This window comes from Mediterraneibacter sp. ICN-202921 (assembly GCF_037890075.1).
GTDB classification, from domain to species: Bacteria; Bacillota; Clostridia; order Lachnospirales; family Lachnospiraceae; genus Mediterraneibacter; species Mediterraneibacter massiliensis.
In genome coordinates this window covers 57,672-115,342 of sequence record NZ_JBBKBE010000002.1, presented here as the reverse complement: position 1 = coordinate 115,342, position 57,671 = coordinate 57,672, and the positions used below count along the sequence as shown (strand labels likewise).

General features: G+C 44.0%; 45 protein-coding genes, 1 tRNA gene, 2 other RNA genes and 1 pseudogene (2 of these 49 cut by a window edge). 11 read left to right on the top strand and 38 right to left on the bottom strand.

Features of this window, described 5'->3' with window-relative positions:
• The 9 genes from WKT01_RS02540 to ssrA form a co-directional block, all read right to left on the bottom strand.
• On the bottom strand, positions 1–1,326 hold the 5' portion of the coding sequence (locus WKT01_RS02540; RefSeq protein ID WP_059067689.1) for a sensor histidine kinase. The gene continues 189 nt to the left of window position 1, outside the view; the window shows 1,326 of its 1,515 coding nt (coding positions 1–1,326); its start codon is at positions 1,324–1,326; the stop codon falls past the left edge of the window.
• Positions 1,323–2,003 (bottom strand): response regulator transcription factor, encoded by a 681-nt coding sequence (locus WKT01_RS02535; RefSeq protein ID WP_059070320.1) that lies wholly within the window; start codon positions 2,001–2,003, stop codon positions 1,323–1,325. Before WKT01_RS02535 ends, WKT01_RS02540 begins: the two co-directional genes overlap by 4 nt.
• Before the next feature lie 20 nt (positions 2,004–2,023).
• Positions 2,024–5,398, bottom strand: a complete 3,375-nt coding sequence (locus WKT01_RS02530; protein WP_340311394.1) for an FtsX-like permease family protein — start codon at positions 5,396–5,398, stop codon at positions 2,024–2,026.
• Positions 5,399–5,407: 9 nt separating this feature from the next.
• Entirely contained in the window at positions 5,408–6,112 is a 705-nt protein-coding gene (locus tag WKT01_RS02525) for an ABC transporter ATP-binding protein (protein ID WP_059067685.1), read from the bottom strand.
• Positions 6,113–6,488: 376 nt separating this feature from the next.
• Positions 6,489–7,316: a hypothetical protein gene (locus WKT01_RS02520; protein ID WP_117973876.1), complete on the bottom strand. Its 828-nt coding sequence runs from the start codon at positions 7,314–7,316 to the stop codon at positions 6,489–6,491.
• Positions 7,317–7,427: 111 nt separating this feature from the next.
• A complete protein-coding gene (locus tag WKT01_RS02515) occupies positions 7,428–8,099 on the bottom strand; it encodes a YjjG family noncanonical pyrimidine nucleotidase (protein WP_270395578.1) in 672 nt (223 codons plus the stop codon).
• A gap of 188 nt (positions 8,100–8,287) precedes the next feature.
• Positions 8,288–8,737, bottom strand: coding sequence for a GNAT family N-acetyltransferase (locus WKT01_RS02510; protein WP_117973872.1), 450 nt, complete (start codon positions 8,735–8,737; stop codon positions 8,288–8,290).
• Between the two features lie 111 nt (positions 8,738–8,848).
• A tRNA-Ala gene (locus tag WKT01_RS02505) sits at positions 8,849–8,921 on the bottom strand.
• Between the two features lie 2 nt (positions 8,922–8,923).
• Positions 8,924–9,268, bottom strand: a transfer-messenger RNA (tmRNA) gene (gene ssrA / locus WKT01_RS02500).
• A 198-nt stretch (positions 9,269–9,466) separates the two neighbouring features.
• Here ssrA and WKT01_RS02495 point away from each other — a divergent pair.
• The 3 genes from WKT01_RS02495 to WKT01_RS02485 are packed head-to-tail and all read left to right on the top strand — an operon-like array spanning position 9,467 to position 12,534.
• Positions 9,467–10,288 (top strand): zinc dependent phospholipase C family protein, encoded by an 822-nt coding sequence (locus WKT01_RS02495; RefSeq protein ID WP_117973870.1) that lies wholly within the window; start codon positions 9,467–9,469, stop codon positions 10,286–10,288.
• A 35-nt stretch (positions 10,289–10,323) separates the two neighbouring features.
• Positions 10,324–11,562: an MFS transporter gene (locus WKT01_RS02490; RefSeq protein ID WP_117973868.1), complete on the top strand. Its 1,239-nt coding sequence runs from the start codon at positions 10,324–10,326 to the stop codon at positions 11,560–11,562.
• A 45-nt stretch (positions 11,563–11,607) separates the two neighbouring features.
• Entirely contained in the window at positions 11,608–12,534 is a 927-nt protein-coding gene (locus WKT01_RS02485; RefSeq protein ID WP_117973867.1) for a cation transporter, read from the top strand.
• Here WKT01_RS02485 and WKT01_RS02480 read toward each other — a convergent pair.
• Positions 12,524–13,546 carry a Gfo/Idh/MocA family protein gene (locus tag WKT01_RS02480; protein WP_340311393.1) on the bottom strand — a complete coding sequence of 341 codons (1,023 nt, stop codon included), beginning with the start codon at positions 13,544–13,546 and terminating at the stop codon, positions 12,524–12,526. The two genes, WKT01_RS02485 and WKT01_RS02480, sit on opposite strands and share 11 nt — an antisense overlap.
• 172 nt (positions 13,547–13,718) lie before the next feature.
• On the opposite strand from WKT01_RS02480, the pseudogene WKT01_RS02475 reads away from it, so the two are divergent.
• Together WKT01_RS02475 and WKT01_RS02470 are read left to right on the top strand one after the other, a co-directional pair.
• Positions 13,719–14,868 (top strand): annotated as a pseudogene (locus WKT01_RS02475) (transposase).
• Positions 14,869–15,507: 639 nt separating this feature from the next.
• Positions 15,508–16,350 carry a helix-turn-helix domain-containing protein gene (locus WKT01_RS02470; RefSeq protein ID WP_340311392.1) on the top strand — a complete coding sequence of 281 codons (843 nt, stop codon included), beginning with the start codon at positions 15,508–15,510 and terminating at the stop codon, positions 16,348–16,350.
• A 148-nt stretch (positions 16,351–16,498) separates the two neighbouring features.
• On the opposite strand, the gene WKT01_RS02465 is transcribed toward WKT01_RS02470, so the two are convergent.
• The 8 genes from WKT01_RS02465 to WKT01_RS02430 form a co-directional block, all read right to left on the bottom strand.
• On the bottom strand, positions 16,499–18,490 hold the full coding sequence (locus tag WKT01_RS02465) for an FAD-dependent oxidoreductase (RefSeq protein ID WP_117973859.1): 1,992 nt from the start codon (positions 18,488–18,490) through the stop codon (positions 16,499–16,501).
• Positions 18,491–18,502: 12 nt separating this feature from the next.
• The gene (locus tag WKT01_RS02460; RefSeq protein WP_340311391.1) at positions 18,503–20,491 is read right to left on the bottom strand and encodes a sigma-54 interaction domain-containing protein; all 1,989 of its coding nucleotides are present in this window, start codon (positions 20,489–20,491) and stop codon (positions 18,503–18,505) included.
• A gap of 142 nt (positions 20,492–20,633) precedes the next feature.
• Positions 20,634–21,788, bottom strand: coding sequence for an MFS transporter (locus WKT01_RS02455; protein ID WP_117973855.1), 1,155 nt, complete (start codon positions 21,786–21,788; stop codon positions 20,634–20,636).
• A 44-nt stretch (positions 21,789–21,832) separates the two neighbouring features.
• Entirely contained in the window at positions 21,833–23,371 is a 1,539-nt protein-coding gene (locus tag WKT01_RS02450; RefSeq protein WP_340311390.1) for an ABC transporter substrate-binding protein, read from the bottom strand.
• 25 nt (positions 23,372–23,396) lie between these two features.
• Positions 23,397–24,350, bottom strand: a complete 954-nt coding sequence (locus WKT01_RS02445; RefSeq protein WP_117973851.1) for an ABC transporter ATP-binding protein — start codon at positions 24,348–24,350, stop codon at positions 23,397–23,399.
• Between the two features lie 2 nt (positions 24,351–24,352).
• On the bottom strand, positions 24,353–25,327 hold the full coding sequence (locus WKT01_RS02440; protein ID WP_117973849.1) for an ABC transporter ATP-binding protein: 975 nt from the start codon (positions 25,325–25,327) through the stop codon (positions 24,353–24,355).
• 11 nt (positions 25,328–25,338) lie between these two features.
• Positions 25,339–26,214: an ABC transporter permease gene (locus tag WKT01_RS02435; RefSeq protein WP_117973847.1), complete on the bottom strand. Its 876-nt coding sequence runs from the start codon at positions 26,212–26,214 to the stop codon at positions 25,339–25,341.
• Between the two features lie 5 nt (positions 26,215–26,219).
• Entirely contained in the window at positions 26,220–27,185 is a 966-nt protein-coding gene (locus WKT01_RS02430) for an ABC transporter permease (RefSeq protein WP_117973845.1), read from the bottom strand.
• A gap of 367 nt (positions 27,186–27,552) precedes the next feature.
• On the opposite strand from WKT01_RS02430, the gene WKT01_RS02425 reads away from it, so the two are divergent.
• Positions 27,553–30,828 carry a CocE/NonD family hydrolase gene (locus WKT01_RS02425; protein WP_117973843.1) on the top strand — a complete coding sequence of 1,092 codons (3,276 nt, stop codon included), beginning with the start codon at positions 27,553–27,555 and terminating at the stop codon, positions 30,826–30,828.
• 226 nt (positions 30,829–31,054) lie between these two features.
• Positions 31,055–32,473, top strand: a complete 1,419-nt coding sequence (gene gtfA / locus WKT01_RS02420) for a sucrose phosphorylase (RefSeq protein ID WP_270395452.1) — start codon at positions 31,055–31,057, stop codon at positions 32,471–32,473.
• A 138-nt stretch (positions 32,474–32,611) separates the two neighbouring features.
• Here gtfA and WKT01_RS02415 read toward each other — a convergent pair whose 3' ends face one another.
• Positions 32,612–35,023: a pyruvate formate lyase family protein gene (locus tag WKT01_RS02415; RefSeq protein ID WP_270395437.1), complete on the bottom strand. Its 2,412-nt coding sequence runs from the start codon at positions 35,021–35,023 to the stop codon at positions 32,612–32,614.
• Between the two features lie 256 nt (positions 35,024–35,279).
• Here WKT01_RS02415 and WKT01_RS02410 point away from each other — a divergent pair, with 256 nt between their 5' ends.
• On the top strand, positions 35,280–36,212 hold the full coding sequence (locus tag WKT01_RS02410) for a glycyl-radical enzyme activating protein (protein ID WP_117973836.1): 933 nt from the start codon (positions 35,280–35,282) through the stop codon (positions 36,210–36,212).
• A gap of 185 nt (positions 36,213–36,397) precedes the next feature.
• On the opposite strand, the gene WKT01_RS02405 is transcribed toward WKT01_RS02410, so the two are convergent.
• From WKT01_RS02405 to WKT01_RS02330, 16 genes are all read right to left on the bottom strand, one after another.
• Positions 36,398–37,057 (bottom strand): V-type ATP synthase subunit D, encoded by a 660-nt coding sequence (locus WKT01_RS02405; RefSeq protein WP_059067671.1) that lies wholly within the window; start codon positions 37,055–37,057, stop codon positions 36,398–36,400.
• 244 nt (positions 37,058–37,301) lie between these two features.
• Positions 37,302–38,672 carry a V-type ATP synthase subunit B gene (locus WKT01_RS02400; RefSeq protein ID WP_270395434.1) on the bottom strand — a complete coding sequence of 457 codons (1,371 nt, stop codon included), beginning with the start codon at positions 38,670–38,672 and terminating at the stop codon, positions 37,302–37,304.
• Positions 38,673–40,439 (bottom strand): V-type ATP synthase subunit A, encoded by a 1,767-nt coding sequence (locus WKT01_RS02395; RefSeq protein ID WP_270395431.1) that lies wholly within the window; start codon positions 40,437–40,439, stop codon positions 38,673–38,675.
• A gap of 33 nt (positions 40,440–40,472) precedes the next feature.
• Positions 40,473–40,793, bottom strand: coding sequence for a V-type ATP synthase subunit F (locus WKT01_RS02390; RefSeq protein WP_059067664.1), 321 nt, complete (start codon positions 40,791–40,793; stop codon positions 40,473–40,475).
• Complete coding sequence (locus WKT01_RS02385; RefSeq protein ID WP_117973830.1) at positions 40,786–41,757, bottom strand: V0D/AC39 family V-type ATPase subunit; 972 nt, start codon at positions 41,755–41,757, stop codon at positions 40,786–40,788. The genes WKT01_RS02390 and WKT01_RS02385 overlap by 8 nt, the downstream gene beginning before the upstream one ends.
• Positions 41,758–41,817: 60 nt before the next feature.
• Complete coding sequence (locus WKT01_RS02380; protein ID WP_059067660.1) at positions 41,818–42,411, bottom strand: V-type ATP synthase subunit E; 594 nt, start codon at positions 42,409–42,411, stop codon at positions 41,818–41,820.
• Positions 42,412–42,455: 44 nt separating this feature from the next.
• Complete coding sequence (locus WKT01_RS02375; protein WP_059067658.1) at positions 42,456–42,944, bottom strand: V-type ATP synthase subunit K; 489 nt, start codon at positions 42,942–42,944, stop codon at positions 42,456–42,458.
• Complete coding sequence (locus WKT01_RS02370; RefSeq protein ID WP_117973828.1) at positions 42,941–44,962, bottom strand: V-type ATP synthase subunit I; 2,022 nt, start codon at positions 44,960–44,962, stop codon at positions 42,941–42,943. Before WKT01_RS02370 ends, WKT01_RS02375 begins: the two co-directional genes overlap by 4 nt.
• A gap of 27 nt (positions 44,963–44,989) precedes the next feature.
• Positions 44,990–45,298 (bottom strand): hypothetical protein, encoded by a 309-nt coding sequence (locus tag WKT01_RS02365; protein ID WP_059067654.1) that lies wholly within the window; start codon positions 45,296–45,298, stop codon positions 44,990–44,992.
• Between the two features lie 409 nt (positions 45,299–45,707).
• Positions 45,708–46,202 carry a tRNA (cytidine(34)-2'-O)-methyltransferase gene (locus tag WKT01_RS02360; RefSeq protein WP_340311389.1) on the bottom strand — a complete coding sequence of 165 codons (495 nt, stop codon included), beginning with the start codon at positions 46,200–46,202 and terminating at the stop codon, positions 45,708–45,710.
• A gap of 15 nt (positions 46,203–46,217) precedes the next feature.
• Positions 46,218–47,387: an aminotransferase class I/II-fold pyridoxal phosphate-dependent enzyme gene (locus tag WKT01_RS02355; protein WP_059067639.1), complete on the bottom strand. Its 1,170-nt coding sequence runs from the start codon at positions 47,385–47,387 to the stop codon at positions 46,218–46,220.
• On the bottom strand, positions 47,387–47,884 hold the full coding sequence (locus WKT01_RS02350; protein WP_059067637.1) for an Lrp/AsnC family transcriptional regulator: 498 nt from the start codon (positions 47,882–47,884) through the stop codon (positions 47,387–47,389). Before WKT01_RS02350 ends, WKT01_RS02355 begins: the two co-directional genes overlap by 1 nt.
• A gap of 18 nt (positions 47,885–47,902) precedes the next feature.
• On the bottom strand, positions 47,903–48,913 hold the full coding sequence (locus WKT01_RS02345) for an AIR synthase-related protein (protein ID WP_117973824.1): 1,011 nt from the start codon (positions 48,911–48,913) through the stop codon (positions 47,903–47,905).
• A gap of 38 nt (positions 48,914–48,951) precedes the next feature.
• Positions 48,952–50,469 (bottom strand): VanW family protein, encoded by a 1,518-nt coding sequence (locus tag WKT01_RS02340; RefSeq protein WP_117973822.1) that lies wholly within the window; start codon positions 50,467–50,469, stop codon positions 48,952–48,954.
• Between the two features lie 164 nt (positions 50,470–50,633).
• Complete coding sequence (nth, locus tag WKT01_RS02335; RefSeq protein ID WP_340311388.1) at positions 50,634–51,260, bottom strand: endonuclease III; 627 nt, start codon at positions 51,258–51,260, stop codon at positions 50,634–50,636.
• Positions 51,261–51,275: 15 nt separating this feature from the next.
• Positions 51,276–52,991: a B12-binding domain-containing radical SAM protein gene (locus tag WKT01_RS02330; RefSeq protein ID WP_340311387.1), complete on the bottom strand. Its 1,716-nt coding sequence runs from the start codon at positions 52,989–52,991 to the stop codon at positions 51,276–51,278.
• A 46-nt stretch (positions 52,992–53,037) separates the two neighbouring features.
• Between WKT01_RS02330 and ffs the strand changes: the two genes are divergently transcribed.
• An RNA gene (ffs, locus tag WKT01_RS02325) (signal recognition particle sRNA large type) lies at positions 53,038–53,299 on the top strand.
• Positions 53,300–53,323: 24 nt separating this feature from the next.
• Here ffs and tadA read toward each other — a convergent pair.
• Positions 53,324–53,821, bottom strand: coding sequence for a tRNA adenosine(34) deaminase TadA (gene tadA, locus WKT01_RS02320; RefSeq protein ID WP_340311386.1), 498 nt, complete (start codon positions 53,819–53,821; stop codon positions 53,324–53,326).
• 100 nt (positions 53,822–53,921) lie between these two features.
• On the opposite strand from tadA, the gene WKT01_RS02315 reads away from it, so the two are divergent.
• Entirely contained in the window at positions 53,922–54,977 is a 1,056-nt protein-coding gene (locus WKT01_RS02315) for a DUF6128 domain-containing protein (RefSeq protein WP_340311385.1), read from the top strand.
• Here the strand turns inward: WKT01_RS02315 and WKT01_RS02310 are convergent.
• Both WKT01_RS02310 and WKT01_RS02305 read right to left on the bottom strand, forming a co-directional pair.
• Entirely contained in the window at positions 54,970–56,382 is a 1,413-nt protein-coding gene (locus tag WKT01_RS02310; RefSeq protein WP_117973814.1) for a deoxyguanosinetriphosphate triphosphohydrolase, read from the bottom strand. The genes WKT01_RS02315 and WKT01_RS02310 overlap by 8 nt on opposite strands.
• 23 nt (positions 56,383–56,405) lie before the next feature.
• Positions 56,406–57,260 (bottom strand): hypothetical protein, encoded by an 855-nt coding sequence (locus WKT01_RS02305; protein WP_117973812.1) that lies wholly within the window; start codon positions 57,258–57,260, stop codon positions 56,406–56,408.
• 173 nt (positions 57,261–57,433) lie between these two features.
• On the opposite strand from WKT01_RS02305, the gene WKT01_RS02300 reads away from it, so the two are divergent.
• Positions 57,434–57,671, top strand: the beginning of a protein-coding gene (locus WKT01_RS02300; protein WP_330671084.1) for a MoxR family ATPase. 698 nt of this gene lie beyond the right edge of the window; only the first 238 of its 936 coding nucleotides appear in the window; the start codon lies at positions 57,434–57,436; the stop codon falls past the right edge of the window.

Genomic DNA, 57,671 nt, shown 5'->3' with positions numbered 1-57,671 from the left:
CTTATAAAACTTATCCCACAGCTTTGACAGGTCTTCTTCGGGAATCGGTTTTCCACTGTTGAACACCGTGATCCTGACCGTATCTTTTCCCGGGATCACACGGATCTCTATACGTTTTTCGTTCTCTGCATGGTGGATTGCATTGGTCAGATAGTTTCGCACTACCTGCTCTGTCTTAAACTCGTCCGCCCAGACACAGACCGGCGACTCTGCCACAAAGGACACTTGGGCTTGTGCCTGCTGTATCAAAATCTCACAGCTCGCGACAACACCCCGTATCAATCCTACAATATCAAAACGCTCAAATTCCAGATCGTCATCGCCAAACTCTAACTGGTTCAACGTCAGCAGATTTTTCACCATCTGGTTCATCTTTCCTGCCTCATCCATGATGACATCACAGTAAAATTCACGGCTTTCCGGGTCATCATTTACGCCTTCTTTCAATCCTTCCGCGTAGCCTTGTATTAAAGCGATCGGTGTTTTTAACTCATGTGAGACATTTCCCAAAAATTCTTTTCTCATATCTTCGATTTTTTCTTTTTGTTCAATATCTTTTAAGAGCTTATTATTTGCTCTTTTTAACTCTGATACCGTTTTTTCCAGCCGCTTGGACATGCTGTTAAAGCTCTCGCCCAGGATCCTGATCTCATTACTGCCTCCGCTCGTATATTTTGCATCGAAATCTAATTTTGCCATCCTCCTCGACAATTCTGCAAGCTCCAGGATCGGTTTTGTAATCTTCTTTGAGAAAAACCAGACTAAAATGCCTCCAAGCAAGATTCCCATCATACCGATATAAATCAGAAATGTATTAGCCAGATCAGCACTCTCCCGTATACTTTCCAACGGGCTTCGCATCGTAAAGAAGGAACCATCCGAAAAATATCCCCACATTTCCAGATAATCTGTCTTATTCTTTGAATCGGTGGCTTTCAGTATCTGATAGTCTTCTGTACTCTCCAACACCATCCCTTCATCCTGGTTTTTATCAAAAAAGTACCCTAACATCCTGGCAAAAAGAAGTCCTCTTTCATCCTTGATCGTAGAAAATATAATATTTCCTCCTGCCGTGTCCATGATCGATATATCAATATTCGTCTTCTCGGACTGATTCAGCACCTTATCCTGTACATTTGCCGATGTAAATTTTCCATCAGACAGAGCACCATCTATCACCTCGTATGTCTCGATCAGGTCTTTTTCCTTATGCACCACATAGTACCGTCCCAGAAAGCCAGAATTGATCACAAACATCCCTGCCAAAATACATACAATTACCCCTATAAAGATCGCCGTGATCTGACTTCTGATGGAACCTTTCATTCTTCCACCTCAAATTTATATCCCATCCCCCAGATCGTTCGGATGTAATCTCCCTTATCCTTCAGCTTACTGCGCAGTTTCTTCACATGTGTATCGATCGTTCTCGCATCTCCGAAATAATCATAATTCCAGACATTGTTCAGGATCTTTTCCCGAGACAGCGCAACGCCCTGGTTCTCCACAAAATACGCAAGCAGTTCAAACTCTTTAAAACTTAAATCTATCACCTGTCCATCGATCTTCACGATATGTGCCGTCTTATCAATCACGATCCCACCTGCCTCAAGCATTTCCCCTGCTTCTGCTCCACGGGTCCTCCTCAAGATCGCCCCTACTCTTGCCACTAAGATCTTGGGACTGAAGGGTTTGGATATATATTCATCAACTCCCAGTTCAAATCCTTGTAATTCATCCCGCTCCTCTGCCCGTGCAGTCAGCATGATGATCGGCACTTTTGATTCTTCACGTATTTCTCTGCACACTTGCCATCCATCCATTTTAGGCATCATAACATCTAGAATAACAAGCGCAATATCCCGCTGGGCATAGAAGATATCCATCGCCTCCATACCATCCCCTGCTTCTAAGACAACATATCCTTCCCTTGCCAAGAAGTCTTTTACCAACTTTCTCATCCTGCTTTCATCATCCACAACCAAAATTTTTGCTTTTTCCATACTGCACCGTCTTTCTTTTATCATTCTACACTTTTTAGTGATTCTACCATGTCAATCTGCCTTAGCTTAAAATACATTACGCCATTCACAAAGAATGAAAACGCCAGTGTGATCAAAAAACTATAAATAAAACTGCTGATATCAATATTTCTCCCAAACATCACAGACTCTATCTCCACTGTAACAATAATAAACTGATGTAAAATCTTCCCAAGCAGCATCCCAAATATACCGCCTATCACTGTCAGGATCATGTTTTCTCGATATACATATGCACTCACCTCATTATCATAGAAGCCCAGCACCTTCAACGTCGCCAATTCTCTCTTGCGCTCTGTGATATTGATATTATTCAGATTATACAGCACGACAAAGGACAGCATTCCTGCGGAAACCACAAGCACTACGATCACAATATCAAGACTGCTGAGCATATCATCCAGCCGGCTCTCTATGTCCGTTGTATAACTGACACTTAACGCGCCCGGATACTCCAACATTTCTTCCCCTATTTTCTGCGCCTGCTCTGTCGTACCATCCTGTGTCTGATAATATATAGCATTATAATCCGGCTCTTTTCCATATACCGTTTCATACAATGCCTCTGTCATATACAGATAATGGTTCATATAATTCTCACAAACACTTTTTACTTTAACCGGAATCTCTCCTTTTATATCATCCTGTATCCAGATCGTATCGCCAGGAACCACATCCAACGTCTTAGCCATCTTTTCTGTCAATATCACACTTTCGTCGTCCAGACTGTATCTTTCTTTTGTTACCCTGTCTTCAAAAATGACTAATTGGGAAAATGTGTCTGTATCTTCCGGAACATTGAGATATACGTCCCCTTGTTTCTTGCCATTATGTACTTTTACCTGGGTCAAAAGATTCTCGACCGTCTTTTTTGTTCTGTCATCCTTCTTAAGCGCCTCGTATATATCCTGCTTTTCCTGCTCTGCCGCATCTTCATTCAAGATCACATTTCCATCATATAATTGTATCTTATCATATTGCAGTATACCAATATTAAATATCGAGTCCTGCAGTCCAAATCCAACCAATAGAAGTGCCATAGACCCACCAATACCAAATATCGTCATAAAGAATCGTTTCTTATATCGCATCAGATTGCGCACGGTCGCTTTCCATATAAAACTAAAGCGTTTCCAGATAAACGGTACTCTCTCCAATACTACTCTCTTTCCTTGTTTAGGCGCAGGCGGACGCATCAATTCTGCCGCCTGCTCTCTCAATTCCCGGAAGCAGGAAAAGAAAGTCGCTCCGATCGTACAGACAAGGGCCGCCAATGAAGCCGCCGCCGCATAAGAAAAATGATAAGGGACAATGACCGTATCCATATGCGTATACATGATCCCATATGCCGTAATGATAATATACGGAAGTATCTTTTCCCCGATCAGCACACCCACTATACAGCCGCCGACCGTGGCAAAAAATGCATATCCCAGGTATTTTCCCGCGATCGCATGTCTTTCATATCCAAGCGCCTTAAGTGTACCGATAAGAGTCCTCTGTTCTTCTACCATACGGGTCATCGTCGTCAGGCTGACTAACGCGGCCACCAGGAAAAATAAAACCGGAAATACCTCGCCAATGGCTCTCATTCTGTCTGCATTGTCCCCATAACCGGTATAATCCGTAACTGCGCTGTCTCTATCATGGATATACCACTCGGCGTGTTCTATCTTCTCAACCTCATCCTCCGCATCCTGTATCTTCTCCTCACCATCTGCAAGCTTTTCTTCTGCCTCGGTCTTCCCTTCCTCGTATTCACTCCATCCGCCGGCAAGCTCTTGTTCTTTTTCTGCCAGTTCTGTCTGTGCGTCCTGCAGCTGTGTCTTTGCCTGGCTGATCTGGACCCAGCCTGCATCTATCTGTGCCTGACCAGATACCAGCTGCGTTTTCGCTTCGTCCATTTGTGTCTGTCCTGCACTTAACTGCGAAAGATATTCATTCACTTGAGACAACGCCTGCTGTCGGTACTGTTCATTAAACTGTCCCGGAAAAACTACATCCAGTTCTGCTTTTGCCTGCGCTTTTATCGTATCACGGAATGTTTCACTGTTTATCTGTGCGAGAGACGCCTCCTGCACGGCAAGTTCTGCCTTCAATCCCGCTAACTGTCCGCCGGGGTCTCCACTTTCCTCCAGCCTTTTTATCGTTTCTTCAAGCTGTGCAATGGCACTTTCTATCTGTGCTGCCTGTCCGTCCAGTTTTCCTTCCGCCGTCAGGTAAGCCTGTGATAAAGCTTCCTCATATCCCTGTTGATATGCCTCCTGGTATGTCTCATCCTTTGTAATACTGCCTGCTTCTAACGCTGCCTTTTGCTGCTCCAGCTCTGTTTTCGCCGCATCCGTCTCTTCTTGTTTTGCCGTAAGGGAAGCCCAAGCACTATCCATTTCCGCCTGCTTTGCCGTCAGTTCGCTTTCTGAAATCGCAAGTTGGCTCGCAGAACTTTCTATCTCTGCCTTTGCGCTGTCTATCTGATTCTGTCCATCCTCCAACTGCTGTTTCGCTTCTGACAGCTTTTCCTCTGCCTCTGTCTGAGCTTGTGCAAATTCCGCCTTTGCATCTGCCAGCTGTGTATTTGCCTCGTCAATGATCTCCTGATAACGTGCGTCCTCCCGTTCTTCTTTGATCCCCTCTATATGTTCTGTCACAGCCTCTACACAGTCGTCATATGCAGCGGTAAACGCCGTCAATGCCTTTGCGCCCTCTGCCGCTGCATATAGTTCTGTGTATACTTCCATGTCAAAACTCTCTGCGGGCACACTGACAAAACCGTCTACATTTCCCGTACCGATCGTCGTACTGCCTCTCTGAAAGGAAATATAACATGGACTGCTGATAGCGCCAACGATCGTAAAGGTGTCCTCTTTTAGTGTATCTGTGATCTTTGTATCTGTCCCTGAACGCAGTGTAATCGTATCCCCGATCTGAAAGCCTTCTTCAACGAGAAAATCTACGTCCACAGCACACTCCTGCGCCGTCTTGGGAAGCCGTCCCTTCTCCACTGTCACCTGGTTCATCGTCGGCAGGATAGAAGAAATATGTACCACGCTCTCTGTTTCATTTCCTGTACATAAAGCATCCACAGAATAACCGCCTTCTACCTTTTCTATGCCCTCCGTCTCTCTTAACGCTTCCACATCATCCTCTGTCAGCCCTAACGTACTGACCACTTGGATATCCATCAAATTCTTCTCATCAAAATAGGTATCTCCGGATATGCGCATATCCGGTTCAGCCGCACGAATTCCGGAAAAGAAAGCAACACCGATCGCCACAATAAAGAAGATGGACAAAAATCGTCCCAAACTGCGTCTGATCTCCATATAAAAATCTTTTCTCAGTGCTTTTCTGTTCATGTAAATGACCTACCATTCGATCTCGTCTATTGATACTGGGTTTTTATTAATCTCCATTTTAGAAACTTTGCCGTTTTTTATCTTGATCAGACGATCTGCCATCGGCGCCAGCGCAGAATTATGCGTGATAACGATCACTGTCATGCCGCGCTCCCGGCACATATCCTGCAAGAGTTTTAAAATCGCTTTTCCGGTATTGTAATCCAGAGCTCCTGTAGGCTCGTCGCACAGAAGCAGTTTCGGATTCTTAGCCAACGCTCTGGCTATGGAAACCCTTTGCTGCTCTCCGCCTGAAAGCTGTGCAGGAAAATTGTCCATTCTATCTGCAAGTCCTACTTCCCTTAGCACTTCCCGCGCATCCAAAGGCTCTCTGCATATCTGCAATGCCAGTTCAACATTTTCCAGTGCCGTCAGATTTGGCACCAGATTATAAAACTGAAATACAAAGCCAATATCTTCACGACGGTACCCCGTCAATTGCCTCGCCGAGTACTTAGTGATCTCTTCTCCGTCCACAAGCAGACTGCCCGATGTCGCTGTATCCATTCCTCCCAGGATATTGAGCACTGTCGTTTTCCCTGCGCCGCTGGGCCCCACAATAACAACAAATTCACCTTTATGAATGGTAAAATCGATTCCGTCTACGGCACGGATCTCGATTTCTCCCATTTTATAAATCTTTGTAATATCTTGAAGTTGTACGAAATTTTCCATCCCTTCATCTCCCGGACATGATATACGTTTTCTATGTTATTATACCATGCTTACATGAGAATTTAATCAAATTCAATGTAATTTCACACTTTTTTAATGTCTGCCTTGTATTACATACCCTGTCGTGCGAAACACGCCCGCCTGTAAGGCATGTGTTAGGATATACACAAAGAAACTGCGTTTATACCAGACAAAATCTTTCTTTACCTTTTTATGGACTCTGAAACTATTTAATTTTAGAAATAAAACATCTACAGAACAAAAATAAAAGCCATACAGTATAACAGAAAAACGGAGGATTTTTATTTGTATCCAGGATGGGATACGAACCAAAAAGGCCTCCGTTTTAGGTATACACTTTTATAGGATATACACTTTATTCTTTTATTGTTTTTGTATCAAATTTGTAGGTTACGGATCCATTTTCCCATTTCCCCCGAATTTCATAAGTATGTTCGGCTTCTAATGTTACAGCATACTTCGAACCGGACTGTATAAGTTCTACTTCTTGTACTCCATCGGTAGTATAAAGGAAAAGCTCTGCTTTTGCAGGATTGGGAAAAAATGAGATTACTCCCTCCGTACTGCTGCCTTCCATCTCAAATACGGTATTCACAGAATCTTCCGTTTCATTTACGACATCATGTTGTACAGCACCGTTTTCTGTTTCAAAAGACCAATCATAAGATGTCTCGTAAATAGCAGCTGCTACGTCACCAAAGGACTGAGAGCTTTCAATAGTACAAGTTGGAATCCTAGATGGATCTACTTCGATGCCCATTGTCTCTTCGATCAGCGGGTAATACTTTTCTGCCAAATCGACCGTTCCTTCTTCTAAACGAACGACATCTGAAATTCCAGAATACATTGGCGGAATACTTGCTGTCATCATAAGATTTCCATTAAACTGAAGTTGATCTCCATCTTTTAGATCTTCAAACTTTAGTACATTTCCTTCTTTGTCTTTCATATGATCCAATGGAAGTTCCGCAGTAAAAACAGAGTTTGTCTCCACATCTACGAAGGCATAAGCACCGTCTTCTCCATACGTAATAAACACTCCGACAGGTGCTTCTGTGATTGGTTTTTCTGAAGTTTCCGTTTCTGCTTTTGTTGCTCCGGTTTTCTGGTTATTTCCACAAGCGGTAAATGCGAATGCAGATAAAACTGCTAATGTTATCGCAATCCATTTTCTTATTTTCATATTCAAATCCTCCTAATTCAAAGTAGTTTTTAATAATAAGAGTCAATGATAAAGCATTTTGTTGCAGGAAAGTGAAAATTCATCACTTTGTATTACTGGGATTTAATATATTTAAAGAAACGCTTTTATTTCCAACAAATGATCTACCGTATAATCTGCTGGATTCTCTGTACCTTTTGATTCTTTATCAAACCAACATGTTTTTATACCGTAATTGTCAGCCCCTTTTATATCTGCGGATAAGGAATCCCCTATCATGATGATCTCACTTAAGTCCGCTGCACATATTTCTTTACAGCACACAGCAAAAAATTCTTTCGTTGGCTTCGAATGTCCTATTTTTTCTGACACAAAATAACCGCTTAAATAGTTATCCATTCCAGCTAATTTCATTCTTTGTACTTGCTGTTCAAACGGGCCGTTGCTGGCTGCATATATTTTATATTTTCCACTTAAATACTCTAATAACTCTAAAGCTCCCTCTACTTGAATAGCACTTTTAGAAAGATAAGCAAGGAAATGCTTCTCAAACTCTTTACCATCAAGTGATACTCCCACCGCTAGAGAAACCTTTTCCCATCTCACACAATAAATCTCATCCGAAGTTATTTCTTTTTTCTCCATCTGCTTCCAAAGTGAGGCATTGATTTTTTTGAAATGGTCATATGTATTTTGAGGCAGTATTAATTTCATTTTCTTTGCAGCTTCATCCATTGCCCATTTTGCACATAAATCAAAATCCAAAAGTGTATCATCTATATCCATTAAAATAGTTGAAATCATTCTTTCCACCCTCCGCAATCCAAATCTTCTGTGGACTCTACTCTCTACAAAACTGGGATTTACTTTTTTCTTAATGGCAATGCTATTAAATTGCCAAGTAACGCAATACCTGCATATACTACTACACAACTCCATGCACTTAAGTTATAAAACATAAATACAGATGGGATAAACATAATCCCTTTAAGTCAGTCTTTCTTTATCATGATATAATTTGTAAGAAAAACTCCTTGTCGTTCTACTTGTTGTTCTTTGATAACTCTATATCCTCTCTTTTCGAAAAAAGGTCTTGCCGTTATAGAAGAATGCACAGTAATATTTCCCCGCATCTCCTGCTCTAATCGATCACAGATGGCTGTAGCGATCCCTTTCCCCTGACAATCGGCACGAACAAATAAACGATCAAGGTAACCTGTCCGATCTATATCGCCAAAGCCGACGATCACCCCTTCATCAACTGCCACTACACTATAATGTTCTCGAAGTGACTGATTCCATTTTTCCAGATCCACTTTCCCGTCTGCCCATACAGCAAGCTGCTCTTTTGTATAGTCTTTTGCATTAACGGTATGGACCGTATGATAAAATAATTCTGCCAAAATCTCGCGGTCTGACTGCTGATATCTTCTGATTTCCACTTCTTTCCCCTCCGATATATGAAATGAAACTGAGATTTCTGCAAAAACATAGGAAGAAAAAAGCGATACCTGGTTGTGAAAACCAAGTATCGCTAACAAAACTTTTTATAATGGAGTATACGGGATTCGAACCCGTGGCCTCAACAATGCGAATGTTGCGCGCTCCCAACTGCGCTAATACCCCCTATATGGACCTGGCGGGAATCGAACCCGCGTCCAAAAACCTATCCCATGTACTTCTACTATCATAGTCAGTTCTTTCAGATTCCCCCCGCTGTACGGAAACTAACATCCTTACAGTTTCGGTAGCTTCATGATACGCCTGCCGGCTCAAAGCTTTGCCGGTATCGTTTCTCACATAGTCGGTGCCAGGTCCTTAAAGTGTGAGTGCTCTAAGGCTGACATGCAGCAATTAGGCTGCAGCTAATTCGTAATTATCGTTAGCGTTTAATTTTAAATTTGTGATTTGACGCATCAACCTGCGGATAGCTTCTCCATCTTCAAGATCCCTGTCGAAACCAGTACAAGCCCTTGTCCAATGAAATACAGCCTCTTTTTTCAGTATGCGCAACTGAAAAAATACTAAGACCATATACTATACTATAAAACGAAAAACAAAAATGTCAAGGTTTTACTTTCATTTTTCACAAACATAATACTCTCTTTACTCTGATTATGTGATAATATATACCTATGATGTGAAAAAGAACTTACAAAAGGAGAGATTTTATGCCGACAACATACACACATTATAGATTTGGAAAAGAAGTAATCAGCGCTCTGCCCAGACCTCTGCAAGGCGCTATCGAAAATCACAGGGAACTTTTCGATATCGGACTGCACGGACCAGATATACTATTTTACCACAAAGCGCTTATCAAGACCCCTGTGAATGCACAAGGCTATGCGATGCATGAAAAAATGGCCGATGAATTTTTCAAAAAAGGCATACAGAGAATCAACGCGTCTGCAGATCCTGCCGCTGCCAGAGCCTACATCTATGGCTTTATCTGCCATTTTGCCCTGGACAGCGAATGTCATCCTTACATCGAAAAAATGATACAGACAAGCGGGATCAGCCATGCCGAGATCGAGATGGAATTTGACAGACTGCTTCTGTGCGAGGACTATATCAACCCTGTAAAATACCTCACCACCCGGCACATTCATCCCACAGCGCAAAATGCCGGGATCATTGCGCCCTTTTTTGAAGAACTTTCTGCGGATACAGTAAAAAAGGCGCTAAAATCTATGATTTTTTATCATAAAGTACTGCTGTCTCCCAATCCAAAGAAACGGCAGCTTCTCTTTGGAGCAATGAAACTTGCCAAAATATACGACGCTATGCACGGCATGGTCATGAGTGAAACGCCCAATCCTGCCTGCGAGGACTACTGTCAGCTTCTTAGGCGTCTGTATTCCGGAGCAGTTCCTTTGGCGGCAGGACTAATCATCGACTATCAAAAAACACTGTTCCAAAATGAAGAACTTCCCAAACGTTTTCACAGGACATTCGGGGCGGGAGAAAACTGGGAAACACTTCCCCTGTAGAAATCAAAACTATTGCACATACGAGAGGAATGAGTATGAAATTTAAACTTACCAAACTAGAAAAAAACTGGGTTCTTTATGATGTGGGGAACTCTGCATTTACAATGATGGTATCCACCATCTTCCCAATTTACTTCAATACCCTTGCCGGAAACGCCGGCATTTCAGATGTCGACTATCTGGCTTACTGGGGATATGCCGTGTCGATAAGCACCCTGCTGGTCGCACTGATCGGCCCTACGCTGGGCGCTGTCGCAGATATACAAAATTATAAGAAAAAGATCTTTGGAATTGTTATGGGACTTGGAATCGCCGGGTGTATTCTTCTGGGATTCCTTTCGTCCTGGTTCTGGTTCCTCGTGATCTTCATTCTGGCAAAGACTGGCTATTCTTCGAGTCTTGTATTTTATGATGCAATGCTGCCCGATATAGCGGAACCTGATCGAATGGATCGTGTCTCCTCCCACGGTTATGCCTGGGGATATATCGGCAGCTGTATTCCTTTTGCTGTCTGTCTGCTTCTCATCCTATTCGGAGGCAACATAGGGCTGGGCGCACAGCAGTCCATGATCACCGCCTTTTTGATCACAGCGCTCTGGTGGGGAGGTTCTTCCCTTCCTTTATTAAAATGCTATCGGCAGAAATACTATGTCCAGACCGGAGGGCATGTGATCAAAGACAGCTTTTTGCGCCTGGGTCATACCTTTAAGGAACTGGTAAAAGAAAAACGTGTTTTTCTTTTTCTGCTTGCATTTTTCTTTTATATCGACGGAGTTTATACGGTCATCGACATGGCAACCGCATACGGACAGGCCCTGGGATTGAACAGCAATGGTCTTCTTTTGGCGCTCCTCGTGACACAGATCGTTGCATTCCCTTCTGTTTTACTTTTCAGCAGACTCGTGAAAAAAGTCTCGCCTGCTAAGATCATCGCCGTCTGTATCAGCGCATACTTCGGCATCGCCGTGTATGCTTACTGGCTCGACACACAGTTAGATTTCTGGATCCTTGCTGTTTTAGTAGGATTGTTCCAGGGAACGATACAGGCTCTGTCCCGTTCCTATTTTGCTAAGATCATCCCTGCGGAAAAGTCCGGAGAATATTTCGGTATCTATGACATCTGCGGGAAAGGCGCCTCCATTATCGGTACTGCTTTTGTCTCTTTTTTGAGCCAGATCACAGGGAGTATCAATATCGGCGTCAGCGCATTATCTGTCATGTTTTTGCTCGGCCTGCTTTTATTCTTAAAAGCCGCAAGATTAAATGAATGTTAAATAAGATTACCCATAAATATATTGTAGTAGAAAGGAAAGTGCTTCATGAAGCATCATACGCCGAAAAGTTCAGAAGAAATATTAGAAAAAAGGATCCTGCTCCTCTCTTTTTTGTCCGGAGTCGGTTTTGTTATCGTTGAGCTGATTTATGCGGTCTACAGCCATTCCCAATCCACACTGATGGATGCATTGTATGATGCTTCTGAACTTGTCTTTATTATTTTGCTTTTATTTTTGACCCCTTTATTTCATCGCCCTATTTCCGAAAAGCATCCATATGGCTTTTTTCAGCTGGAATCTTTTTTTATTTTGATCAAAAATATCATGCTGATTTCTGTAACTGTCAGTGTGCTGACAAGTGTCATTGAAAAATTATTTTCCGGCGGCAGTCATATCAACAAAGGGCAAGTCTCTTTATTCCAGCTGATTCTGGGAATGGTCAGTTTTCTGATTTTATGCATAATGAAATTCATGAGCCGCAAAGTTTCTTCCCCTACGGTAAAAGCAGAAATACTAGGTTGGAAACTTGATGTGGCTTACAGTCTTGGCATGTCTTTCGCCTTTTTTATTGCCATGGAACTGCAGCAGACGTCTTTTGCCTTTCTCTCTCCTTATTTTGACCAGATCATTGCTATATTGATCATGCTGTTTATGATTCCTGAGACGATCAAAATGCTGATTGAAACTTTCCGGGAATTATTTCTTTTTTCACCGGATCAGCAGACGGTCGACACGATCAAAAAAATATCCGGCAAAATTTTAGAAGACTATGCTTTTATTCCCGTTTTCTATGATATTGCCCGTACTGGCCGTCAGCTATGGATCTCCATCTATTTTCGCGTTGCCGCGGATGCCGTATCCGTAAAAAATATCCAAGAAGCCAATGAGCGCTTAAGTTCCCGTCTGGCAGAAGATTTTCCCAATGCTGCCTGCGAGATCATACTGGATAATCATAATACTATCAGCACATAGATACTGCGTGATCATAGGCGCTACAATTGTGGTTTATCTCCTGCTTTTCAAACGGGTACCGCACTCCCCACTCTTCTCGCAGCCGGTCCATCCATCTTATGACACGGACAGTTTCTTGATGAGGCAGTTCTTCACATTCTATCTGCTTACCCTCCAGAGCCCTCTTACATGCCAAAAGTTCATACTCATATCCTGAAATTTGTTCCGGTATAGGGATTTTAGTTCTTTCCTTTTTTCCATGATATACAATTTCCAGTTCTTGAATATTATTGATATGATGTGCAATGATATACCCTTTTGTCCCGTAAATGATTCCCTGCTGCTCGGTATCGCCCAACATTGTTGTATGCAAAATCGCCATTTTCCCATCCTCAGACACAGTAATGATCGCATCCTGTATATCTACGCCTGTTTCACTCTTTTTGCACACCGAAGTCATTTCTTTCCATTCGCCTTCCAGTACCGATGCTGCAAAATGCAGTGTATACACTCCCATATCCAGCAAGGCGCCGCCGGCCAGTTCAGGCTGTACAAGGCGTCCTTTCTGTGGAAGCGCGTAACCCAGATTTGCTGTTAAGTACAGAACTTCTCCTATTTCACCGGAGCGGATAATTTCCTTTAACATTTTGCAGGAGGGCATATATCTGGTCCACAATGCCTCTGTGCAGAAAATCCCATTTTTTTTGGCATAGTTCATAAGTTCTTCTGCCTGAGCGACATTGACAGCAAATGGCTTTTCGCACAGAAAAGGCTTATGCTGTTCTACACATAACTTTCCATGAGCAAAGTGGAGAGCATGTGGCGTAGCGATATACACAAGATCAACCTCTTTATCTTTCAGCATTTCTTCATATGTCCCATATGCCTTCTCCACATGGTTTTCTTTTGCAAAACGTACTGCTTTTTCCAACTGCCTGGATGCTATTGCATATGCTTTCATGCCTTCCATACAGTTAATCGTATCTGCCATCTGCGCTGCGATACGTCCCGCTCCCAGGATTCCTATATTCATACTGTTATTCTCCTTTCTCTTTCTGTATTCTATTAGGCGTTTGCGAAACGCCACAAGCCGCATAAATACGGCATTTTAACTTTTATAAAACAAAACATCTCCTCAACGGATTGTGGTAAAATAGAGTTGCCTAGAAACTATAAACCAACCACCCGAAAGGAGATGTACCTATATGATACCATATAAGCAGCTCACTTTGGCAGAAGTTTTTGAAGATTGCCAAAATAAATTCGATAATGACAAATATCAGTTTCTTTCTCTACTTGACCAAACCATTAATCTTGATGAAATTGTTCCTGTTTCTTTTGTTACTCATTTTCACGCTTCTACAGGAAGACCTCGCAAGCATCCACTTTATCCTATGATTAAGGCTCTCCTTATTCAGCGCATTTTCTCAATCCCGACGGATACTCTTCTGATTATATTTTTAAAATATTCTCAGGAACTACAGGTTTTCTGTGGCTTCCGTGTTGTTCCTGATGCCTCAAAATTTACCCGCTTTAAACAGGACTTTCTTATGGACTTACAATCGATGTTCGATCACTTAGTTGATATCACTGAACCGATCTGCCAACGGATTGATTCTAACCTTGCTTCCATGAGTATCCTTGATACTTCTGGAATTGAGGCATGGGTGACAGAAAATAATCCGAAATACGCGAACCGTATCATAAAACAGTTAAAGGCCTTTGCAAAGGCTCACAACTTTGATAAAAACTTTGATCCTTACAAAGCTGCTTACGGCTCAATGCCTGCACACGCTACTGCTAACCCAGCTATCCAACAGATGTACATCAACGGACATTTCTGCTATGCCTATAAGTTTGGTATTGTCACTAATGGTCTTGGCTTTGAAAAAGCATTTATTCCACTCCGGACAAAACTATCAATGGAAGAAAATGGCTACACCTTCAACGAAAATGGGGTTCCTTGCTGTCCGCATGATTCCACACTTCCAATGAAGCGGGAAGGGAGTAAATCTCATCTGAGAAGCAAACTTCCCAGCATGAAGTTTGTATGTCCTAAAATGAAATGGGAATACAACCGTGAAACCAAAACGAAACGCCGTGTCTGCCACTGTGAGAACCCCTGTACCACATCTTCCTGTGGAAGAATGATTTACATTTACCCCGAAAAGAATCTGCGTGCCTATCCCGGTGTGGAACGTGGTTCCGTAGAATGGGATGAGACCTACAAAATCCGTGTAAACGTTGAAAAATCAATCAACCATTTTAAAGACAGTTTCTGTATTGCCGGTCGTAAAACCCAAAATGAGAAAACACTACATGCAGATTTGTTGCTTGCAGGAATTTCTCAGTTAATAACTGTCATGGTTACTGATAAAATTCACCAGCATCAATATATACGAAGTTTAAAACCACTCATCGCATAGGACTTACCAACTTCATAAGCCCATGAGGTTTATTTGTTGTGCCAAGAAATGAACGATTTTCACTTCCTATCCCAAGACTCCTGCATGACAGGAGCCTTCGCCTGTTTTCAATCAGGATTGCGGACTTGTTTCGCAATTACCTATGTTCTGTAAAATACTCTCCTTATTTTCGGCCGTAAAATCTTGACTTTCTCCTTCTATCCATTACACTAAAACTAATGCATCTCATATATTTAATCAGGAAAGAGGAATAATTGTTATGGATAAAAAAACTCTAGACAAGGTATTTGAAGACACATTAATCTTAGAACAAACCCCGCATGAGCATATCGATATGGAAAACGGTCTGTCTGTCTTTACCCCTTTTACAGATATACAGGAACACCAGGCATATGTATGCACGTATGAAGTATTCCATTCATCGCTTCTTCCATCCCTGTCTGCTCAGCCCTGCAGATCCTGTTTTTTCGTACTTGACACTTCATGTGCCTGTCGATTTCTGGATCCTAAGTCTCTGAAAGATTTTCAAGGCTCTCTATTTTTTCTGCGTCTTTCCTGGGACACCTTTATGAACAAATATATGCATCTCCTCTCGCAGCTGGAAGAACAGATTCCTTTCCGAAAATATAAGATTTATCAGAATATCTGGAAAGCCCTTCTGTCAGGCAGCGCACAAGATTTCTCTGTATTTCCCTGTACGCTGAAAAAATTTGTTTCCTGTATCGTTCTGGAAAAGGATGATACTTCCAAAATACCCAATGCGCTTCTGCCTGCACTCATACAGACGCTTGTGAGTCTGTTTCCCGAAACAAATATATTTCCTTATAATGGCAGACTCATCCTGCTATATTCACAGCACTGCCGCCCCGGCTCCTGCCTGGACTTCTCATATGAAGAGTTTGATCGCATATTAGAGCAGTTCCAGCTGACCGCCGGAATCAGCAATGCATGCCGCTATACAGACATGTATGGAACATTGTACCGTACTGCGCTGGGCGCACTCCGCCTTGCCAGGCAGCTTCCAATGAAACGAAAATTCAGCCACATTGTACAATATGATGAATACAGTACATACTATATCATCGACTTATGTGTCCAGGAATTTATCCGTATCCATCAACATCATGATATCATTTACCTGGTTTCGCCTGCAGTCATCGAATTGTACCGTTATGACAAAACACATAATACAGATCTTCTTAAAACACTGTTTTCTTATCTTCTGTGCGGACGAAATGTATCAGAAACTGCCAACACTCTTTATATGCACCGTAATACAGTATTCAATAAATTGCACAAGATCCATTCCATCATCAATCTTCCTTTGGAGGATGGCAGTATCCAATTCAAATTGTTATTATCCTGTTTTGTAGTCACCTACTATCAGGAATATATGAAAGAAAATCTATAAAATTACCCCAAATACGCAAAGCTTTATTTTTGAAGTATAAGCAGCTGCCAAGGTTTCGGATATTCCGGCCCTTGGCATTCTGCAGCCACAAATAATTTGGGAAAGTGATATTTGCACACCACTCTCCCTTGCAGACACATATATCTTTTTAAATATGGTTTGCAACTTCAAAGGCATCCCATATTGCATACATAATGTTCGATACCTGTTTAGAATCTCCCAGCAGGTAAATCTCCGGGACATCAAACTCCAGATCATGATACAGGCTGTCATCTTCTTTATATCCAATGGACAAGATCACCGTATCGCATGCATAGTTCTCTATTCTTCCATCTATCTCAACGTTTACAATGCCATCTTTAAACCCCTGCACTCTCGCCTTTGTGATGACCTGCACTCCACGATAGGGAACCAGCCGTTCCAACATTTCTTTATTTGCATGACACAGTGGTCCGTTCACAGCAAGGATTTGATCCATCGCTTCCAGAATTGTGACTTGTTTTCCCTGTTCTGCAAGCCACAGAGCTGTTTCACAGCCTACCAAACCTCCGCCGACCACAACAACTTTCTCTCCACATTCTTTCTCATTATTCAGCACTTCCGCCGCAGTAACAGTATGCGCTTCATCCCCAAAAGAAAGTTTCTTCGGCACAGATCCTGTCGCAATAATGACCGCATCATATCCAGCCTTTAAAACGTCCTCTTTTGTCATTTCTCTGCCAAGCTCTACCGGAACGTCCAGCCGTTTCAACTCGTGTGTATACCAGTCTGCCAATCTGATATCATCTTCCTTGAAATCCGGTCTTCCACCGGGGATCAGATTGCCGCCAAGACGTTCTTTCTTTTCCACAAGATAGGGTCTGTGTCCACGGATCGCCAGCACTCTTGCCGCTTCGCAGCCGGCTACTCCGCCGCCTACGATCAACACTTTTTTACTGTTCAGAACAGGCTCATAAGCAGTAACACGCTCTCGTGCCGCCTGCGGATTTACTGCACAGTTGATCATAGAATATTCCTGGATCCTTCCCATGCATCCTTCTTGACAGGAAATACAAGGTCGGATTTCTTCTTGTCTTCCGGAGCGTAATTTATTAACATAATCTGGATCGGCAAGCAGGGGACGCCCAAGACTTATAATATCACAGTCACCATTTTGTACGGCTTGCGATGCCATATCCGGATCATCCATTCGTCCTGCACACAATACGGGAACATCTACGACTTCTTTTACCATTCTACAGTACTGACGGAATAATCCCTTTTCCTGATACATCGGCGGATGGTTCCACCACCATGCATCGTAAGTTCCCACATCTACATCCAATGCGTCATATCCATATTCCACAAGCAGCTTTGCTGCCTGTATTCCTTCCTCTGTATCTCTTCCTTTTTCCTCAAATTCTTCTCCCGGAAGAGCGCCTTCTCTCCAATCCTTGATCATACTCTTTACGCTGAAACGCAGTATCACAGGGAAATCTGCTCCGCATCTTTGTTTGATTTCCTCTACGATCTCCCTGGCAAACCGCAGTCTGTTTTCCAGAGATCCACCATACTCATCTTCTCGCTGATTGAACATAGAGATGGCAAACTGATCCAAGAGATATCCCTCATGGACAGCATGGATCGCCACTCCGTCAAATCCGCCTCTTTTTGCGTTATACGCCCCCTCACCAAAGGACTTGACAATACTTTTGATTTCTTCTTTTGTAAGCGGTCTGCATGTCTTTTCCAGCCAACGATGCGGAATTGCAGATGGTGCGACCGGAGGGAACTCTCCCAGATTTGTTGGAATTGTCACACGCCCGAAACCTGCAGACATCATTAGAAACATTTTGCTTCCATATGCATGCACCCGCTCTGTCATTTCTTTGCTCGTCCGGATAAAGTGAACCGGATTATATGTAGAATTAGGGCAATTGGGCATACTTTGCGTCTCTACCTCACCATCTGAAAATGTCACTCCGGTAATGATCAGACCGGTTCCTCCTTTTGCCCTTTCTGTATAATAATCTATTCCTCGCTGATTGAATCCCCCTTCTGCATCTGAAAGACCCAGCGGTCCCATCGGAGCGAGAGCAAATCTATTCTTTAATTTCAGTTTTCCGATGGATATCGGGGTAAACAAATTTTTATATTTCATCTTCTGTCTCCTCTATTCATTCAGTTTATATTCCTTCATCTTCCTCCACAGCGTAGACTTACTGATTCCCAGAAGCGCCGCTGTCTTTTCTCTGTTGCCTGCCGTCTTTTTTAAAGCATTCATAATACTGATTTTTTCTGCCATGGCAAGGTTATCTACTTTTTCTATACTTTCATAGGTTTCTGTCTCGAATCTATTGCTTTCTTCTGTTTTTACGCCGTCTTTTTCATCAAAAGAGGTCATTTCTACCGCATTTAACTGTTCTCTGATTTCTGCCCCCGTAATATTGATATCATCTGCCACGATGACCAGACGTTCGCAGAAGTTCCTGAGCTGTCTGACATTTCCACGCCAAGGATAACACAGCATTTCCTGCTCTGCCTCCGTGCTTAATAGGATATATTTGTTATATCTCGTACCATACTTTTTTATAAAATTTTCTGCCAGCAGTATAATATCATTTTCTCTCTTTCGTAAAGGCGGAATGTTCAATGTGAGTACATTCAGACGATAATACAGATCCTCACGGAACCTACCTTCTTTTACCAGCCTCAACAAATTTTTATTGGAAGCTGCGATCACCCGTACGTCTATCGGAATTACTTTATCGTCTCCGACACGCATTACTGTCCTTTCTTCCAATACCCGCAGCAGTCTTGTCTGTCCCTGTGCATCAATTTCCGAAATCTCATCCAGAAAGATCGTCCCTTTATTTGCAATCTCAAACAATCCCTTTTTACCTTTTTTGGAGGCGCCTGTAAAGGCCCCCTCCACATATCCGAACAATTCACTTTCCAACAGATTTGTCGGAAGTGAACCACAATTAAGCGCAACAAACGGCTGCTCCGAACGCAGACTGGAATTATGAATGCTTTGGGCAAAAAGTTCTTTTCCGCATCCACTCTCTCCATATAAAAGGATATTCGACTGATATTTCGAAAACCTCTCTGCTAATTTTTTTGTCTTTGTAATACTTTCGGATTTTCCCAATATATCTTCAAATCTATATTTAGCATAGTGGCCTTTCTGATAGATCTCGCTGTTGACTTGTGTCTCCATCCGCTCAATCTGCTGTATCGTCGTAAAATGTACTACAGCCCCATCAATATCCTCTCCTGCATAGTTTGGGGTGATATTTAGCATACCCACAAGATTTTTCACGTCAACGATCCTGCTGTAGTAAGATTTTCCTTTCTTCAGTATCTCATCTATCTCTGCTTTTGTTACTGCCGGCACTAATTCATAGAAATAGCGGCTCGCATACTCTCTGCTGTCATCAGCAGGAAAAACATCTGCCATTTTTTTATTATAATTTGTGACACGTCCGTCATTATCCAGAATACAGATTGCTTCAAACGAATAGTTCAGCATATTTCTCAGTTCATCCAACGTCCGCTGAAGTTGGTTCCCCATAGCAACTTGCTGTATTGCCTGTTTGATATCCTGTGAAAAATCAATATACTTTGCCACGCTGTCATCAAAAAATGGATACATGCCGCTCTTTCGGATTTTTTCATGATGTGCAGGTGCACATACTACTACCTGGTACCCCTCTCTTGCATATGCATCAAAATAACTCTGGTTCAGTTCATCAGCCCACGGAGGATTTAAGAGTTCGAAACCATACATTTCTTCTAAAATATCTATACTGACATTGATTGGCAGATAAGTGCCCAAGATCACTTTTCGGTAGTGTGACAGACCAACCTCTTGCAAATGCTTTTTTAACAGATATAAGATCAGACAAGTATCAAATGCCGTATTCCGCACCGGATACACAGGCATCATTGGTCTGTGCTGCATGATCTTATCATAATCTTCCCATTCACATACGATGGCATCCATTTTTTCTCGTTCTGCCCAGCGGATCTGATTATCCATTTCCTTCTCACTGACATTCCAATATCCGACATGCATCTTAAAATCAATCACTTTTTCTAGATTTCTCGTCTGCGTGATCATTGTATCATTGAATAGATTTAAAAAATATATATGAAACACTTGTTATCCTCCTACTGCATTGCCTTTTCAGCAAATCTCTGATCAGATGGCAGATCCCCGGCAAATCTGCCCCATAATATCTTGCCGTCCTAGATGCCATAGCAGCCCCGTATAATCTGGTTTACCTGCTTTAATCTTCAATTTATTTTCCATGTGTTTTTTCTCCCCGCCTTCCTATATAAAATATAAATGCCCCTGCTATAAAAAGCAATGCACAAAAATAGAAATTTGCCTGATAACCAAACGTTCCCGCAATAACACCGCCGAGCATAGGTCCTAATCCTTGACCTATATCACCGCCCAGATAATACGTACTGGTAGCAACTCCACTTTTCTCAATACCTGCTTTTTGGATACATTCTGCCTGCAGTACCGGCTGCACTGCCCCCTGTGCAATGGAGCGGATCACAGCTGATAAAATGATGCCTGCCATATGGTCCGCATTGGCGAGGATAACCATAGAAAGCACTGACATACACAACCCTGGATATACAATATAGCTCACCGGAATTTTATCTACGATTTTTCCTGTAAATGGTCTGACTGCAAATAAAAACACAGCGCATACAGTGAAATAAATGCTGACATTATGGATTCCCTTTGTAAGCGCAAACAGGACAAGGAAGGAGGAAATCACTCCATTTCCAAACGAATAGATGCCGCTGATACAGGCGTTATTTAATGCCTCTCTGCAGAAAATATTACTGAATTTCAAAGAGAATTTTTCCCGTTTTCCCGTATGTCCATTTGGGAACAGCAGTAATGGCAATATTCCTCCTGCCGCAAAAGCTGCGGAAATAAAAAAAGAATAGCGGATTCCGAATTGATTCATGACGCTGACTCCTATCCCAGGTCCTATTGCAGAAGCTATGATCTGCCCCAATCCAAGATAGCCGATTCCTTCACTGAAACGTGTTTGAGGAATATACATGCTTGCCATAGCGACAATCGCCGTACTTAGCAGTGCAAACGCCACACCATGTATGACTCGGAATACCGTAAGTATCATCAAATTTTGTGTACTGACATATCCAAGGATTCCCAGAGCTGTGACTAACAACCCTGCTATCAGGAGAAACTTTTTATTATAATTGTCTGCTATATAGCCGGTGAAAGGTCTTACGATCAATGATGTAACAGAAAAAAGTCCGACAATTACGCCTCCCAGTGAGACAGCACTGCCGATCCCCACAAGATATGTTGTCAGTATTGTCGTAATCATATAGAAACTAAAGCTGGAAAATGTATTTACAATGATCAAGCAGATATATTTTTTATTCCATAATCTGTTTTTCATATATCACCATTTTAATTTAGGCGGGAAACCCCGCCCAAATTATTTTATTCAAATTTTAAATCTTTGATCAAAAGAGAATTTTGATTCCATACCTGATAGTTTAAATTGTCTTTAAAGCCATAGATGTCAGATAACTGTACAAATGAATAAATAGGCGCAACTTCTTCTACCAGTTTTACCGCTTCCTTCGTCTTCTCCACTTCTGTTTCTTCTGTAGCGGCACTAATCACTTCTGTATAGAGGGTACTGAACTGATCAAATTCAGTTCCCTTCCACTGAACCCAATTAAGTTGTGTCAGGAATGCCTGTAATGAATCCATACCATAGGCACTCGGTGCGGATGTAATCTGTAGGATAATATCCCATTGAGCCGGATCAGATGCCACATCCCAGATTGTAGCAGTATCATAGTTATTGATTTCTGCCGTAAAACCAAGTTCCATCAATGTACTTTGCAGAATCTCTGCTATCGCTGTCTGCTCGGATGAACCGTCTGTAGCGATCTTTATGTTTCCTTCAGTAACTCCTGCAGATTCCAATAATTCCTGTGCTTTCTTTGTATCTGCTGCCGCATACATATCACCATCTAAATCTTCACTATAGTCCATCATTGCTGTAGAAAACGGGGATACACTTGGTGTAGCCAGCCCGCCGTAAACAACTTCATTGATTCCTTCATTGTCTATTGCGTAACAGAACGCCTGTCTTACTTTCTGCTCTTTAAATATTGAATTTTCTGACATGTTCATGAACATTGACATAGAACGAATCGACGGATTTACCAGTGTCGTCAGTCCTTCTTTAGAATCGATATATTCTTGGTCACTGGACTGCAGCCCCATAACCAGATCCACTTCGCCTGTTTCCAGCGCAGTTGTTGCCTGAGATGGCTCCGCGATCACGTTAAATTTTACGTTTTTGATATCCGGAGTTCCTCCCCAATAGTCTTCTCTCGCCTCAAGTTCTACACTAGAACCGCTGATATACTCTTTCAGTGTATAAGCGCCTGTCCCGACAGGATCTGTAACCATTCCGTCTTCACTTGCTTCCCAGGCAGCCTGGGTAAACATAAATACCCCTGACAGATTTGTAAATGTATAAGCATTTGCCTGTAATAAATAAAGATCCAGTGTATAGTCATCTGTTGCCGTTGTTTTTGTAAAATCTATATTTGCCACATAATTCGCAAACTCAGCGGCCTGTGCACATGTCTGGAGTGTAAAGATCGCATCCTTAGCTGTAAAAGGATTTCCTGCAGAATCTGTGACTCCTTCTCTGATCTTCATAGTATAGTGTGTAGGGTCTACCTGATCCCAACTCTCCGCAAGCGCCGGAGTCACTTCCATATTATATCCCAGATCGACCAGCGGTTCATAAATCTGGTGTCTCACATAAACTGCCGTAGCGCTGCTGCTGAACGGACTAAGATCTCCCACATCTCCACCCATGGAAACCGTCAGTGTATCCTGGGCTGCTCCGGAATCTTTCCCGGACTTCTCTTCTGAACTTCCGCAGCCAGCCACACTTGCTATCATTGTTACTGCCAGCGCCAAAGCTGTGATCACTTTTGCTCTTTTTTTCATACTATTTCTCCTTTTCTTTTCTTGTTTATTTTCCATTGCCGCACATTACATGACAGGCGACAAAATGGTCCTTACTTATTTCTGAGATTTTCTGTGTTTTGGAACAACTCTCCGTCGCATACAGACAACGGGAAGCAAACCGGCATCCCGGTTTTGGATCGATCGGAGAGGTGATTTCTCCTTTCAGAATGATCCGTTCCCGTTTTGCATGTACATCCGGGAGAGGGATTGCCGACAGCAGCGCCTTTGTATACGGATGCACCGGATTTTTGAACAATTCCTCTGAGGGCGCTTTTTCCACCATCTGCCCTAAATACATGACCATGATCTCATCAGAAATATATTTTACGACCGAAAGGTCATGGGTCACAAAAATATAAGTAAGTTTTCTTTCCTCCTGCAGATCCAGCATCAAATTCAAAATCTGTGCCTGAATGGAGACATCCAGGGCGGACACCGGCTCATCGCAGAGAATGAATTTCGGATTCAAGGCAAGCGCTCTCGCAATCCCAATCCTTTGTCGTCTTCCACCGTCGAGTTCATGAGGATAGGAATCCGCCAGACGTTTTGCAAGACCTACTGTCTCCATCAGTTTCTCTGTCTCTTTTTCTATTTCACTCTTTGATAGTTTCCCTTGAATAAGCAGCGGCTCCATGATCGTCTGCCTGACACTCATTCGCGGATTCAGAGAGGCAAAAGGATCCTGAAATATCATCTGCATGTTTTCTCTGATTTCCCGCAATTTCTTCTTATCTACTTTTGTAATATCTTCTCCATTAAAAAAGATCTGTCCTGCCGTGCTGTCTAGCAAGTGTAGGATCGTCCTTCCCAATGTAGATTTTCCACAGCCGGATTCTCCAACCACGCCCAGTGTTTTGCCTTCTTCGATCGTAAAACTGATATCATCAACCGCGTGTAATTCACCTTTAGGAGTATGAAAGTATTTTTTCAGATTTCTGACTTCCAGAATATTTCCCATCTCTATGACACCTCCTTTGCTTTTTTACACAGAACACAATGGCCATCACCCAAATCCTGTATTTCCATACCGTCCTCGCGACATTCCTCACCGGCATACGGACAACGCTCATAGAACTTGCAGCCTTTCGGCAGTTCCGTCGGATCTGGCATCATACCTTTAATCGGTTTTAATCTTTTCTCTGTAGAGTCTAATGAAGGCAGTGACTGGAAAAGCCCTTTCGTGTAAGGATGTGCCGTATGATCGAACACCTGCTTTGCCGTCCCCATTTCAACGATCTCGCCTGCATAAACGACTGCCACTTTATCACACATTTCAGCTACAACACCCAGATCATGAGTGATCAATAACACCGATGTATCCAGCTCCTGTTTCAGTTGATTCATCATTTCCAATACTTGTGCCTGAATGGTAACATCCAATGCAGTCGTCGGCTCATCCGCCAACAGTAGTTTCGGCTTGCATGCCAGAGCCATGGCAATAATCACTCTCTGTTTCATACCACCGGAGAATTGATGAGGATATTCATTAAAACGCTCTCCGGGGATCCCCACCATCTCCAGCATTTTCATTGCTTCAATTTCCGCTTCCGCCTGTGACATTTTATTATGCAGACGGATTGCTTCAGCAATTTGTTTCCCCACCTTCATGATCGGATTTAACGCCGTCATCGGATCCTGAAAAATCATAGAAATCTCATTTCCTTTAATATGACTCATCTTCCTATGAGACAATTTCAAAAGATCCTGTTCTTCAAAAATAATCTCACCTTGTTTTACTTTTGCCGGCGGATCCGGCAGTATTCCTAATATTGCCCTTGCAATGGTCGTCTTGCCGGCTCCTGTCTCTCCTACGAGTCCGAGAGTCTCTCCTTTCTGTATTTTAAACGAAACATGATTGACCGCCTGAACGATCTTCTTATCAGCCGCATATTCCACGACCAAATCATTTACTTGTAGCAGTATATTTTTCTCCATCTGAAATCCTCCTAGTTCTTCAGGCGCGGATCCAGAGCATCCCGCAAACCGTCGCCAAGCATATTAAAGGAAAGTACACTCGCCATAATACAGATTCCCGGATAGATGACCAGATAGCCGTAGTCTCTCATAAAATTTCTTCCTTCCGAAAGCATCGCACCCCATTCCGGCGAAGGAGGCTGGGCTCCCAGTCCGATAAAGCTCAATGTTGCTGCCATCAGGATTGAGTTTCCTATGTTCATCGTGATTTCAACAATCAGCGGTGCAAATGCATTCGGCAGAACATGCCGCGTGATGATCCGAAAATCACTGGCATTAATAGCTGTCGCTGCTTCAATATACTCTTTATCCCGTACTGTCATGATCGAAGCACGTATGATCCGGGAGTATACCGGTATGGTAGAAATCCCGACTGCCAGGATCGCATTGTTGACACCAGGTCCCAAAGAAGCTGCCAGTGCGATCGACAGCAGCATACCGGGGATAGATTGATAAATATCCAATATACGCATGATGATATTATCTGTCTTTCCTCCATAAAATCCTGCAATTGCTCCCAATGTTGTCCCAAGAACTGCTCCTATCGCTACAGAAAAAATTCCAATCCGCAGGGACTGCCTTGCTCCGTATATCAGACGGCTCAGAATGTCTCGCCCCAATCTGTCTGTTCCAAGCAGATGTTCTTTGCAGGGTGACAAATAGACGGCTTTCATATTCTGCGTTTCATATCCATAAGGTGCAATAAGAGGCGCAAATACCGCCATCAGGATCATCAGTACGATAACGAACAATCCCAGCATGGCAAGCTTATTGCGGGCCAGTCTTTTCATAACTTCCATAGTTTGAGATTTGGGTTTATTCGTTCTGTTTTTCTGTATCACCGCCATCTCTCTTATGCCTCCTTCTTTCTTTTTTTCATTTTCGCTGCACTTTTATACTGTGAACGTATCCGCGGATCCACAAACGCAAAGACAACATCCACAAGCAGCATACACAGACAGAAACAAATAGCGATAAAAATCACTCCGCCCTGTACGACCGGGTAATCTCTCTGTGATATTGCGGTCATCATATAGACACCGATACCTGGAATAGAGAAAATAGTCTCCGCAATCAGCGTACCTCCAAGCGACACGCCAATCATATTTCCCACTGTCTGTATGATTGGGATCAAGGCATTCTTCAAAGCATGTCCGTAAATAACCTTTGATTCTTTCTGCCCTTTCGCTCGCGCTGTCGTTATGTAATCCTGTCTAATAACTTCCAGCATGCTGGAACGAGTCTGCCTTGCTATTCCTGCGGCTCCGCCGATCGCACAGGCAATAACCGGAAGAATATAACATTTCCAGGAGGAAATCCCAGAAGATGGCAGCCATCCCAGATGCTGTGAAAATATCATTACCATAATAAGCGCAAACCAAAAGTTCGGCATCGACACACAGAACAAGGAACCGAACATCGATAGATTATCCTTCCATGAATATTGGTGTGTTGCCGCCAGCACTCCCACCGGAATCCCTATCACAGTAGCCAGCAGGACGCTTAACAAGGTAATCTTCAATGTATATGGAAAGCGTACCATAATCTGGTCTGTCACACTTTGGTTTGTCTGATATGACTCGCCAAAGTCAAAATGTAAAAATACGTCCTCGCAATAGTTGACAAATCTGGTTAAGAACGGCTGATCCAATCCCAATTCTTCTGTTCTTTCTTCAATTTGTTCTTCTGTAGCATTTGCCCCAAGTGTCATCCGTACCGGATCTCCGGGAGTAAAATACATGATTGTAAAAACAAAAAATGTAACTCCTAAAAGTACGGGGACAAGCCATAAAATTCTTTTTCCGATAAACTTTAACATTTTTTCTCCTTTCTTTTACCAACTGCTTTTATGTATCGCAAATAGCGTGCCAATCTTTCGTCCTTCATCTGTTTTTTCCTTAAATTCCTTAAAACTCTGCCATTTTTCAACAATTAAAATTTGTAATTTCATTATTTTTCTTTTTATTTTCCCTTCTGTTTTTCTTCTCTTTCAAGTTTTCATTTCAAAATGAAATTTCATTTTGAACTCATCATTTCATTTTCATTTCTTTTTGAAACCCCAATTTCATCTTCTATATATTCACCTCCCCTATTTTCCCTTATTTTTTCCATTTTTAAAATTGGCATGAAAATTGCGTTTAATATAACCAGAGATTTTATTAAAGAAATATATAAGGAGGAATCTTATGAACCGCAATATCCGACAAACAGAAAGTACACCTTATTCTTATCCGTCATCTTATTTTTCTGTTTATAAAAAACAAAAAACTATTTCCAGATATATAGAAAGTTTTGACGGCACTCTGCTAGCTGTAGATATAACTCTTCCCGAAAGTACTGATACTGCTTCCAGATTTCCGGCTATCCTGATCGCGAACCGTTCTAATAGAAGAAACTCTGACGATCCTGAGATTAGTCTGGGGAAACAACTCGTTCCTTATGGATATGCTTTTGTCTCTTTTGAACTACGTGGCTGCGGTGTTTCCTTTGGCATCAATGACAGCTTCGGAAATGAAGAACACTGCAAAGATTTAATTTCTATTGTAAACTGGGTATATGAACAGGACTGGTGCTCCAAAAAGATTGGTCTGTTGGGCTGTTCGAACCGCGCCTATATCCAACTTTGCACAGCTGCTCTGAATCCGGAACATATTTCAGCTGTCACTCCGGTCGTTGCAGTATCCGACTTTTACTATCAAAACTATCCAAACGGTGTCTCCGCTATCCCTTCCTTCCGTATGGGGACCTTTGATCACCGGTTTTCAAAAGAAGAATTTCTAAAGACTGTCGATAAAGTAGATTCTGATACAGATGGTTCCATGGCATATGAAGCATTCACTACATGTCAATATGAAAACAATCGGGACTTTTTTGAGTCTCTGCTCATCGAAAACCTAAACCGAGATTCTGCACATCCTAATTATCATAGTGAACCTGTATTTATGACAATCCCTCCCTATGGGAAACTGAATGCCTTTTTTTCTCGTAAGGATATACGTCAGCATCAGTTCATAGGTCAGCTGGAATCCGGAACACTTGGACAGCTCGCGCAGTTTATTGATTTTGGCGGAAGCGTGTGCCTGGGTCCGTGGACACACGAGGGCGGATGTATCTGCCATTCAGATTTTCCAAATGGTACTCTGGATCTGACAGAATCTTATCGTAAATGGTACGACAGTTCTTTAAAAGGAATAGAAAACGGATTTTCACAGATGCCTGCTGTTTCATATTATATGTTCCACGCCCCTTCAGGAACAGAATGGCGTTTCAGCGAAAGCTGGCCTCCGGAAAATGAAGTCCGCACACGTCTGTACTTCAACACAGATATATCCGGAACCTGTTCTTCTGTCAATGATAGCTCGCTGACCTTGACAAAGCCAGAGGAAGTTTCTTCCATTTCCTATCAGGTTCGAGATGACATCTGTGTGTTCCAAGATGAGGACGGCAAGAGCCGCTATAACCGCTCCGAATTATTCTGGGAAAATGATATGACAGAAGATGTAGATAATAAAGGACTTACCTTTACATCAGCCCCACTGTTTCCTGCATATAACAACGAAATGGCTGGCTGCATCTCTGTAGATCTGTGGATCTCTTGCTCTGCCAAAGATGTCGATCTGATCGTCTATGCGGAGGAGGTTCTAGAGGACGGAACCTCTCTCTATATCAAAGACGGGGTTATGAGAGCCTCACACAGGATTTCTGCTCCAAATCCCGCCTGGGAAAAAATGGGGGCTGTCTGGCATACCAGCATGACTAAAGATGTAGAAAAATGTCTTTCTGACGGTCTTGACAAACCAACCCATATTCAATTTGCTATTGATCCGCTTGCTTATCATTTCCAGAAAAACAGCCGTCTGCGTATTACAGTCACATGTGCAAACAATGCTGCTTTCCAACATTATATGTATAAGGAAGAACTTCCCACACTGTTCCTGTATACCGGCGGAGAATATGCCTCTTTCGTCAGTGTTCCGTTCCTAGAAGACGAATACAATACCTATCGCGGAAAACTCGAAGGGAATGATAAACCGGCAACACTCTATGTTTTCGAAAAAAACCTCTATCTTTACACAGGAACAACATGGAAAAGATTTCCACACAACAATATATTTAATGTAAAAGGGAACTCTCTTTTACTCGATAATGGAAATTATGTCTTCTGTCCGGAAGGCTGCCCGGAAAAGATTCCTCACCTGCCATACACAAAAACGGAGGCAAGATTTTCTCATCCTTTCCCGGCTTTTCGCAGGCAGCTGGTAGACACTGTCTCCATAGATAAAAGAGACTACAGTTTATTTGTTCCGGAATGCAAAAATTTATATTTGGATATCTTCAAAGATTCCGATCAAAGCAATCTGCCATGTATCATCTATATTCATGGTTATGGATGGCCCTACTGTGGTCTGTTGCCCCAGCTCCTGGCTCTCCACAAACACGGGTATGCAATTGCCGGCATCGACATTCGTAATTATCCGCCAAACCAATTTCCAGATTATATCAATGATGCCAAAGGAGCAATTCGCTATCTGCGTGCCCATGCGGAAACATTCGGTCTGGATCCGAACAGATTTGCCACTTACGGCGTATCTCTAGGCGGTAATACTTCCCTTATGCTCGGTCTGTCGGGAGATGACCCATCTGTAGAAGGTACGGTAGGCGGAAACACACAATATTCCAGCCGTGTACAAGCATGTGCTGCAGGATATGCCTGGTCTGATCTTCTGAATATGGGATCTGATATTGCTGAAGAATTTAAAGATTCCGATGAGTTTCTCTCTGATCGAATCTGCATGACAGATGGAGAATATTCGCCGAGTTCTGAAATCATTGATTTTGCCGGCAAAGGAAAAGGGTTAGGAATCCTCCGCCAATATATAGAACATGGATGCACTCCATATAATGAACTGTATGAACAGAAAATTGCACAGGCAAAAGCTGTTTCTCCAGTCAGCTTCGTCAATCCTTCCGTCCCTCCTATCGCTCTTTTTGGCGGCCACGGAATGAGCACTATCAATATTGCATTCAAGCAATGCCTGCGTACTTTTGAGGCTTTAAACGCAGTGGATGCACTGACTTTCCTGTACGGAAACACCTGCGGAGAATATGGGGAAAAACCAGAAACTATACAGGCTATCACCGCTTTTTTTGATCAGCAGCTGCAAGAAGCAAAGACAACTCATATCTTGTCTGTCTCTGCAGATCCAAATCGTACAGACCAGCTGGTATATGATTATGTTTCCCATCCAGTCAGCAAAGCTCCTCATATAGACGGAGACGGTTTCTGGATAAAAGAGTGTGATATCCTGCCATATCTTAAGACCGTACAGAACCTGCAGTATAACTCTTCAAACGGATGGCTCGACCTTCATAGTCTATATGCAGATAATATATCTGCAAAATTTCATCCTGATTTCCAGACTATGATCCTTCAGATCGCCGAAACATCTAAGACATCCTAATATATGCCTTACAGGCAGGCGTGCTTCGCACGACAAGGTATACCCATTAGGGCATCCCGTAACACATGCCTTACAGGCGGGCGTGCTTCGCACGACAAGGTATACCCACTAGGGCATCCCGTAACACATGCCTTACAGGCAGGCGTGCTTCGCACGACAAGGTATACCTTATCGTGCAGGATTCCTGTTTTGGCAGATGATAAAAATATGTAAATAATAAAGGAGTATTTGTATGAAAAATCAGATCATGCTGATCACCTACGGTGACAGTTTGGGCAGCAACTTCAAAGAAATGGAAGATATATTGGACAAATATTATAAGAGAGCAATCGGCAGTATTCATATCCTGCCCTTCTTCCCTTCTTCTGCCGATCGGGGGTTCGCTCCCATACAGTACGATACGGTAGATGAGAAATTCGGAGATTTCTCCGAGCTTGAGAGACTAGGGAAAAAATATGACCTGATGTACGATTTCATGGTCAATCATATTTCCGCTCATTCGCCATACTATCTAGATTTCAAAAAGAAAAAAGAGGATTCAAAATATAAAGATTTCTTCATTCGGTATAAAGATTTCTGGAAGAATGGCGAGCCAACCAAAGAACAAATAGACAAAATCTATAAAAGAAAACCAAAAGCGCCTTATGTGACTCTGGCTTTTGATGATGGAACACAAGAAAAAATCTGGTGTACCTTTGGCGAGGAACAGATTGACTTAGATGTCAGCAGTCCTCACGTAAAACAGTTTATAGAAGATACTATCCGTTTCATGTGTACCCACGGAGCGAGTATTATCCGGCTGGATGCCTTTGCATATGCGGCAAAAAAACCAGACACCAGATGCTTTTTCGTAGAGCCTGAAATGTGGAATCTGCTCTATGAGATCGAACATATTGCAAAAGAATATGGGGTAGATATTCTGCCGGAGATCCACGAACACTATTCAATTCAAATGAAAATTGCCGAAAAGGGATTCTGGGTCTATGATTTTGCGCTTCCTATGCTGGTCCTTCATGCACTATATACACACCGTGGAGACCGTCTGAAGCACTGGCTGGATATCTGTCCGCGCAACCAGATGACAACACTAGATACCCACGACGGCATCGGTGTCGTAGATGTCGTAGATCTTCTAACATCAGAAGAAATCAATGAAACCAAAGAACTACTCTATGCGAAAGGCGCAAATATTAAGAAAAAATACAGCAGTGAGGAATACAATAATCTGGATATCTACCAGATCAACTGCAGTTATTATTCTGCTTTGGGCGACAATGATGATGCCTATCTATTAGCACGCGCAATCCAGTTCTTTGCCCCAGGTATACCACAAGTCTATTATGTAGGCATGTTGGCAGGTGAGAACGATCTTAATCTTTTGGAGAAAACAAAGGAAGGAAGAAATATTAACCGACATTACTATACAACAGAAGAAGTAGATGAAAACTTCATAAAACGTCCTATAGTAAAAAAATTGCGCGATCTGATGATCTTCCGTAATACCTGTCCGGCATTTGACGGAGAGTGCAGTTGTAAATGCGAGGGAGATCGGCTTATGATCACACGGACTCATGAAGGCGTGACAGCTGTCCTCGATGCGGACTTGACAACATATAAATTTCAAATTTCTGTAAATGAACAATAAAGACCTCGTCTATGCTATTTGTGTTTTGCACTAAATGCTAAACGCAAAACAACTCTTTCATTGCAGCAGCAAGAAGGACCATCCTAAAAATCTTTTAGGTGGTCCTTCTTAATCTACTCTGTTTTTCTGTATCTATATTCACATTTTCTGTTCAGTCCGATTGATGACCTCGTCCTGGATCTGACTTGTCAAACGAACAAAATAAGCACTATAGCCCGCCACCCTTACAACTAGTTCATCATGATCTTCAGGATGTATTTTAGCGTCGATCATCTCTTCTTGATCTACCACATTAAACTGAATATGTTTTCCACCATGTGTAAGGTATGTACGTATCATAGAAGACAACTTCTTTAAGTCTTCCTCTGTCTTCATATTATCCGGCATGATCTTCATATTCATCAGTGTGCCTTGATATGCATCCTGCGGCACTTTCATCGCACTCATGAATACAGCCAGCGGACCATTTTTATCTGTTCCATGATCCGGTGATAAGGAAGCATCTGCTAAAATTTCTCCTCCCTTTCTTCCATCTGCTGTTGCCCCTGTACACGCACCTCCGGGCTGATGTGCAGAGATAGAGATGGCATTGGGCTTCAGTGTATCCCCATAAGCGCAGGGCAAGCTCAGACAGGTATCACTGTGCAGCTTATAAATCTCTGCCACCATGTCATCGACTTCCGCTATATTATTTCCGTATTTTGGCTGCCCTTTAAAATCTGCTCTCATTTCTTCAAAGCCTTCCCAATCCGCATCCAAGGCCTTCATCAAGTCTGTCATCGTATATTTTTTCTCATCAAACACCAATTTCTTGATCGCATAAAGTGCATTCCCCGCGTTGACACCGCCGACAGCTCCTAGAACTGCGCCATTCTCAAAGGCAAATCTTCTGGAAAACATGTCTTTTCCTGTTTTTACTCCGTCTTTCATCAGTGCAGACCGGAATACATCCGGAAACAATTCCCTTTCAGCAATCAATTCCACATTGATACGCTCATTCGCCATCTCCATTAGATAGCGTATTTCTCCATATACTGCCTGTTTGAATTCCTCAAACGTCTTCATCTTTGTCACATCGCCAAAAGATTTTCCCACCATCTCCTTTGTATACCTGCAAAATCCTTCATGCATACAAATATCCATTGCCTGTGGAATAATAAAGAAGGTGGCTACCTGCGTTCTTGTCTCACCCGGTATATTTCCGTCCACACATCCAGTAGGACAGTAATTTCTAGCTTTTTCAACCGGAAGTTTATTTATTTCGCTTTGCTCTGTGAAGAAACGGATAAAACTGTCATCGCCAAGAAATGCCGGCATCCCTATTCCGCTGCGCACGCACTCCAATGCCTTGATCATCAACTTTTCTGGTGTATTCTTATGTACTCTTAAGGTAACCGTGTGATGCGGCAAATGGGTATCTTTGGCTGCCTCCAACAAAAGATAGGATAGTTCGTTCGTTGCATCGCTTCCATCTTCTTTCACACCACCAATGGTCCAGTTATACCATTTTGCCATCCCAGAATTTTTGGCTCTGTTTGCCTTACCTGATACCCGATTTATCTTCATCACCTTACATCTCATGATCTCCAGCAGCTCCAGTACTTTCTCATCATCGATATTTCCTGCCTCTATATCTTTCTTGTAATAAGGATACATATACTGATCAAATCTCCCTGCTGTTGATGTAGGAGAAGGACATACCATTAGAAATGTAAACCAAAATGACTGCATCGCTTCATAAAAGGTATCTGCCGGCTCATATGGCACTTTTCTGCAGATCCTAGCCATCTCCAGCAGTTCATTTTTTCTGGTCACGTTCACTTCTTTTTCTGCCATCTCTTCCGCAAGTCTGGCGTATCTAGCAGCAAATCTTACCCAGGCTTCAAACACGATCACAACGCCTTCCCAAAAATTCCTCTTGTCAATACTGTCCGCGGAATCATATCTCAGATTCTTTAAACATTCCTTTGCCTCTTCTATGATTCCTTTTGCTCCTCCTTTTAGGATTTTTTCATAATCCACACATACCAGCGCGAACCCCGGTCCCAGCCCGTAGCCGGACATCGCAAATCCGCCTCCGGATCCTCCTTTTTTATCTTTCCAGGGTGGAAGGATACAGCCCGATTTCATAAAAGGCCATAGTCTGTCATTCTCTCCCAGAGATTTTCCCATTGTCTCTACCAGATTGCTGTTCAAAGAGTTATGACTGAAGCGTTCATTTAAACGATACAGCTCTTCTTCATCTTCTGGAGAAATTGTATAAATCTCGCTTTTCAAAGACTCTACCTCATCCTTTGTCCATACGCCATATTCATACTGCATTTCAAGTCCGAACGGCTTACTTGCGCCAGAGCCGCATAATAGATCATCCTCTTCTATAAATATCGTAATATGATCCAACACATGGGCATGCAGTTTGGCTCTCCTTAAGATCATCGGTTCTCCAGCTGTCTGTTCTAGAGATTCATTTGCCAGACGGAATTGTTCTACACAGAGTGGATATTTACTTATTTTTAGACTCTCTTTCATCTTTTTGACACGTTCATTCATGATCATCAATCTCCTTTTGACATTCCTTTGCATGATGTTAAAGCTCTTGTTTCTGTTCCCATTTTATATAATCTTTTCCTCGAAAATCAAGGTAATCCATGGGATTCCCCTATTTCTGGACGCTGTGCACAAAGGCTTGTTCTTTCCGTACAGTTCTGTTTTTCAAAGATTGACTTTTTTTTTAAGAGAAGTATGCTTTTCTTATATTCATAACCTTTTTCTATTGAAGAAGAGTTTTTAATTGGGAGGAAAAAATATGTCTGTCAACCTTTCAGATGAACAAATAAAAGCACCTGTATTTAATATTCAGTCTTTTTGTATACATGACGGTCCCGGAATCCGCACAACCATCTTTTTAAAAGGCTGTCCTCTGCGTTGCTTGTGGTGTCAAAACCCAGAGTCTTACACCCCGTCGCCGCAGCTTATGGTATACTCTAACTTCTGTAAAGGGTGCATGCGCTGCACAGAAGTTTGCCCTGTCCACGCAATAAAACCATCAGGAAATACCGTCTGCACAGATCGTTCTCTCTGCACGAATTGCGGCAATTGTATCGCTGTCTGCCAAAATCAAGCCAGAGAGATTGTCGGACAAGAATTATCTGTATCTGAAGTGATGCAGAAAATTCTCTCTGAAAAAATCTTTCTGCAGGAATCCAACGGGGGTATCACCATAAGTGGCGGAGAAGCCTTGTCTCATCCCCTCTTTGCTGCTCGCCTATATCAGCTTGCCCACCAGGAGTCTCTGCATACTGCTCTTGAGACAAGCTGTTATGCCTCGCGCGAAACAATCGACCAAGTATTTGCAGAACTCGATCTTGCTCTCATCGATATCAAACATATGGATCCTGCATTACACAAAAAATATACCGGTGTTCCTAATGAGGCAATCTTATCCAATATACAATATATATCAAATCAGCTTGGAACACCTATCATCATCCGTTATCCGGTGATTCCAGGTTATAATGATTCAGATAAAAATATCACAGAAACAGCCCGATTTGTTAGGAAGGTTCTTGGTCCCGGTGCTGAAATAGATCTCCTTCCCTACCATGATATGGGCAATGCCAAACGTTCTTCACTGGATAAAGAAGTTACGCTTTTCCTTTCTTCACCTTCTCAGGCACGTATGGAAGAAATTGCAGATATGATTCGCTTTTTTGAATTACATGTAAAAATCGGAGGTTAAATTTTTTATCCGACAAGGCGGAAACATATTTTCTTAATTCGCAGCGATTTTTCCACATGAACGAAATATTTGACATATATAGGCTATTAAACAAGTATGTCAACTCTTCTATAAATATCACAGCCCTGGGTATTGCTGCTCACTGATAACCAGTAACCAACAGTATCCAGGGCTGTTCTCTCTTTTTATTCTTTCTCGTTATAATGATGTGCTTCTTCCAGCATCATATCTTTTACTTTCATCAGACGAATCTGGGTACTTCGCTCATTTTCATCCAGCTTCATAGTAATATATTTGATATTTTTCTCCGTTTCCGGGATAATGACATGTTCCAGCGCGTTTACACGCCTTCTTGTCTTCTCTATCTCGGCTGCCATGAGCTGGCACGCCTTTTCACATTCTGCCAGCCGTATCATATCCGGCACGATATCGGCCAGAGATTTGACGGCTCCATCCAGATCGCTGGATGTAAATGCAAACCCATAAGAATAAATATCATTTTCATCCGCTGTTCTTGTCTGATACTGAAACGTCGGGATATTTACACTCATGACATTCTTCTCGCCGGGCGACAGATTGATCTCCTGCTTCGGCGCCATTAAAGCTGTATGCAATGCCGCCTCCGACATGCCTGCTTTAGCGATCACAAAATTCTTATTTGCAGACAGGATACCTGCCTCCACCTTTTTACGGACTTCCATATTTTCCCGGACTAAGTCCAGATACTGGCGCATGAGTTCATCCCGTTTATCTTTTAAAAGCTTATGTCCGCGTATCGCTGTGATCCGCTTCTTCTTAAGCCTGGTCAGTTCCATACGGGTAGGATTTACCTGTGTTGCTGCCAACTTGCGCTCACCTCCTTGTATGCTTTCCTTCCGCCCTATATATCCTCCTAAACATCCGCCAGCACATGCAAGCTTGCTCTTTCTGCTGTTTAGGGGATATGCTTATTTTTTCCTCTCAGCCGTGCAGCTCGTTTCCGCTTTCGCTTCATCTCGCTGGCGGGCGTCCGCCCTATATATCCTCCTAAACATCCGCCAGCGCATGCAAGCTTGCTCTTTCTGCTGTTTAGGGGATATGCACGGCTGATTATTGGGCATAATATTGATCTAGGAATTTGTCATCGATACGTTTTAGTTCTGTTCTTGGGAGCATGCGCAGCAGTTCCCAGCCAATCTCCAGGGTTTCTTCAATGCTGCGGTCTGCCATATATCCCTGGGAGACATATTTTTCTTCAAACGCATCTGCAAACTTCGCATACATAAGGTCGATCTCGGTCAGCGCCGCCTCTCCTAAGATGACCATCAATTCTTTGGCGTCTTTTCCACGCGCATATGCGGCGAAAAGCTGGTTCATCGTATTGGAATGATCGGCACGTGTCTTTCCTTCGCCGATTCCCTTATCTTTCAGACGGGACAATGACGGCAGAACATCGATCGGCGGCGCGATCCCTTTTCTGTAAAGATCACGGCTTAAGATGATCTGTCCTTCTGTAATGTAACCTGTCAGGTCAGGGATCGGATGGGTCTTGTCATCTTCCGGCATAGTGAGGATCGGGATCATCGTGATGCTTCCCTTCTTTCCTCTCTGCCGTCCGGCTCTCTCGTAGATCGAAGCCAGGTCTGTATACATATATCCCGGATACCCACGGCGTCCCGGCACTTCCTTGCGGGCTGCGGATACTTCACGCAGGGCGTCTGCATAGTTCGTAATATCCGTCAGGATAACAAGTACGTGCATATCTTTTTCAAAGGCAAGATACTCTGCCGCTGTCAGCGCCATTTTCGGCGTTGCGATACGCTCGATCGCCGGATCGTTTGCCAGATTGACAAACAGCACAGTACGGTCGATGGCTCCGGTTTCTTTAAAGCTCTCGATAAAATAATTCGATTCCTCGAATGTGATACCCATTGCGGCAAATACAACAGCAAAGTTCTCATCATTTCCCAGTACTTTTGCCTGTCTTGCAATCTGCGCCGCCAGCTGTGCATGGGGCAGACCGGACGCGGAGAAAATAGGCAGTTTCTGTCCACGGACAAGTGTATTCAGTCCGTCGATCGCGGATACCCCTGTCTGGATAAATTCCTCCGGATAACTTCTGGCTGCCGGATTCATCGGCAGTCCGTTAATATCCATACGCGCATCCGGCAAGATCTCCGGGCCGTCGTCGATCGGACGTCCCAGACCGTCAAACACACGTCCCAGCATATCTTCTGATACGCCTAACTCCATACTGCGCCCCAGAAAACGGACTTTACTGTTTGATAAGTTGATCCCGGTAGAGCTTTCAAACAGCTGTACCAGCGCGTCGCTTCCGTTGATCTCCAGCACTTTACAACGCCGTGTCTCTCCGCTGGCCAGCTCGATCTCTCCCAATTCGTCATAGGTGACATTTTCTACGCCGCGCACCAGCATAAGCGGGCCGGCTACTTCCTGTATCGTTCTATACTCTTTTGGCATTTAGCGGTCCTCCTTTACCAGTGCGTTTGCGATTTCCACACTTAATGTTTCGTCTACTTTCTTATATTCTGTATCCAGAGCGTCCTCCGTCACATATTTAAAACGACCGATCTGTTCCCGCACCGGCATACGGATCAGTTTCTCAAGAGACGCTCCCTCTGCCAATGCTTCCACCGCTCTGTCATAAAATGCGGTTACCAGATTCATCATCATATACTGTTTCTTCAGAGAAGTATAGGTATCGATCTCGTGGAAGGAATTCTGATGCAGGAAATCCTCACGGATCGAGCGGGCTGCTTCCATTTTTAGTCTGTCCCCAGGAGAAAGCGCATCCATACCAACCATCTTCACGATTTCTTCCAGCTCTGCTTCTTCCTGCAGAAGGGTCATCATCTTCTGTCTGTTCTTCATCCAGCCTTCCGCTACATTTGCATTGAACCATTTCTCCATATCATCCAGATACAAAGAATAACTGTTCAGCCAGTTGATGGCTGGGAAATGTCTCTTATATGCCAGGTTGGAATCCAATCCCCAGAATACCTTTACAATACGCAGTGTCGCCTGGGAAACAGGCTCGGAAATATCTCCTCCCGGAGGGGATACGGCTCCTATTACGGAAAGCGCTCCCTCTCTGCCTTCTTTGCCAAGGGAGATCACATGTCCGGCTCTCTCATAGAACTGCGCCAAACGGCTTCCCAGATAAGCCGGATATCCTTCCTCACCGGGCATTTCTTCCAGACGTCCCGACATCTCACGAAGGGCCTCTGCCCATCTGGAAGTAGAATCTGCCATCAGCGCAACAGAATATCCCATATCACGGAAATACTCCGCGATCGTGATTCCGGTATAAATAGACGCCTCACGTGCCGCAACGGGCATATCCGATGTATTGGCGATCAGAACGGTCCTCTGCATAAGAGACTGTCCTGTTTTTGGATCCTTTAGTTCCGGGAATTCATTCAGAACATCCGTCATCTCATTTCCACGCTCTCCACAGCCGATATAAACAACTATATCTGCTTCTGCCCATTTAGCAAGCTGGTGCTGGATCACCGTTTTCCCACTTCCGAACGGTCCTGGAACCGCCGCCACACCGCCTTTTGCGATCGGGAAGAAGGTATCTACTACACGCTGCCCTGTGATAAGGGGCATTTCCGGCGGAAGTTTTTTCTTATACGGACGTCCACGGCGGACCGGCCATCTCTGCATAAGGGTCAATTCCTTATCTCCGTCTTTTGTCTCCACGATGGCAACTGTTTCTTCTACCGTAAACTCTCCGGCTTTAATTTCCTTGATCGTTCCTTCTATCCCATAAGGAACCATGATTTTTTGCTGCACAACGATCGTTTCCTGCACAGTACCGATCACATCTCCGGCTTCTACTGTATCCCCTGCCTGTACTGTAGGAACAAAATTCCATTTCAGATCCCGCTTCAGGGAAGGAACTTCTACACCTCGCTTTAGGCTGTTTCCTGAGATCTTCATGATGTCATCCAACGGACGCTGAATTCCGTCATAGATACTGGTGATCAAGCCTGGTCCCAGCTCTACAGACATAGGTACCTCCATAGACTCTACCGGTTCTCCCGGTCCCAGACCAGAAGTTTCCTCGTATACCTGAATGGAAGCCTCGTCGCCATGGATCTCAATGATTTCGCCGATCAGTCTCTGCTTACTGACACGAACCACGTCAAACATATTTGCGTCGCGCATCCCCTCTGCGATAACAAGGGGCCCTGCAACTTTTTTAATTGTGCCTGTACTCATTGGGCTTTTGCCTCCTTAATTCAATTCTTCCTATTACTCATTACCGAACAAAATATCTGAACCAACCGCCTGCTCCACGGTCTTTTTCACGCCTTCTATCCCGGCGCCTGTATTTCCCGATACCCCAGGTATCTGGATAATAGCAGGCAGGACCTGTTCCTGATATTTTTCGATTTCTTCTTTCAGTTCGGCCGCAACCGCCTCAGTAATATAGATAATGCCATATTTCCCTGCGGCAAGCTGATCTAACTTCTTCTTTGCTTCCTCCCGGGTCTTTACAGGACATATGCTAAGACCCAGCGTAGCAAAGCCATATATGCTGTCATAATCGCCGATCACTGCAATCTTATACATACATCTGCCTTATCCTTTCCCGGATTGCCTCTTCTGGGAAATCATTCTGTTTTCCCGTCAAGATGATCCGAACTGTCTTTATCTCGTTTTCTCTGGCAATTAAATAGGCTGCCAGAGGTCCCACAGAAAACGCCTCATATTTCTGCGTTTTCATTGTTTCTATCATACGGTTGTCACACCAGCGCTCAAATGCTGACGGAGATTCTTCCAAGGCCTGCGCGCCCTCTGCATATGCCGTGCCTGTAAGATACTCCCGTATTGCATCCATCCCGCTTAGCGCAGCCTTTATAAGCTGCTCTACATTGATACTGTCACACGGGGCTAGGGCACGCCGCATAAATTCTGCGCTTTTCCCTGTTTTCTGCGCCCGTACGGCAACCTTGATGTCCGCGATCGCTACGGTAGCATCCGCATACTGCCGGATGATATCATCCGAGGCATTCTTCCCCGCCTCATAGATTGCATCCAGCGCCGCCTTATCTACAATGACATCACACAGCTGTCCATCTCTTGTATGAAGCAGTGTATCATACGCTTCACGCGCTGTCTGTGCCATCTGTCCCGGCAGTTTTTCAAACTCCTTGTTCTCTATGATACGAAGCATTTCTTTGCCGGGGATCTTGCAGTCCTCATAAAAGATATTCTCGTTTCTTGCTTCTGTGCACACCTCTTTGATCGCTGCTTTTAAATTGTGATACAGCTTCGGATATGAAAACACATCAAACACACGCATATCCGGCGCCACATCGGCGATCACTTCCCATGTTTTTTCTTCTTCTCTTTTCAGCATAGAAACCATATCTGCTGCTCCGCCTGCGTCCCCCCAGCTTTTTTCGCTCAAAAACTGCAGACATTGTTCATAAGTGCCGCAAGATAACAGCTGTTCAATAGCAGCTGCGTTAAGCAGCGAGACTTCCAAAGCACGTATGCGCGCAACCGCGTAAGTATATTCCAAATCTTTCAAGACTAATCCTCCTTATCCGCTCTGCGCCGTGTATAAAAACACTGCGCTGCCGGTTACGCTTTATGCAAATAACAGACTGTGCACCTTATCAGACAATTCATCTCTTTTTGCGTCAAATAATGCCTTGATCGTGCAGTTTTCTTCAATTCCGCCATATACCAGGATAAACCCGCCGTCTATCTGTCTTGTCTCTTGGGAAACAGTAAGTGCGCCGCCTTTTTGCGCCGCGATCTGTGAAATCTTCTGTTCAAATCCTTCCGGCATTCTTTCCAGATCTTTCTTAGAAAAATACACCTCGCCTTCCTGCGCCAGCACATATTTTGCCAATAGTTTTTCTGCCATTTCAAAATACTCCTGTGCATCCAGCTCCTGTATCTTCTCATATGCCTTTTCCAGCACTTCCCTGATCACTTCTTGTTTTGCTTTTAGCATTGCCTTTTTTCTGTACATATCACAGGAAGAAGCCGAACGTTCCATTAAGATCTCTATATCTGCTTCGGACTGTTCCAGAATTTTCTCTGCAGCGGCGTCCGCTTCTGCTTTTGCTGCTTCTAACAGCTCTTCTGCTTTCGCCTTCGCCTTTTCTATTTCTGCTTCCGCTGAGTGGTCTGCCTCCTCTAGTATCTGGCGTTTCATTTTTTCCAATCCACTCATATCCATGCTCTCCTTTTATGAAAAAGTCTTTTTATATCTGCTTTTTACTGAATCTTGATTCCGCTTACCGCAAGGAATGAAATCAGAAGAGCAAGAATCGCATACGTCTCAACCATTGCAGGGAACAGCATCGCTTTACCAAACTGATCGGGTTTCTTTGCTACAATACCGATAGAAGCTGCCGCTGTTTTTCCCTGTGCGATCCCGGATAACAAACCTACGATTCCGATCGGCAGACATGCCGCCAGGATCATGAGTCCTGTTTTAACATCGATCTGTGCGATATCTCCGCCCAGGATACCGATATTGGACAATGTGATAAAGCCTACCAGAAGTCCGTAAAGTCCCTGTGTACCAGGAAGAAGCTGAATGATCAGCACCTTGGCAAATTTACTTGGGTCTTCTGTAACAACACCTGCCGCCGCCTGTCCGGCAATCCCTACTCCGATCGCAGAGCCTGCCCCTGCTAAGAGCACTGCAACTGCCGCGCCAAGCAATGCGTATACGATTCCTAATTCACTCATAATACTCATGATAAAGTTTCCTCCTTCAAATCTGTATATTTTGTATTTGTTCTAAATGGATGGAACGGTTTTCCTCCGCCCTCATAGAATTTTCCGAAGAATTCCACAAACTGCAGACGATTCGTATGCACATACGCGCCCAGCAGATTGATGGCAAGGTTCAGTAAATGTCCGATGATAAAGATCACCACAAAACCAATGATCCCGAAAATATTGTTCGGCATCATGCTGCCCATCTGGTTGATAACAGACGCAATAACACCTGTTGCCAGCCCTAACGCCAACAAACGTGAATAAGACAACGCGTCGCTTAACCAGCCGGTCACATTATACAGGTCATACGCTCCAAGCGCGATACGGATCCCCGGATTCTTACTGGAGCGCCCTGACATCAAAATGATCCCCACAGCTCCGGCGATTGCCAGTACTTTTGCAATTGTATTCACCGGTCCCGGAAATACGATCTGTGTCTGTGCGATCGAGGCAAAAATATCGCTTGGCAGAAGCATTAAAATAAGCCCTGTAAGCAACATAAACCAGAGAACAACATCACAGAAAAAGTCCATGACCTTACCGTCGCGCAGGCACATATATCCTTTGATCCCTAATCCTACGAACAGGTGGATCACACCGAATAACATGGAATACACCAAAAGTTTCATCGGATCATTTAAAGGTACAAACCACAATGCCGGGACTGTCACAGCATGCCCAAAGAATTTTTCCGATACAATATCCACAATATTTCCAAAATATCCCCCGAAAAGTATTCCCCAGACAAGGGTAGAAATACCGCAGTACATGAACAGTTTTAAAGATTTCTTCATGCTCTCCCCCATACGCGGGAACTTCTTGAGCACTATAAAACACGCGGCCGCCACAATCGCTCCATATGCCGCGTCGGAGAGCATCATTCCAAAGAAAAATACATAGAAAAACGACATGATCGTCGTCGGATCGATCTCTCCTTTATGGGGAAGTCCGTAGGATTCTACAATTCCTTCCACGCTTGCCGAAAATGGATTATTCTTTAAGAGTACCGGCATTTCCTCGTCTTCTTTTAATTCTTCTACATCCACTGCGCAGTCATATTTTGCCTGTAAGAAATCTTCCACATCTTTTACCTTCTGCCTGGGTATATAGCCGCTTATGACAAAGGTTCTTTCAGACTGCGGGAGCTGCCCTAATACTTCATACTTATCTGCACGCACTCTGTAGTAATCGGCAAGAATTTTCAACTCTTCTCTGATCGAAGCAGATTCTTTTACTTCCTTCTCGATTTCGCCAATCCTAATCTTGATAGATTTTATTTTATTTTCCAGTTCTTCCTTCTCCCGTGCTGGTATATCTGCACATATCTGGGATGGCTTTGCAAATCCTGCACTGCGCAGGGCTTCCTCTGCTTCTGCCTCCTCTTTCTTTAAACAGAGTACAGCCATATATACGGTATCCGGTTCAGAAGAGATGATCTGTACTTCCACGCCTTCCACCTCCGGCGCTTTATCCGCAAGGATAGAGAGTACATCTTCTACCCTTGTCTGCCCCGGCATGGTTCCCAGCAGCATAGCCGTTTTTTCCGTCCCTGCGAAATCCATTGGAACATCCAACGCCAGCCACGGTTTCAGACTTTCGATCTGATTCTCCAGCTTTAGGATATTCGCCGTTTGCTCTGCTTTTTCCTTATCAAGTGAATGGATTTCTTTTACTTTTTTTAACAGGTCTTCTTTTCGGTCCAGCACTTGCCTGTAAGCAGCTTTTTCCACAAGATCTTTTCCTTCCAGAGAAGACAGCATAGATTTCTTCACAGGCGCGTATGCATCCAGGATCTCCAACGCGCCGTCTGTGCTGACAGCTGCTTTTTCAAAGCTCATCCTGGCATTGATCGTATCCAGTTTATGGAAATCTTGATCTTCCTCTATAAGCTGGCTTAATTCTATGACACCCATACTCTGCAATTTTTCCAGAATCGGCTTACGGTCTTTTTTCAGTGCGCAGATACTGATTCGCTGCATCTGCAATACCGCCATAATCTTATCCCTCCTTTTCTTCTATGATCAAACTAACTGTGAAATTACGAGACGCATTGCTTCTTCCTGCTTTTCAGACGCCGCCTGTTTTAATTTCAGCACTTCTTCATCAGCCTTTTGCTTTGCCAGATCTCTTGTTTCCTTTTCTTTGTCTCGTGCCTGTTCAAGCTTAGCAGAAGCCTTTATCTTCGCCTGCTTTTCCTGTTCAGCCCGCAGATTTTCAGCCTGTTTTTGTGCTTCTTCCAATATGTCTCGGCTCTTCTGCTGCGCCTGTCTTACGATTTCGTCTGCCCGCTTTTCTGTCTCGCGGATTGCCTGAATGGTCTCTTCCACCATACTTGCTTCACCACCTTCCTGTGTTTTTATGTTTCATTCGTCAAATAATCTGTAAAAATATCCTCCCTGGAGCATATACGGCCTATGAGCGCCGGCTCCATATTTTCCGCATTTTGCGGCAATGTACGATGAATCATACTCTGTACACCTACACTATTATAAGCGAATAGAATCGTTTCTTTTCCGAAACGATATAGGCATTATACAATAACTAAGCGCAATATGCAAAACTTATTTATTAATATAGCTGTTTTCTTTTATAAGTTTCTCATTATTCTCTTAAATTTCTCATTATTCTAACAAGTATCTCTCTTTTTTTCTTTTTTCATTCTATTATGTATCATTTTATCTAAATAGCAAAATGCCGGTCAACTTCTAATTTTCTCAAAAGTTGACCAACATTTTGCATTTATTCCCACTGCAGCCTGTGCAGATGGCCTTCCAATTCCATCCCCGCAAAGTCCTGCTGTCTGAGTGCCTCATACAGAAGGATTGCGACAGAATTTCCCAGATTTAAAGAGCGTATATCTCCCGCCATGGGGATCCGCACGCAGTTTTCCCTATATTCTACAAGAATCTCTTCCGGAATCCCTGCACTCTCTTTTCCAAACATGATATAACAGTCCGGTTCATAGGAAACCTCCGTATATACCTTCGGCGCTTTTGTGGTCGCCATATAGATCTTCGCTCCCGGATTCTGCTGCCTGAAATCTTCAAAGTCTATATAGGTCCTGACATCCAGCTCTTTCCAGTAGTCCATTCCCGCACGTTTCAATGCTTTCTCGTTTAGCTTAAAGCCAAGCGGCTCTATCAGATGCAGACGTGTATTGGTCGCCACACAGGTACGTCCGATATTTCCGGTATTTGCCGGTATCTCCGGTTCATGCAGTACAATATTGAGCATACGATATTTCCTCTCCTACTTTTCATTGCGCAGACGCTGGATAAACTGTCCCAGCCTGCCCAGCGCTTCCTTGAGATCTTCCAGTGAATATGCGTAAGAGATCCTTAAGAAGCCTTCTCCACATTCGCCAAATGCCGTGCCCGGCACAACAGCCACCTTTTCTTCCTGTAGAAGCCGGGTCGCAAATTCCTCCGAAGTCATACCGAATTCCTGGATACTCGGAAATACATAAAAGGCGCCGAACGGTTCAAAACATTCCAGACCCATTCTGGCAAATTCATGCATGAGAAAGCGCCTTCTCTGGTTATATGCCTTGCGCATTTTCTCTACTTCATCCTCACAATTTCTAAGTCCTTCTACCGCCGCATACTGACTTGTTGTGGGAGCGCACATGATCGCGAATTGATGCAGTTTTATCATCTGTTCGATGAGGATCTGCGGACCGCAGCAAAATCCCAGCCTCCAGCCGGTCATGGCAAAGCCTTTAGAAAAACCGTTGATCACAAGAGTCCTCTCCCGCATCCCCGGCAGGCTGGCAATAGAAACATGCTCCCCTTTATAACTAAGTTCCGAATAAATCTCATCCGACATCACATACAGATCGTGCTCTTTGACAAACTGTGCGATCGGTTCCAGATCTTCCCATGTCATGATCGAACCGGTAGGATTATTCGGGAACGGCATGATCAGTACTTTTGTCTTCTCTGTCGTATACTTCTCCAGATCTTCTACGGTCAGTTTAAATTCATTTTCATATTGGAGCGGGATGATCACAGGTACCCCGTCTGCCATGATCGTGCAGGGCAGATAGGATACGTAGCTTGGCTGCGGGATCAATACCTCGTCCCCGGGATCGAGCATACAGCGGAGTCCCACATCGATTGCTTCACTTCCTCCGACAGTCACCAGTGTCTCTGTATTCGGATGATAGGAGACATGGATCTTTCGCTCCATATAACGGCAGATCTCCTCTCTTAATTCCTTCAGCCCTGCGTTGGAAGTATAAAACGTCCTCCCTCGTTCCAGAGAGAAGATGCCTTCTTCCCGTATACGCCACGGAGTATCGAAATCCGGCTCGCCCACGCCGAGCGAGATCGCATCTTCCATTTCATTTGCCACATCGAAAAATTTTCGGATCCCGGAAGGCTGTATATCAATGATCTTTTTAGATAACGGTGTACGCATTATGGTGTCACCTTCATTCTTTCGGATTCTTTCTTTGGTCCCATGATCGTCCCATAATCCTTATATTTTTTCAGGATGAAGTATGTGGCAGTACTGATGACTTCATCGATCGTAGAAAGTTTTTCCGAGACAAACCGAGACACTTCTTTGAGCGTTTTGCCTTCTATCGTAACAAGCAGATCATAGCCGCCGGATATCAGATACACAGAAAACACTTCCGGATATCTGTAGATCCGTTCTGCGATCCTGTCAAAGCCTCTGTCCCTCTGCGGGGTGACACGGACCTCGATCAGTGCCGTCACCTTTTCCACGCCCGCTTTATCCCAGTCTACCAACGTATGGTATCCACATATGATCTTTTCCTGTTCCATATTGGACATGGCGTTTGCTATATCTACTTCCGATACACCGAGCAATACCGCCAGTTCTTTTAAGTCCACACGACTGTTTTTTTCTAGATATTTCAGTATTTCCAGTCTCAAATCATTCTGATTCATGTTGCTGCCTCCTGCTTTTTATTTTTTCTGATTCATTCTTTCACTTTGCCAGCGCAGCCATTCGTCCGGCGCCGGCCTGTCCAGATACCTTTTTTCTGTGCCGCTTGTGATTACCCGGTCTTTTCCGTCCGTGGCAACCCCAAGCCTTCCGGCTCGTATCCCCGCCCGTTTAAAAAACGCCAGCAGCTGCGCACTTTTGTCTGTCACGATCAGGGCGCTCCCAGCAGAGGTCATCTGATACGGATTCAACTGATAATACTCACAGATCTCCACTGTCTCCTGGCGGATCAGGATATGAGACCGTTCGATTTCCATCCCGATTCCCAAGCTTTCCGACAGATCCCAGAGTCCTGCCAATATCCCGCCGCTTCCAATCTGCCGCACCGCCGACGCGCCATGCGCATAAGCCTCCAGCAGTACAGAAGGCGTACACAGCATTTCCTCCAAGCTCTCCGTCTGCCGTAAAAAGGAGGGCGTAAATCTTTCGCCCAGTTCTTCTTTTGCCTCTGCCTCGATCAAAAGCGTTCCCTCCAGACCTGCATATCCGCACAAAAGAATTTCTCTGTCCCCTTTTATCTTTTCTTTGCCCACATCTTCTCTGCATATGCCTGCTGCTGTCACATGGACGACCGTCTGACAGACGGACGGACTTCCTTCCGCTCTTATGCAGGTGATCTGCATATCCAGTTTTTCACACAATTTTTCCATGGCTGCTGCCATGCGCACGATGTTTTCTTCCTGCTCTTTTAGCGGACTTAAGATCTGCGCCGACACTGCGACCGGCTCCGCTCCTTTTGCCGCCAGATCACCTGCCGCGCGAAGGATCGCATATACCCCCGTCTTTGTATGTTCTCCGCCGACAGCCGCCTGCGCCCATGCGAAGATCGGTGCCTCTTTTGGAGAAACCTCTTTCAGCATAGACACATTTTCCTCTGCTGAAAGCGGAAAAAGTATTTCTTTTCGTCTCGCTTGTATCTTCTTTTTTATATCCCGTCTCCATACGGTCTGTGATAGATTTCCAACCTTCATGGATTCCTCTTTTCCTATCTGTTTTTCTGTCTGTTTTCTTATGAACTTCCGCCTGTGATCTCTTGTATGGCTTTCTGTATCTTTGCCTCATCCTGCGACTCGACCGCTGCGGATATTTTCGCCGTATATTCTGCATTATCCGACGCTGTGCCGACTCCGACTGTTTCCTGGGAAGGCAGATACTGACTGTAATTAATGATTTCTTTGCTGACTTCCTGTCCATCCACATACACGATTTTCCACAACTGCGCCGTCTTGCCTGTATGTGCCTCACTCTGAGTTGCTATGTATCCGATCGGATCTTCCGTAGCGACAAAGTACTTTCCTTCTGCTTCTTCTGTCTCCAGTGTCTCGCTTACATACTCCACCGTCCGGTTTTCTGCTCTTGTCTCTTTCCCATAGATATGGAAAGTCAAAGCGCCATCTGCATAATAGGCTTCAATATAGACAGGAGTTTTATAGCTGTTCTTGAATTTCAGATCCAGTATATCCTCTGCGATTGCCGCATCCATAGATGGTTCTACATAGGAAACCAGCATAGAATGGGGATGCCGCTCTGTCACTTCCAACTCTGCTCTTAGCACTGCATTATACAGCGTCGTTGACACCTGGCAGATGCCGCCGCCCATAGATTCTACGACTCTGTCTCCTTCATAGGAAGCCGCAGGATAATAACCATTTTCCTCTGTATATGGCTCCATCACCCCATTGACAGAGATCTCTTCTTCCGGTTTGAGAAGTGTGCCGTTTAGATGGTCTGCTCCGGATTCCACATTCAAAGCCCGCCCGGAGCCATCGTTTCCATAGTAAGTCGTAAAACTCCCAAGAAGATCTGTGATCTCCGACAGATCTTCTTTTGTCATCTCTGGTTCGATATGGCTGACTTCTGCCTGCACTTCCCCGCCTTTTCTGTTCCATTTTTTTCCCAGAAACTGCTCGATATTCTTCACTGTCTTTTTTATATCCAGTGTCTCTCCCGGCTGTTCTTCTACGATGACAACGCCGCTTTCATCCTGTGTCACATATGCATTGACCGGAAGATTTAAAAGCGGATCCAAACATTCTTCTAATACAGGCGCCGCCGTTTTTTCTGTCACCTTATACTGAACAGGAAAATTTTTCTTAACTTTCCCTTTTTCTGCATTTCTTAGAATTTTATAGCAATTCACCGCATTTCCGACTTTTCCATAGTCTGCTGCCTGTTTAAGCACATTGTCCAGGCTTTTTACCGTAAGCCCCAATTCTGTCAAAGTTGTCTCTGCCTGATCGCCATTTTCCAAAACCAGCGTCATCTTCTCCTGGCCAATACTCTCTGTATCCGCTAGAACAGCTGCTTTCGCCTCTTCTTTTGTCATACCTGATACATCTGTTATCCCTACAGAAATACCTTGTATCATAATGTTCTTATCATATTGATCGATTGTCCTGTGCAGGAAAAACTGTACGGCTGCGATCACACAGACTGCGCAGACCAAAAGAAGGATCAATCCTGCCATTGTCCTTTTGCCTGATGTATATCTTCTGCCTTTCCTGCGCTTCCTCTTCTGTTTGTCCATATACGCCCCGCCTCACTCTTTTCCCTCAATATCATATGATATAAGGCAATACCATCGTCAAGACCATCGCCCCAATGATCACGAGTATACCGATGGACACGATCTTCTTGAACTTCTTATCATAAAAATTCATACATCTATCTCTCCTAATCTGTCTGAATACACTACATTTTATACTCTTTACAGTATTTTTGCAAGCGGCACTGTCCGCATTTGGGGCTTCTCGCCGTGCAGACAGACCGGCCGAATGTGATGATCTGTATGTTATACAAGATCCAGTGATCCTCCGGCAGCTCTTTCATCAGATCTTGCTCGATCTTCTCCGGGTCTTCACTGCAAGTCAGTCCCAGTCTCTTAGAGATTCTCTTTACATGTGTATCCACTACTACGCTGGCATCATGATAAATATTCCCCCGTATGACATTTGCTGTTTTCCGCCCCACGCCTGCCAGGGAAGTCAGCTCTTCCAGACTCCGAGGTACTTCTCCGTGGAAACGTTCCACCAAGGCTTTCGTGCACGCTATGATATTCTTTGCTTTATTATGATAGAATCCTGTTGGTTTTATATCTTGTTCCAATTCTTTTATATCTGCGTTCGCAAATTTTTCCAGCGTATCATATTTTTGGAACAAATCTGCCGTCACAATATTCACCCGCGCATCCGTGCACTGTGCACTTAGCATTGTTGCGATCAAAAGCTGCCACGGCGTCTCATAATGCAGATAACAGATATACTCTGTCCCAAACTGTTCGTCCAGTATTTTCAGGATTTCCCCTGTACGTTTCTTCATCTCTTTCTTTTCCTTTTATACTTTTTTCTCTATGTTATCCGTGACTTCATATACTGCTGCCTGATGTGTGAGTCTGTCCCGATTCTGGTAGTCAAACAGAAGCAGCTTTCCTCCGATCCATTCTAAATGCGTCATCTTGCGTATCTTCATCCTGTCATACTGTTCATATCCTTTCAGATACCGGAATTCCTGCGCCTCTTTTTCATAGAACTTTCTTGTCTCTTCCTTGGTGATCTGCAGTTCCTGCGCAAAGCAGGGACGCCGCTTCGCATTTTCCCGCATGTACAGATCTAACAGCAAGGACTGTCTGTAACTCTCCTTATCTCTCACCTCTGTCTGGCTGATAAAAGCAAACAAAATCTCAAATCTGGACAATCTTGTGAGATTGACCATCTCCAGCTTCTCTTTCTCATAATATACCGCCAGCGCCTCATACATGGCAAACGCATCGGTATATTCCTTCTCCAGCAGCTCCATCGTATAGACAAACTGCCTGCTGTTATAATAGACCTCCACCATTTCCTCTATCTTTTTCAGCTGTCTGATTTCCCCATAGGACATCCATCTGGTGGAAAGGACCTCATAAGGCGGTCTGTCCTGATACAAAAGCCCATATTCTCCCGCTTTTTCGTGCATACGGGAACCTTTTAAGACTTTTAAGAATCCTAACTGCAGCTGCTCCGGTTTCAGCGCATACACATCGCAGAAAGATTTTCTGAAGCTTTGCATATCCTCATAGGGGAGTCCGGCGATCAGATCCAGGTGCTGATGTATATTTTTCTTCTCCTGCACCTGCCGCACGGCTTTTGCCACACAGGAAAACTGCATCGTCCGCAGGATTTCTGCCAGTGTCTTCTCATTGGTAGATTGTATGCCGATCTCCAGCTGGATCAGTCCCGGACGCATCTTTCCGATCAATTCTAATTCTTCTTCACGCAACAGATCTGCCGCGATCTCAAAGTGGAAATTGGTAATACCGTTATCGTGTTCCAGCAGATATTTCCAGATTGCGACTGCATGGTCATGTCTTACATTAAAAGTCCGGTCTACAAATTTTACCTGGGATACTTTCTTATCTATAAAAAACTGCAGTTCCTGCTTGACTCTTTCTATATCTCGAAAACGCAGACATTTATCGATGGAGGACAGACAGTAACTGCAGGAAAAAGGACAGCCCCGGCTCGATTCATAGTAAATGATCTTATTCGCAAACTCCTTCATATCCTCATACACGAAAGGAACCTGATTCAGATCCATGACCGGACGTGCCGGTGTCTCTATAATCTTCCCGTCTGCTTTTCTGCGAAAGACGATCCCCTGTATCCTCTCCATACGTGGATTCCCTTTTTCCAAACACGCCATCAGATCCCGAAAGGTCTCTTCTCCCTCTCCGCACATGATCCCTTCCAGCTGCGGATACCTATCCAGCAGTTCCCTCGCGTTGAAGGATACTTCCGGACCTCCCAGCCATAAGCGCACGCCGGGCAGGATCTTAGGGAGCTCTGTAAGCAGGGCTTCTACATAGGAAATATTCCAAAGATAGCAGGAAAAACAGATCGCATCCGGTTTCTGTCCAAACAGATCTCCCAATATATCCTGGAACGGCTGGTTGATCGTATACTCTGCTATTTCTGCCTTATATCCATATTGTTCTGCATATGCTTTCAGGCTGTATACTGCCAGATTAGAATGAATATATTTGGCGTTTATTGCTGTCAGTAAAACTTTCATAGTTTCCTCCATTGACTTTTTCTACAAAACAAGGTAAAATTAAAATCTGTGCAGCCGGGGTGTTAGCGGTACCTTGTACCTGCAATCCGCTATAGCAGGGGTGATGCCGCGCAGAGGGCGAAAGTTTGTAAAGCTGCCCCCGGTAAGTGATGTTGATGCCTGGGTCTTACGCGACGGGAATCTGCGAACCGTGTCAGGTCGGGAACGAAGCAGCACTAAGCAGAATCTCCCGGGTGCCGTGAGGGTGCCTGGACTGAGTTAACTGCCGGGGTAACGTTTATGAACCTAGTTCGAAGCGTGGCGCACATAAAAAAATCTGTACACTGTGTTTCTCATTCCATTTCTTTGGACTGCTGACGGCACAGTGCTTTTTTTTGCCTTAGTTCTTTGAAGAACTGTTTCATCATTTCACTGCATTCTTCGCCTAACACACCTGTTGTCAGTTCCGTCTGATGGTTGAACGACTCCATCTGCAAAAGATTTAAAACCGACCCTGCACAGCCTGCTTTCGGATTCATACAGCCCACGACAACTCGTTTGATACGAGCCTGCACGATCGCGCCTGCGCACATCTGACACGGTTCCAGCGTGACATATAAGGTGCAGTCCTCCAGCCGCCAGTCCCCGGTCTTTTTACTCGCCTTTTTTATAGCCGAGATCTCAGCATGCGCAAGAGGACTTTTCTCTGTATTGCGCCTGTTATACCCTCTGGCGATAATTCTGTTCTCCCGCACGATCACACAGCCGATAGGCGTCTCTTCCAATGCATATGCCTTGCGCGCCTGTTTCAAAGCTTCCTTCATATATATTTCATCCGTCTGCTTCTGCATATCTGTATCCTGTTCCTTTTCAATTTCTTTTTGTACCTGGTTCTTTTTCCTTCCGGTCCTGAATAGATTTAGAAGAAAGACAAGACCAGAGGTATATGGTATGAATCCCGGTAATTGTTATTTATATGAATATGAAAATACTCACAAAATACGTAATGTCGGTTTTTTTAAGATTACCCGGCATTATCACACCTGTATCCTGCAGATACAGGCGCGGGGCATTAAAGTCCACGCGCAGGGCAAGGTAGACTTGTATGTTTTCTACCAAGACAGCGAACGCAGCATTGCTAAAAAACTCACCACACTGACTTGTATGGAACATTCTTTGTCCGCACGTATTTCCGTGTCAGAGTCCATCTTCCCACAGGGTCGGACACTGGAAAACATAGACGGCTTCTTTCTGAAAGCGCCACCTGAAACGCTGCAGACAGCGCCGGAGAAATTATGGGTCGTCTCCCATATCGTCCCCAAAAATATCGTGCCTTACGACGAACTCCCCGCTAAAGAAGAGCCCCCCACAGAGACTCAAGCGGAAGAAGAACTTCCCACAGAGCCTCCGCAGGCAGAAGATCCTGCCGCAGAACCTCCGCAGGCAGAAGTTCCCGTCACAGAGCCCCCAGCAGAGCCTTCACAGGCAGAAGTTCCCGTCACAGAGCCTTCACAGACAGAAACTCCTGTCGCAGGGCCCCCGCAGGCAGAGGAACCCGCCGCGGAAAAGCTTGCTGGAGAAGAACTTGCTGCGGAACAAGGCGCTGATGAGGAGGCTCTGCAAAAAGTGACGCGCCCGAATGAACCATATGAAACACAGACAGTCTCAACAGAAAATGAACGAACAGAAGACGAATACAAAAAGACGGTTTCTGCACGCAAGATCCAGCGCAGCGAATTGTGCCTTCTTCCGAAAAAATTCTGGTTTCTCGCCAATAATAGCTTTTTACTGCATGGATATCATAATTATAACCACCTCCTTCTAGTAGAAGAAGATGGTCACTATTGGCTTGGCGTCCCCGGTATTTACGATACCCACGAAGCACGAGCCGCCAGCCTGTTTGGCTTTCCGCAGTTTACACGCTCCTATACAGAGATCCTGGATCTAGAGGATGAGGAACGAAACGACGAAGCCGATTTCGGACACTGGTGCCGCTATATCAAATGATCCCATTCATCTCCTGATACAAGCGTTTTGCATAGCTGTCTGTCATACCGCAGACATAATCTGTCACAAGCAGCAGGCGGAGATACAGTTTTTCTTCCTCTGTCTTTCCTTCTGCCTGCAGCTTGTATGCATTTTTATAATTATCTGATATAAAAGAAATCACACGGCTGTCTATGGAATCCGGTTTTTCCTCTGTATCGTAATATAAAACGGCATGCACCAGCTTATCCATAAGGAAATCCAGGATCACTGCCTCAGAAACCTCCATCTTGTAGATCGCCTTGGAGGAAAATACATATCGAAACGCAATATCCCCCAACAACTCCATCAATTCTTCTCCCCAAGTTCCGTAAAACAGATCCTGGCAAAACGACCCTTCCATGATTTCCTCATAATGTGAGGTAAAGCCATAAGTCGCGCAGCTGATCAAAAACCCCTGTACTCTCACGATCCAATTTTTCACCGCATAGGATTCCGGATTCTGGGGCTGCTTTTTTCTTCCCCGCTCATACAATTCGTGTAATTTACCTGCGGCATCAAATCTGCCGTCTGCACCGCGTCCTTGTAAAACACTTAATTCCTTTTCCAGTGCGTGATACGAGACAAAGCCTTTCACAAAGGCATCTTCTATATCCGCTGTTTTATATGCCAGATCGTCCGCCGCTTCCAGGATATACGTCAGCGGATGGCGCCGGTTTCCCGTTCCCGTTGCCTTGGAGATTTCCTCAAACACCTCTCTGTCTGCATAGTAATATCCCATTTTTTTATCTTTTATATTGCCGCTTTGTCTATTTATTTTGTCAGAAGGGATTGGGTATTTCACGATGGTGTTCAGCAAAGCGTAGGTCAGGTTCATTCCGTATTCATCTACCAGATAATGCAGTTTTGTCACCAGCCTGAGTGCCTGCGCGTTGCCTTCAAAATGATAAAAATCTTCTCTCATCTGGGGCGTCAGTTTTTCTTCCACCCGCTCCCCACGAAACAACAGCTGCGGAAGATTGCGCTCAAACCACTCTCTGATCGCCGTCTCCCCGAAATGTCCAAAGGGGGGATTACCTATATCATGTATCAGCCCCGCACATTCTAATATGTGACAGATATCCTCTTTCATCTGCACAGTAAATCCGCCGTCTTTGCGACAGCTCAAAATATTTTCCCCGATATTTTGTCCCAGAGATTTCCCAAGCGACGCCACCTCCAGCGAATGGGTCAGCCTCGTTCTGATAAAGTCACTCTTGTCCAGAGGAAATACCTGTGTCTTATCCTGAAGTCTGCGAAACGACGCACTGCCGATAATACGGTGATAATCTTTCTCAAATTCACTGCGCAGATCTGTCGATTTGAAATTCTTTTTGCTTTTGCCTTCCCGCATTCTCTGTGTGGAAAGCAATGTGTCCCACTCCATGAGCCCTCTGTCCTTTCTGCCCTTTAATCCAGATAAATCGGCGGTTCATATGACTTTCCAAGCAGCGCTTTCATCCTCTCCTGATATCCTAAAAACGCCCACTCTGTCATATCTGTCCATTTATGCGTCTTTCTATCATATACCTGTACATAACCGATCCTTGTCGGATGCATACGCACACTGTTTGACTGGTACTCTCTTCCTGTATATGGATTGACTTCTCCTAATTCTCTGTCTTCCGCTTCATCATTATGCCGCAGGACCGGTTCGAAGTCTTCTGCCTTCTCATAGGTCTTTCCGACAGACACCTTTTCTTCCCGATCTGCCGCATTTCTATGGTTTTGATCTGCATGCTGTCTTTCTTTTTCCAAACTGGCTTTCTCTTTTTTACGGAAGAAAATCCCCCCTGTCGGGAATTTCTCCTTCTTTCCTGTATTTTCTAGTTCTTCTCTGAGTGTCTCCGCCGGCTCTCCTGCTTTTGCCTCTTTCTCCAGTTCATCCAATTCTTGATGTATCTCATACAGTTCCCCGATCGTCATGTCACGTTCTTCTCTGTCAGCTGTACTTTCCTCTACCGGCAAGATCGCCAAAGGCTCTGTATTGTCCTGCACAGCCGGCTCTTTCTTCGCTGTTTCTTCCTGCGGATGCTGTACCGTCTCTTTCGCCAGAATACTCAACTGAAACGAGCAGCCCAATATCCCTGCGATCATCCTCATATCCTGCTCCTGAAAGTTATCTCTCCCCAGGCGCTGCGTCAGATTTTGCCTCGACATTTTCTTTCCAGTCTGTTCTTCAATCTGTTCCGCCAGCTCCTTAATGGTCATTCCCTTTCTTCCAAGAATGATTTTGACTTGTTCTCCAAATGTCAGGTCTTCCATGACTTTCCTCCTTATGTGCCCTTATACTCCAATTATTCTTTAGAAGCAACAATATTGTTGCTTCATAAACCTATCATTTTCCCTTTACCCATTCTATCAAACCTAGGTTTCTTCGTCAACAACATAGCCGTTGTAAATAGAGACGTATTTCTTTATAATATGGGGTGTACATCATGATGAAAAGAGGAATTTTTGTGTTAGAGTATGTAAAAGAAGAACATCTTAACCCCAACCTTACAGAAGCTGTCGAACAGTTCAAAAAACAGTATCCTGTTTTGAACAAATTTGAAGATCGTATCCCTTCCCCCTCTCAGTTTTATTATGGAAAAGAGGTATGGGAAGAAGCAATCTGCGCTATTTTAAGTGGGAAGAATATCCTTCTGGCAGGACACAAGGCAACCGGGAAAAATA

Coding starts and splice junctions, on each gene's coding strand:
- WKT01_RS02495 (WP_117973870.1), top strand. CDS start 9,467: ATGCCGACAACATACACACATTATAGATTTGGAAAAGAAGTAATCAGC.
- WKT01_RS02355 (WP_059067639.1), bottom strand. CDS start 47,387: ATGCGTACACCGTTATCTAAAAAGATCATTGATATACAGCCTTCCGGG.
- WKT01_RS02415 (WP_270395437.1), bottom strand. CDS start 35,023: ATGAATGAACGTGTCAAAAAGATGAAAGAGAGTCTAAAAATAAGTAAA.
- WKT01_RS02305 (WP_117973812.1), bottom strand. CDS start 57,260: ATGGAAGACCTGACATTTGGAGAACAAGTCAAAATCATTCTTGGAAGA.
- WKT01_RS02445 (WP_117973851.1), bottom strand. CDS start 24,350: ATGGGAAATATTCTGGAAGTCAGAAATCTGAAAAAATACTTTCATACT.
- WKT01_RS02360 (WP_340311389.1), bottom strand. CDS start 46,202: ATGCTCAATATTGTACTGCATGAACCGGAGATACCGGCAAATACCGGA.
- WKT01_RS02370 (WP_117973828.1), bottom strand. CDS start 44,962: ATGGCGGTATTGCAGATGCAGCGAATCAGTATCTGCGCACTGAAAAAA.
- WKT01_RS02350 (WP_059067637.1), bottom strand. CDS start 47,884: ATGAATCAGAATGATTTGAGACTGGAAATACTGAAATATCTAGAAAAA.
- WKT01_RS02450 (WP_340311390.1), bottom strand. CDS start 23,371: ATGAAAAAAAGAGCAAAAGTGATCACAGCTTTGGCGCTGGCAGTAACA.
- WKT01_RS02435 (WP_117973847.1), bottom strand. CDS start 26,214: ATGGCGGTGATACAGAAAAACAGAACGAATAAACCCAAATCTCAAACT.
- WKT01_RS02390 (WP_059067664.1), bottom strand. CDS start 40,793: ATGTATAAGATTGCAGTGATCGGCGATTATGACAGCATATATGGCTTT.
- WKT01_RS02465 (WP_117973859.1), bottom strand. CDS start 18,490: ATGAAATATAAAAATTTGTTTACCCCGATATCCATCGGAAAACTGAAA.
- WKT01_RS02395 (WP_270395431.1), bottom strand. CDS start 40,439: ATGAGTACAGGCACAATTAAAAAAGTTGCAGGGCCCCTTGTTATCGCA.
- WKT01_RS02400 (WP_270395434.1), bottom strand. CDS start 38,672: ATGCCAAAAGAGTATAGAACGATACAGGAAGTAGCCGGCCCGCTTATG.
- WKT01_RS02365 (WP_059067654.1), bottom strand. CDS start 45,298: ATGGTGGAAGAGACCATTCAGGCAATCCGCGAGACAGAAAAGCGGGCA.
- WKT01_RS02315 (WP_340311385.1), top strand. CDS start 53,922: ATGAATCCCGGTAATTGTTATTTATATGAATATGAAAATACTCACAAA.
- WKT01_RS02485 (WP_117973867.1), top strand. CDS start 11,608: ATGAAGCATCATACGCCGAAAAGTTCAGAAGAAATATTAGAAAAAAGG.
- tadA (WP_340311386.1), bottom strand. CDS start 53,821: ATGCAGAAGCAGACGGATGAAATATATATGAAGGAAGCTTTGAAACAG.
- WKT01_RS02520 (WP_117973876.1), bottom strand. CDS start 7,316: ATGAAAATAAGAAAATGGATTGCGATAACATTAGCAGTTTTATCTGCA.
- WKT01_RS02470 (WP_340311392.1), top strand. CDS start 15,508: ATGAACAAATATATGCATCTCCTCTCGCAGCTGGAAGAACAGATTCCT.
- WKT01_RS02340 (WP_117973822.1), bottom strand. CDS start 50,469: ATGGACAAACAGAAGAGGAAGCGCAGGAAAGGCAGAAGATATACATCA.
- WKT01_RS02345 (WP_117973824.1), bottom strand. CDS start 48,913: ATGAAGGTTGGAAATCTATCACAGACCGTATGGAGACGGGATATAAAA.
- WKT01_RS02455 (WP_117973855.1), bottom strand. CDS start 21,788: ATGAAAAACAGATTATGGAATAAAAAATATATCTGCTTGATCATTGTA.
- WKT01_RS02440 (WP_117973849.1), bottom strand. CDS start 25,327: ATGGAGAAAAATATACTGCTACAAGTAAATGATTTGGTCGTGGAATAT.
- WKT01_RS02490 (WP_117973868.1), top strand. CDS start 10,324: ATGAAATTTAAACTTACCAAACTAGAAAAAAACTGGGTTCTTTATGAT.
- WKT01_RS02535 (WP_059070320.1), bottom strand. CDS start 2,003: ATGGAAAAAGCAAAAATTTTGGTTGTGGATGATGAAAGCAGGATGAGA.
- WKT01_RS02330 (WP_340311387.1), bottom strand. CDS start 52,991: ATGAAAGTTTTACTGACAGCAATAAACGCCAAATATATTCATTCTAAT.
- WKT01_RS02410 (WP_117973836.1), top strand. CDS start 35,280: ATGTCTGTCAACCTTTCAGATGAACAAATAAAAGCACCTGTATTTAAT.
- WKT01_RS02310 (WP_117973814.1), bottom strand. CDS start 56,382: ATGGAGTGGGACACATTGCTTTCCACACAGAGAATGCGGGAAGGCAAA.
- WKT01_RS02515 (WP_270395578.1), bottom strand. CDS start 8,099: ATGATTTCAACTATTTTAATGGATATAGATGATACACTTTTGGATTTT.
- WKT01_RS02430 (WP_117973845.1), bottom strand. CDS start 27,185: ATGTTAAAGTTTATCGGAAAAAGAATTTTATGGCTTGTCCCCGTACTT.
- WKT01_RS02380 (WP_059067660.1), bottom strand. CDS start 42,411: ATGAGTGGATTGGAAAAAATGAAACGCCAGATACTAGAGGAGGCAGAC.
- WKT01_RS02480 (WP_340311393.1), bottom strand. CDS start 13,546: ATGAATATAGGAATCCTGGGAGCGGGACGTATCGCAGCGCAGATGGCA.
- nth (WP_340311388.1), bottom strand. CDS start 51,260: ATGAAGAAACGTACAGGGGAAATCCTGAAAATACTGGACGAACAGTTT.
- WKT01_RS02375 (WP_059067658.1), bottom strand. CDS start 42,944: ATGAGTATTATGAGTGAATTAGGAATCGTATACGCATTGCTTGGCGCG.
- WKT01_RS02425 (WP_117973843.1), top strand. CDS start 27,553: ATGAACCGCAATATCCGACAAACAGAAAGTACACCTTATTCTTATCCG.
- WKT01_RS02530 (WP_340311394.1), bottom strand. CDS start 5,398: ATGAACAGAAAAGCACTGAGAAAAGATTTTTATATGGAGATCAGACGC.
- WKT01_RS02525 (WP_059067685.1), bottom strand. CDS start 6,112: ATGGAAAATTTCGTACAACTTCAAGATATTACAAAGATTTATAAAATG.